Genomic DNA, 57,671 nt, shown 5'->3' with positions numbered 1-57,671 from the left:
GAACCAGTTTTCTTGTATCCATAATTAAGCTCCAAATCGATAAATGGGAGTAGTGATAACTTGGGTGAATTATGTGTGTCGTATCACACTTTATCAAACGGTATTTGGTCAGAACGGTGTTAAAAAACGCGAATATTGAGTGTAGTAAATACTTGTCACTAAAACCAAATTTATAAGAATATGGTTTCGAGAAAGTTGCGATGGATGAAGAGGCAGTAGACTCTGCAACTTAATGTGATTTGAGTATACAATACCGCAACAAATAAAAAACACCCGTAGGAAGAAGGCCATGTCGCAACCCGTTTTATCCCAAATTAATGTTTTTCCGGTTAAGTCAGTTGGCGGATTATCGCTGTCATCCGTATGGGTTGAGAAGCAAGGATTGAGCTTCGATCGTCGCTTTATGATTGCGAAAGCTGATGGCTCGATGATCACTGCGCGAAAGTATCCGCAAATGGTAACCATTAAGTCAGCCTTATTGTCCGATGGAGTGGTGTTTAGTAGTTTGGGTATGGAGCCACTTAAAATCCGTTACCAAGATTTCAAAATGCAGGAGACACCTGCAACGGTTTGGAAAGATACGTTTACTGCCTATACCACGACAGATGATGCAGATGACTGGTTTAGTCGTGTGTTGGGGCAGCGCGTTGAGTTGTTGTTTAGTGGTGAGCAATCGAATCGTGTCCGCGAAAAGCTAGGTCAAAACGTTAGCTTTGCCGATGGTTATCCGGTGTTAGTGATTAGCCAGGCTTCCCTTGATGAACTGAACCGAAGAAGCTCTGAGCAACACTCTATGGATCAGTTCCGTACTAACTTAGTGGTCTCTGATACCAAGCCGTTTGAAGAAGATTCATGGAAGCGCATACGAATCGGTGAGGTAGAGTTTGAGTCTCTCAAACCTTGCGAGCGCTGTATCCTGACTACGGTGAATACCCAAAGAGGCACATTCCGTGAGAGCAAAGAGCCGCTCAAAACCTTGCAACAGTTCCGTGCAAACGATGTCGGTGGTGTGTTCTTTGGCCAGAATCTTGTCGCGCGAAATGAAGGCATTATTCGTCAAGGCGATAAAGTTGAAGTATTGGAGTACAAAGAGCCGGAGTTTTACGCAGATAACTCGCCAGTGCGCATGAAGCTTACATGTGTTGAGCGTGAAGAAATTGCCCAAGACTTTGTGACCTTATGGTTAGAGCCAAACAAAGGTTCGTTGCCTAATTACTTGCCAGGACAACACCTGCCAATAGAGGTGAATATTGATGGTAAGAAAGTGGGTCGACGCTATACCTTATCATCCAGTCCTTCTCGCCCGGGTCGTTATGCTATTTCTGTAAAGCGTATCGCGGGTGGAAGAGTCTCTAACTCACTCTTAGACAACTTACAAGTCGGTGATGTTTTAGAGGCAGAGCAACCTGACGGTCAGTTCCACCTTAAAACGCATGAAGCGCAGCCTCTGCTGTTACTCTCTGCGGGTAGCGGAGTAACACCAATGTTATCAATGGTGCGTTACTTAGCGGATCACAATCAGTTGGATAATGTGGTTTTCTACCATCAATGTCGCACCGAGAATGATATTCCTTGTCGCTCAGAGTTGGAGCAGTTAAAGCTTGAGCACCCAGGGCTAGAAGTAAAAGTCTGTTTAACGCAACCTGCTGTTGATTGGTTTGGTTTGAAAGGGCGTTTAAGTTTGTCACACATTAAGCAAATCAAAGATGTTGAACAGCGGCAGGTGTTTGTGTGTGGTCCTGATGGTTTTATGGAGAAAGCGAAAAATCTCCTGCTAAGAAAAGGGCTGCCAGAGGAAAACTACCATCAAGAAGCGTTTGGAGTTTCTTCTCTTACGTCAAAGCCAGAGAAAAGTCTCGCTATTGACTTTAATGGAGCTAAAGTCGTAGGCAACAACCAAAAAACGTTGTTAGATCAGCTCGAAGATGCTGGGAAGGTCATCAGCAATAGCTGTCGTGCTGGCTTATGCGGCGCGTGTAAGGTTCAGCTTACGTCGGGTCAAGTACATCATCCGGACGTGCCTGCGTTGACAGATGAGGAACGTGCAATGGGAACCGTATTGGCGTGTTGTGCTGTGCCAGAGACGGACGTAACAGTAACCAACTAGGCGAGAGCCCCTTTGTCCTTCGACAAAAACTGTTCCTAGACAAAAAAACGCTGCTATTTTTAGCAGCGTTTTGAGTTTTAAAGAGAGCTGAAAATATCGCTTAGTCGTAAATCGTCGGGATTGGCTGGCGTTTGTGCTGCGTTGCTTTGTAAATCGCTACCAGACGGTCACTCACTTGCTGTGGAACAGGTTTGCCCTCTAAGAAGTCGTCGATTTGCTCGTAAGTTAGGCTTAGGGCATCTTCATCTGCTTTTTGTGGAGCAAGCTCTTCTAAGTCTGCTGTTGGCACTTTCTTCACTAGTTGCTCAGGTGCACCCAATGTAGCAGCTACTTCACGAACTTGGCGCTTACTTAATCCGAACAATGGTGCCATGTCACAAGCGCCATCACCAAATTTAGTGTAGAAACCAGTGATGTTTTCTGCTGAGTGATCAGTACCAAGAACAAGGCCGCCTACGTAGCCCGCGATCTCGTATTGAGCAACCATGCGAGCACGCGCTTTTACATTGCCTTTTACGAAGTCGACTTTTGCTGCATCAGTTGGTAGAAGATCTGTGCCTTCTAATGCAACGTGAGAAGCCGAATGAAGCCCGTCAACACCTGCTTTGATGTTCACCGATACAGAATGGGTTGGCTGGATAAAAGACAGAGCGAGCTGAGCCTCATCTTCATCTTTTTGCTCCCCATAAGGCAGGCGAACTGCGATAAATTGGTAGCTATTGTTGCCCGCTTCTTCGTTTAGTTGGTCTACAGCCAACTGAGCTAAACGACCACATGTCGTTGAGTCAACGCCACCGCTGATGCCAAGAACAAGAGACTTACAGCCCGCTTCTTGCAATTTACGCTTAATAAAAGCGACACGGCGTTCAATTTCAAAATGCGGATCAATTGAAGGGAGTACGCGCATTTCGTCACGGATGGATTGTTCCATTTAGGGTTCCTTTTCCTGCAAATATTTCAGACTCTAAAGCACATTTGCTCAAATGGTGATAAACCATACAGTTGAGGCTCATTAAACGCGACTTTAGGGTCAAAAGCTGTAAAGATTAGTAGTATCATACCGAAATCATCAGATTAGAAAACTCTCTTCAACCAGGTAATCACCGGATATGAAAAAAATCGCCATTTTTGGTAGTGCATTTAACCCACCTAGTTTAGGGCATAAAAGTGTTATTGAGTCTTTGAGCCACTTTGATCTTGTGCTACTTGAGCCGAGCATTGCACACGCTTGGGGCAAGAACATGCTTGATTACCCAACTCGGTGCAAAATGGTTGACGCGTTCATCAAGGATATGGGGCTTTCTAATGTTCAGCGTTCTGATGCGGAGCAAGCTTTATACCAACCTGGACAAAGTGTGACGACCTATGCGTTGTTAGAAAAAACTCAAGAAATCTACCCAACTGCCGATATAACTTTTGTCATTGGTCCTGATAATTTCTTCAAATTTGCTAAATTTAGTAGAGCTGAAGAGATTACGGAACGTTGGACTGTTATGGCATGTCCTGAAAAAGTAAAAGTCAGAAGCACGGATATTCGCAAAGCATTGGCCGAGGGTGAAGAGGTCGGTGCCTATACAACACCTTCCGTACGTGATTTATTACTTAGTAAAGGCTTATACAGAGAAACATTGTCTGGGAACTGAGAGGTCAGATTTTCATGGTCAGAGTCGTTTTATTTAGTGCATGTGCGCTGCTTGTGGTGACACAAGCTCATTCCGCGTGTAACTATTTTTCTGATCGTTCCGTGGTGTTTGAAGATAACACTCTTCCTATCTGTGAAGAAATTTTAGATTCCATCGGCGTGTTAAGTACTGAAGCATTGATTTGGTATGCAGCGGAAGCGAAGCTTGAAGGACCAACAGAAAACTATTGGGAGGAGTGGGCGATTAAGCCGGAAGACACCCCACTTCTAACTCAAAACTTAGAAAAGAATTACTTTGGTCTTGGTTTTTGGATGCCGGAAGAGCTTCGAGACGAAGAGAGTAAAATGGATACAGAAGAGTGGCTTCGTAGTCACGGGTTGATGTTCAGCGTTGGTTTTGGGGATAAATCCGACGGACAGCCAAGAATGCGGTTTGATTATCGTTGGCACGAATATTATGACGCTGACTGGATGATGCAGATAGAAGTACCTTTCTAGACATCTCAAGCAAATGAAAAAAGGGCGTACATTATCAATGTACGCCCTTTTTGCTTTTACTTGAATCTCTACTTTCTGTATCCGTAACTCTACGTAATGCTGAAAACGTAGCTTGTTAAAGAGCAAGTTATAGCGCTTCTCCAAAGACTAAAAAGCAAAGCTGTTCATATTCTTCGGTGTTACCAGCAAAAAGAGAGTCAACAATTTGCTCTTCCTTCTTCCCCGACAGTTTCATTTTTCTTGCTTCACGTAGTGTTAGTACCAAGCAAAGCTCTTTAGAAATATTCATGTCACAGCCAGGAGTCCATTGATTGATGGTTCTCGTTAACGTTGAGTGCGCTAGTTTAGGAGACAGCGTCAATACTTCATGTCTTACTACTGTCAGTAGATCGGTTTGCAGATCCGAGCGTTCGGCAGTTGTTGCTAGCTTCTCGACGAGCGCTTTTAGTAGCGGTGAAGGCTTCACAAAGCCCGCCTGTTGTGAGAAGTCGTCATTTAAACGCACAGAAAAATCACAACGATATACACGAGAATTAGGTAAAAAGGTGAGGGAGCTCAAACATCCTTGAGGAATCCAAAAATATTGGCCTGGTTCAATGGCATACTCCTGCTTACCCAATTTAATGACGGCTAACCCTTCGATGACAGACAGTAGACTGTGCTTCAATGCTTTTTTACGCGCAGCTACATCAAGAAAGGGGTATTTAGCGTCGTGAAATTCAATTGCGTAGTTCATTATGAGTACCAGTGTTTTTTGGCGCTAAGGGTAACGTTAAACCCATACGATTCCAACCTGCAGAGAGAATTTTTTAGCATGATAAATGGTGGCTTAACTGGTATGACCATGTTAAAAGTATGGGTTGAAATGCTGCTTGTCAGCAAAACTATGCGTAAAATGTGCCAGCTTTTTTTGATATGTAATGAACAATGACAGCCAATACCGATCCTTATATTGAAATTCGTCCTTACAACGACGAAGAAATTCCAGCAGCGCTGGATCGTCTAATCCAAGATGATGAATTTATCACTGCTATCCTAGAACATCGCTTTGCTAATAAAGCAGCGTGGTTCAAAACGCTAATGAGCCCGATCCTGCGCATCTACCTGAAAGCCAAGTGGAGCAAGCTTGATTCTGTCGAAGCAATTCAGATTGAAGTGAAGAAGTATCTGAAAGATACATTGAATAAGACAACGGATGGCGTCACTTTTTCTGGTTTGGATAAGCTGGATAAAAACACGTCATACCTATTCGTTTCTAACCACCGTGATATTGCGATGGACCCTGCGCTCGTAAATTATGGCTTGTACCAAAGTGGGCACCGTACAGTTCGTATAGCGATTGGCGATAACCTGCTGAAGAAGCCATGTGCGACAGAATTGATGCGACTCAATAAGAGCTTCATCGTTAAGCGCTCTGCTAAAGCACCTAGAGAAATGATGAAAGCATTGGGACAACTGTCAAGCTATATCAAACATTCGCTTGATACTGGCAATTCAATTTGGATTGCCCAAAAGGAAGGTCGTGCTAAAGATGGAAACGACTTTACTGATCCTGCGATTTTAAAAATGTTCCATGTTGAAGGTCGTAAACAAAAGATCAGCTTTGGTGAGTACACGCGTTCTCTGAAAATCGTTCCTGTCTCGATTGCCTATGAAAATGATCCATGTGACATTGCCAAAGCAAAAGAGCTGTACGAAAAAGCAGAAAATGGCCGCTATGAAAAAGGCGAATTTGAAGATATCGAAAGCATCATTCAAGGTATCGTTGGCTATAAAGGCCGTGTACATGTTGCGTTTGGTGATGTGATTGAGCAAGAGTTTGAAACGCCGGAATCTCTTGCTGGTGAAATCGACCGCCAAATTCACAACAACTACAAGTTGTACCCAATCAACTTGTTAGCTGCTGGGCATGAAGATTCGAGCATCATTACGGAAGCGGTTAAGCGTCATCTCGCGGATAAGTTGGATCAGCTACCTGAAGGCGCAAGACCTTATTTGGTGGCGAGCTATGCTAATCCTGTGAATAACCAAGAGTAATCTTCGTCACTGAACTCGTTGATTCAGAATGCCTTAAAGCCTCGGTCTGCCGGGGCTTTTGTTTATCTGCTCTTTAAGGTGCGACGGCACCACCAAGGGTTAAATTGCTGGGCCATTTTGTGATCCTGTTACCACCTAAATAGATATTCCCTTTCACCGTCATTGTGTCTGGAAATACTTTCAGCGCTGATCCTCCAATATAGAGATTACCATCAACCACTAATCCTTCAGGAAGATCAGAAATGGGAGTGCGAATAACACTTAGATCACCTTTTACTCGAAGTTTAGCTGGAAGCGCTTTTAGCGGTGTATCTGTCAGATTTAGGTAACCGCCTAGTTTGATGCCTTTAGGCCAGTTTTCGATCTTACTACCTAGTAGGTTTGCATAGCCTTTTATCTTTGTTCCTGAGCGAATAACTTTGAGTGCGCTGTTAGTTGCTTCCAGACTGCCTTCAACATCAAGCCCTTTAGGCAAGGTTTTGATAGGGGTTTGTGAGATGTTTAAGTTGCCCTTTACCACTAGGCCAGAGGGTAGTTGGGTGTAAGGCTTGTTTCTAAGATCAAGATTGCCGTAATTATCGATGTGACCAAACTTAGAATAGTAATCTAGCTCATATGCCAAAGGAGACGAGCAGAGTAGGATTGAAGTAAGGCATAGGGAAACAAAACGCATAGTCAAAGAGTTAGTTAAATACCGAGATCAACAGGTGCTTATCTTATACTTAAATAAACCTATTATGCATTTTTTGCTCACAGTTTTTGATTCATAACTTAAATATTCAAATTAGAGATACACGTTAAAAGTGTGCGCTTCTTTACTGAGCTAAGTAACTTCAAGCTTACTAAAATGAGATAAATTAAATGATTGAATGTGAAGCAGACCCAAGTGTAGAGGTGAGAAAAATATCAGTAGATATTTGAATAATATGAGATTCTTCCAAGAACTTCACAAGGGTCCTTGTTAGTATTATTGAGGTTTGAGGAGATTTTCATGAAGTTAAAAAGTGTATCTATTTTTACCGCTGGTGTTTTTGCAGTACTGCTGTCGGGTTCCGTTTTTGCTAAATCATACAGTACACCAGAAAACAAAGCGCTAATAGTTGCTGACGGTAAGGTAGGTCAGCGTATCTGTTACTACGATGATAAAGCCTACACCACAGGGGCCGTGATTAATGTTGAAGGCGTATTACTGATGTGTACCGCTGAGAACGATTTTGAAACCAATGGCTCGTTAAAGTGGGTCGTGTTCAAAAAAGATAAATAAACGCGCCGAAGTTGTCTGTTTCATTTAGAGCGGTTTAAGATTAAGAGATTGGAAAAATAAAAAGCGAGCATCATGCTCGCTTTTTTCATTAACGCGCGAGTGAGCGAGTTTTTAATTCAAAGATAAGTTTTTCAGCACTTACTTCAAATTTGAATCGAGCCGTCGCTTGGTTCGATTCTTCGGTTATTTCTGAAACATTGTATTCAACATCAGCACATACTGATTTAGCGAGCTCGATGTATTTTTGTAGTTCAGACTCTAGCTCTGTTTTTGTCTGTGCGAAAACCGTTACGTCGGCAACTTCGTCACCTTCTTTGATGATAAAGCCAATCTCGCCAGCACAGCCGCAGGCCTCACATACTTGGTTTTTTTCTAATTCGACACTCATAACGAATCCTCTTGTAAATACTAAGGGTATTCTATCAGGTATTTGATCTGTATCTACAAAAATGACGACTTTTGCGTAAAAAAGGAACAGAATAGGCACTTGTTAAGTAAGGGTTAAAGATTGGATTACTAAATCATCAAGAACGTTAATGTGATATATATCAACATTTAAAATCAATTAACGAACATAGTGACGAGATTTTGCTCAGTCCAGTTGAACTAATGGTTAATTTATAAGACTATTTCTTGATTGATTATTTTTAATAATTATCATTCTTGGTCTTTGAATAGTTTCGATGAATAATTGGCGCAAGGTTTTGATGAGACTAACTTTTCGCCTTATTTTGAGTAGCATGTATTGACAAAAACATAACTGAAAATTACACATTACGCAGTGTAAAGACGTTATGGTTTGGAACTCGACATGATATTAAATAGTCGCAATACATATACCCAAAGCGCTTTCAAGTGCAGCGCTTAGCAACCTGATTTCTAGGTTTTCGCTAATCGAACCGCATCGGCGAGCCGGGTATAATGCTAAGAATGATTTCATTCTGGCCTCATTTAATAGTGAGTTAGATGGATTTACAAAGAGAAGAGCTTAAAATATGCCAAAGCGTAGTAAAGAAGATACCGAAATCACTATCCAAAAGATCATGGATGCCGTTATTGATCAGCTACTCAGATTAGGTTACGACAAAATGTCGTACACGACGCTAAGCCAGCAGACAGGTATATCGCGTACCGGTATTAGCCATCACTTCCCTAAGAAAACGGACTTCACCGCCGCACTGGATGGCCGTATCTTTAAAATGTTTATTGAACACTTAGAGTTTGATAAAGGATTAAATGCATTTTCACAAAGTTGGATTAAAGCGCTGGAAGATGCTGAATTCCTCGCGATTTTACGACTGCTATTCCATCACATTGTCACCGCTGAAAATGCGCAAGAATTTGCTGCTAATGGTATTGACCGCTTATACAAAATGGTTGAAAGCCAGTTTGGTGCGGGTGGTGACAAAGAGCTTGAGTGGTTGATTGGTCGATCATTGATCCAAATGAGCAAGTAATAGCCTTTAAAGCACCAAATTCTGCCACTATCAAAGCAAAGGCCCGCAACTCTCATATTGCGGGCCTTTGTCGTATCGAAGTGTTTTAGAGACGGCTTAGAGGAGATACGCTTTATGCTGCGGCATGCACTTGAGGGAAGTCTAGCGTCGGATGTTTTGTCACAATAGATCGATAGCCATAAACTTGCTCAATGCGCTCTGACGTTAGTGCATTCCATGGCGTGTCATCACAAACTAGTTTCCCGTTATGCAAGAGTACAAGGCGGTCTGCGTACTGAGAGGCTAGATTCAAGTCATGTAACACCACAACCACCGCTGCGTTTTGTGCTTTTGCCGTTTCACGAGCAATTTTTAACGTGTTGTGTTGATGGGCGAGATCCAACGCTGAGGTAGGTTCATCAAGCATTAAGATTCGTTTTTCGCCAGATTGATGTAGTTGTGTCATCACTCGTGCTAGATGCAGTCGTTGCTTTTCTCCACCAGATAAAGACGGGTACAGGCTTTCTGCTAAATGCAATACGTCGGCTTGTTCCATGTAATGTAAAGCCAGTTTAGTGGTTTCTTTATTGGACAGTGATAGCGGTATTGCCCCCAGCTCTACGACTTCTCTGGCTAGAAATGGGAAGGTTAAGGTGCTGTGCTGCGGGAGCATTGCAATATGTTTGGCGCTTTTTTCAGGCTCCCAATCATGCTTTTGTTTACCGAAGTAGGTGATGTGATGATTCGAAGAGATCTCACCGCATAGAAGCTTGAGCAAAGTACTTTTACCTGCGCCATTGGGGCCGAGTAGGGCGGTCACTTCACCAGCTCGGATATCAATGTTGATGTCATCGAGCACCACACGGTTGCCATACGTCATCGAAATGTTTTTCCCCGATAAAACGATCTGGTTCATTACAAAATCTTCCCTTTTTGCTGGAACAATAAGTAGATGAAAAAGGGCGCGCCAATCAATGCGGTCACGATTCCAACTGGTAATTCAGCTGGTGCCACTGCAACACGAGCAAACATATCTGCGGCAGTAAGAAGCAGTGCTCCCATTAAGGCAGATATTGGTAATAGCGTTCGATGGTCAGGCCCAGCGAGCATGCGCCCTAAGTGAGGAATCACGAGCCCAATAAAGCCAATTGCACCACTGATGCTCACCGTAATACCAACACCCAGTGCAGAAAGTAAAATAAGCTGACGTTTGAGTTTTTGAACCGGAACTCCTAAGTGTCTTGCTTCTGATTCCCCTAACAACAGAGCATTCAGCGCCATCGACTTCTTCTGAAACCAGAGCAATAGGATGACGAGTGTTACAGCAGATAGAGCAATCCCTGACCAATTTGCACCAGCTAATGAGCCCATCGACCAAAGCGTCAAGTCTCGCAGCATCTGATCATCTGCGATAAAGTTCATGTAGCCAATCGCAGCACCCGAGAGCGCGCTGATGGCAACGCCGGCTAACAACATAATTGTAACTGAGGTACCAAACTTACTTGTGCCGAGTTTATAAACGAGAATAGTCGTTAGTGCACCGCCAAGGAAAGCAAAAAGAGGCAGAGCCGCTAAGTTCATTAGTTGCGGATAGTTTTGGCTAAATTCAGCAAATACAACAATAGCGAATGCACCACCAAGAGCAGCGCCAGCAGACACACCAATGATACCAGGCTCGGCTAATGGGTTACGGAACAAGCCCTGCATAACCACACCACAAATTGCCAAAATGGCGCCGATGAACATACACAAAATGGTGCGAGGCAATCGGATTTCGTTAATGACCAACTGAATGTGAGGAGCGAGATCAGAACTGCCTCCCGTTAGGCTACGCAAACTGTCAGCAAAGCTAATGTTCATTGGGCCAACGGTAATAGAGGCGATAGCAATAAATGCTAAAAATCCACTAAGCACTGATAACGTCGTTGAAAGGGGGATGCGTCTTAACAACATGTCATGTCTCTATGGGTAAAGCAGTGCATTCAAGCGTTTAGCTTCTGCAAGGCTTTTAAGGCCCAAACCACCTACCAGAGCATGGCCATCAATCGTTATGATGTCTTTGTTCTTTCCAGCGGGTGTTGCAGCAAGAAGCGGCATTGCTTTTAAAATTGCATCGGCACCACCCAACGTTTCATAGCTGCGACCACTAACAAGAATCACGTCAGGCTGCATCTCTACCATCGCTTCTGTGGATAGAGGCTTGTAAGACGAGAGTTGTGTAGCGGCTGGGTTTTGTCCGCCGGCGAGTTGAATAATTGCATCGGGTGTTGTTTGTGAGCCCGCAACATTTGCAGGTCGCCCTTTATGGATCAGCAGAAAGAGCACTTTCTTTTTCTTCGCTTGAACAGGTTGGTTTGCATTGAGTGCTTGTACTTGCGCCTGGACATCTTGCTTTAAGCTTTCAGCTTGAGCTTTGCGATCCATAAGGTTCGCAATTTGATCAATACGTTGATAAAGGCCCTCGACATTTGCATCAGTATTAACGATTTCTACATCTACGCCAGCCGATTTCAATTGGCTCAATGTTGTTTTCGGCCCCATCTCATCAGAACCAATGACTTTTGTCGGACGTAAGGCGAGCAACCCCTCCGCTGAAAGACGACGATGGTAGCCCACTTTAGGCAGTTCCATTCCTTTTGGTAATTGACTGGTGACGTCGATAGCAACCAAGCTATCTTTAGCGTCGAGTTCAAGCAAGAGTTCAGTGACGGCGCTGCCTGCGCTAACAACGCGCTCTGAGGATGGCGTTTCATTGGCAAAAAGTTGACTACTCGCAAGTAGGGAAATAGCTGCCGTGACAACAGCATGAATAGTGATGCGTGTGTTCTTCATTTTGAAAGGATCTCTATCTTACTTATTTTTATGATGGCTCTTCAGTGAGTAACTGAGTTGCTTGAATTCCGTTTTCTTGTAAAAAGCCGAGAAGTTGTACTAGCGACTGAATATTCGCGGTTTTTTCTGCTCCAATTACAATCGGTTTATCGCTTGACTTACTCTCTTCTAACAGCGCGAGGGTAAAGTTGTCCCAATCGATATATGTCTTGCCGTTAATAGCCCAGTAAGGCTCGTCTTTAAGAATATTTACCGTGATGGATTGCTTATCGACATCTGCAACAGCCTGAGATTCTGTGCTCGGTAAATTGACGTCTAATGAATCGAGTTTGACCGCTGCGGTTAACATCAGGAAAACCATGACGATAAAAATAATGTCTAACAGCGGTGTTAAATCGGGGGTTAAACCGTTACGACTATTTTCTTGTGGTGTTTTAATCATTGAGTTGCAGCCTCAATCTTCTCAGAAGAGCGCAGTGTTACTTTTGAGTGGTCTGGCGAGACATGCTGTAACGAGATACCTTCAAGCCATAAGTTGACGTAGTTTAAAGTGTGCTCAAGCTTGGCGATTACACGATCCGCCCACAAACCAATGATCTGCGCTCCTGAAATGGCAGGAAGTGCGATAATGAGACCCGCGGCAGTGGTGCGCATAGCAAGACCTAGGCCGTCAGCTAAATCATTCGGAGTGATATTCCCCGTTGAAACCGCGATGCCTTTAAACATGTCAATTAAGCCAAGTACCGTACCAAGCAAGCCAATTAAAGGGCTGATGACGCCAATCAGCGTCAGCAAACGAAGGCCGGAATGCAACTGATGGCGTTTTTCTTGCAGCCAAATACCTGCGGCATCTTCTCTTAAAGATTTCGAAAACGAATGATGAGCAAGCAACATCGCAACACCACGGTACAGAAGCGGCCGCTTATTCGACAACTCTTCAGCAAGTGCTTCAAGTTCGCTCCCATTTGTTGGGTCTAATCCTGTGAGCTTTTGGCGAATGGCTCGCTTTCCTACACCAAGGCTAATTAACACATGGAATAATCGCTCGGCGATGATCATCACGGTTAGAGCTGAGCAAATGATCAAAGGCCATGTCATCAGCCCAAATTGAGTTTGTAATTCTTGTAGTTGTTCCATTATCCATCCAACTTAAAACGAACAGGTACTTGTACTCGGTGAGCGACTTTTAGCCCACCTGAAATATGTGGTGTAAATTGCCACTGTTTGATCGCACGAAGTGCTGAGGCATCTAGCGACTCTGTGCCGGAAGACTCAATCAAAACCTGTTTAATCTGGTTACCATTCTCATCTAGCCATATCTCATACAAGGCTACACCTTCAATACCGCGTCTTTGTGCAGACCTTGGGTAACGGGGTTGTGTTGGTTGACTCACAAACGTTGGTTTGTCGACCAAGACAGGCTGAGACGTTGCCCCTTTGGATTGGCTCGCAGGTGCGGATTGTTGAGCTACCGTCTCTTTCTTCACCGGTTCCGTTTTTTTCTTTGGTTTCGCTTCGGGCTGAACCTTTTGCTTTGTTACGGTTTTGGTGGGCTCGACCGTTTTAGGTTTAGATTGTTTAACCGGTTCTGGTTTTTTCTCTACTACCTTCTTCTTAACAGCGTCTTTCTTGACGACCTGTTTTTTTACAATCTTCTTTTCTGGTTCAGGTTGGTCTTGAGGCTGCTCTTTTGGTGGCGCTACATTTTCTGGTGTAGATTTTTCGACAGCGGGAGGAGCAGACACAAGATTTAGACTTACCGAACTTGCTGGGTTTCCAGCCGGCATCGCGAACACCTTTGTCTCTTGAGAAACAAAAAGAAGTGCGGCATGGATGGCAAGGGAAGCACCTCCTGCAATGACATATCTTTGTACGTTCACGGAATATCTCGGGAAACTATGAAAACTTGGGCAGATTATTACTTACAATGGAAATAAGATCAATTATCAATTGCATTATCATTACGCTCAAATTATGATTCTTGCAGAATTTTTAAGATCAGCTTCCATCCCTTACATGATGGGAGTTAAGCGAGTATATATGAGCGTCGATATCGATAAGCTTGATGAATCAGTGTTGGGCAGTGATAGTCCTGATCCATTGCGATTTGCTTTTGTTAAGAAGCATTCTGCACATGCCGGGGGAGCGAGCGTACCTGTGCCCTCGTCTCAACAACAGGCGATTTTTTCGAGTATTACGGCTAACTTAATTAAAGCGACCAATAAACGCTGTCTTTATATTCATGTTCCGTTTTGTCGCGTTCGTTGCACTTTTTGTAACTTCTTTCAAAATGCTGCAAGTCGCACACTGGTTGATGAGTACTTTGAAGCATTAATGCAGGAGCTTAGAGAGAAAGCGACATTACCTTGGACACAAAATGGTATTTTTCACGCCGTATATATCGGGGGCGGAACGCCAACGGATTTATCTCCAGTACAGGTTCGTGTGTTAGGCCAGGCTATCCGAGACCACTTTCCTTTGGCTGCAGACTGCGAAATCACCTTAGAAGGTCGCATCAATCGTTTTTCTGATGAGTTGTATCAAAGCGCTTTAGAGGGTGGGTTTAATCGTTTCTCTTTTGGTGTGCAAAGTTTTAATACACAAGTGCGCCGCAGCGCAAAACGTTTAGATGATAGGGAAGATGTCCTCAAACGAGTGAGCGAGATCGCCAAAGAAGACAAAATTCCGGTCATTATCGATTTACTCTATGGCTTACCTTATCAAACCAAAGAAGTGTTAGAGCAAGATTTAAATGATTTCCTCTCGACTGGCGCACACGGACTGGATTTGTATCAGTTAGTGGTTGGTGGGTCAGCTCCCATGCTCAACCTCGTAGAAAAGGGAAAAATCCCGCCACCTGCGACCACACCAGAAAAAGCGGGAATGTATGAGCTCGGTGTGAACTTTATGGCCAAACACCATATGAAGCAACTTAGCGTGAACCATTGGGCAATCGATAACCGCGAGCGTAGTTTATACAATAGTTTAGCCAAGACTTATGCAGAGGTATTGCCAATTGGCTGTGGTGCTGGAGGTAATATCGGTGGCTACGGGATGATGCAACACCGCACACTAGAGACCTATATTAAAGCGGTCAAAGAAGGTCAAAGCACCATCGCGATGATGATGAAACAAAGCGCTCTAGAACCACTTTTTTCTGCACTCAAATCTGCGTTTGACCGTGGCATTGTTCAAGCAAATCAACTTCCATCATTTATGGGAGAGGACGCGTTCGTGTTTTTATTGCCTCTATTTAAAGTGTGGCAAGCGAAAGGCTTAGTACAGCTACATGAACGTAGCGCAGTCCTTACTCTTGCAGGCAGCTTCTGGGCAGTGTCATTGGCTCAAAGTTGTATTCAGGTACTCACATCAGAGATGAACGAAACCGTACCGAAAGCATCCAATAATTAATGAAAACAAATTGAACAAAAACGGAAGACACAATGGAATCAATCAAGCAACAAGTTGAAGTATTACTAGAGCAAGAACCACAATTATTGCCAGCTGCGATGGCAGAGCGTCTTGGCATTTCCGAGTTTGAGGTTGTTGCGGCTCTACCTCAGGAAATGGTGGCTATTGCACCAGGAGAGCAAGCGCAAAGCATCCTAGAAAGTTTGGTTGGTTTTGGCCCGGTGACGACCATCGTCCACTCTTTTGGTTCTATCTTTGAAGTTAAAGCGCCGTTTCGAAAAGGAAAAGTGGCGCGTGGCTATTACAATTTAATGGGTAGAGAAGGTGAACTGCACGGCCACCTTAAATTAGATAACGTTAAAAATGTCGCATTAGTCAGTAAACCGTTTATGGGTAGAGAGAGTCACTATTTTGGTTTTTTCTCAGAGTGCGGAAGCAATATTTTCAAGGTTTATTTAGGCCGTAACGAAAAGCGCGAGTTGATTGAAGAGCAAGTCACCGCATTTCGCGCCCTACAAGCCGAATTAAAAAAGTAATCACAAACATAATCGAGGCTTAACTCGAATACTAATTAGTAAAGTCAGGTATCAATATGGATCAACAAGTTAAACAAGAGCGTTTGCAAGGTCGTTTAGGGCCAGAGATCAAAGAGTTTCGTCAGGAGCGCCGTACACTTCAGCTTGCAACTGTCGATGCAGAAGGTCGCCCGAATGTAAGCTACGCGCCTTATGTTCAAAACCAGGAAGGTTATTTCGTTCTCATTTCTAAAATCGCTCGTCATGCCCGTAACCTTTTAGAAAATCCAAATGTTTCATTGATGATGATTGAAGATGAAGAGTCTTCAAAGCAGCTGTTTGCTCGTAAGCGCTTAACTTTTGATGCAGTAGCAAATGTAGTTGAGCGAGACACAGAGATGTGGCAACAAGTTGTTGGACAAATGAAAGAGCGTTTTGGTGAGATTATTGATGGTCTAAGCCAGCTAGAGGATTTCGTGTTGTTCAACTTAAAGCCAGAATCGGGGCTATTTGTTAAAGGTTTTGGTCAGGCGTATCAAGTGTCTGGTGATGATTTAGTCGATTTTGTTCACCTTCAAGAAGGTCATAAGAAAGTCGAAAGTGCCTGATTGTAAACCGATCATATGAATGTCGATCATTTGGCATAATGAACGTTTAAAGGGAGTTAGGTTATACTGACTCCCTTTTTTATATTGGAACAAAAGCATGAAACCTGTAAGCAAGGAATTGAGCGAGATTTGCTATCCGTTTATTTACGAGGACAGTCCGGTTTGTGACTTTGAAATTACAGCAGATGAACTTTGTAGTCGTATTGGCCTTGTTCTCGCTATGGAATTGGACAAGTTTAGCCGCGATATACTGACAAGAATGCAGCCTAATGTTTATCATCTAAATGGTTCGGTTCGCGGAAAATTAGCGATTACAGAGACGGAAGTTGAAGAGTTAAAGGCCGATTATGCTTTGCTCAAGCAACGTATTGATGGCGGCTTCAAAGGCTTTGTTCTACCCGGAGGGCACCCGGCAGCCAGTCAATTGCATTTGTGCCGTTGCCAAGCTAAAAAAACGGTACGAGCATTAGTTGCCGTTGAACATACAGGTAAGAAGCAGCCCGCACCTATTTTGTTTCGTTACGCGAACTTATTAGCGAATGTACTTTACAGCCTAGCTTCTTATATTAATCATGCTCACCAAGTCAAAGAGACGGAATTCGTTTCTCGTAGTTACGCGATGCCAAAGAAGTGAGCTGAGAAATTAGCGGATGTGAGCATCAGGGATAGGACAAGTACTGCATTATATTCTCAAATCAACTCGTCCAATAAGAGTTAAGAAGTCATAGCTTTGGCTTCTAGCTCTTTTGCTCCTCGAAGCATCGCTTCGATTAGTTCTCCTGCATTGAATTTCTCAAGTGCCTCATGCGCGCCAACTTGGTGAGCTCTGTCTACACAGATTTCGCTCGATAACGATGTGTGTAAAATGCGGTATGAATGGTTCAGAGAGGAATTATTCTGAACTTCAAATGCTAACTCATAACCGTCTAATCCGGGCATTTCAATATCGCTGACCAGAATATCAATTGGGCGATGAGCCGCAGCGTCACTTTTCATCAGTTCCAATGCATCTAAACCATTTTTACAGATTTGATACCCAATATTGATGCTATCGAGTGCGTCACACAGCTGTTTACGAGCGATGGAAGAGTCATCCACCAATAGAATACTGAGTGCTTTTAGGCGTTCTCGCTCAATATCTGTCAGCATTGGTATCTTTGAATTCTCGTACTGCGGATATATTTTGGAAAGTAGCAGCTCCACATCCAGCATTTGAACAGTTTTGTCCTCGTAGCGAGTAATTCCAGTCACGAAAATATTTTTTCCAGCGCTCGGAGGTGGCGTTTCAATAGCTTTCCAATCGCACTCAATGATCTTCTCTATACTACGAACCATAAAAGCTACCACGGTTCGCAAGCAATCTGTCACGATCAAGTAGCAGCTTTTATATTCTTCTTCACTTATAGGACGAAAGCCAACAGCCGCTGACATATCTATCACTGGTACTGTTAAGTTACGTATCGTAACGGTTCCAATGACGTGATGATGCGAGTAAGGGATCTTTGTCGTTGGCATGTACGGGACGATTTCACGGACTTTTAGCGTACCGATAGCGAAACTCTGTTGCAGGGTGAGCTTAAACATCAACATGCCCTGAGATTGATTCGCTTTGCTAATGACTTTTGCCATGAAAATAACCTTATAAACACCACCGAATTGTGTCTAATCTAATCTTATCAGACGAAGGCTTCAACCATCGGAGAGACAAATGTGAGCTTTTTAGACAATCTTTTAGAGACATAGTGATTAACTGAGCAAAACTTGTTTGTATTTTAAACTCATTATGTAGACGATTTTATATTCCTCGTGTATTGGGGCCTTTACCGCTGAGCTATTATTAAGAAATGTTTGGTCTGTTAAAAAGGATTGGGTACACTTGCGCGACCAGAATAGTGAGAGATAGATCAATGGCAAATACAGCAGCCGCATTACATATTCTTGTGAAGCACAAAGAGCAAGCGGAAGACATAATCAAGCAACTGAAAAAAGGCGCAAAGTTTCAGACATTAGCGAAGAAGTATTCAACTTGCCCGTCAGGCAAACGCGGTGGTGACCTTGGTGAATTCCGCCGTGGTCAAATGGTACCTCAGTTCGACAAAGTGTGCTTTTCTGGCGAAGTGTTAACGCCGCATTTAGTTAAAACCAAGTTCGGTTGGCATGTTGTAAAGGTGCTTTACAGAACATAAGGCTTGGTATCGACCTAAACATTGTCAGATGAAACCCACAAGCATTAAATATCATCTGTACGGTCTCTTTTCACCAATCACTACCGTTATGACATGGCAGATACATTCTGATCTGCCATGCTCCACCAAACGCCAATCTTTCCAAACTAGAAACTCATTTATATGCAGTTAACTTGGCTTTTCTCATAAGTCGTTATTCTATTTCAAGCTTTGATATGAGGATACGTTTGCCGGTTGTATCAATTATCAATGCTATTCCTTGCTGGCGAACTTTGGTTCATGTTCGGGCGCCATTCGCATATGATAGCGACCTTATAAAAATTAATCCTGTTCATAATTTAAGATGTCCCTGACTCATAAAGACTATTTTAAAATCGCATTTCCTTTCATCGTTTCTACGGTAACCCAACCATTATTGGGGGCGGTGGACACCGCGGTGATCGGTAAACTCGGTGTGGCTGAGATGATTGGTGGTGTAGCGATAGGCACCGTCATCATGAATACCTTGTATTGGCTGTTTGGCTTCTTCCGCGTCAGTACTACCGGGCAAAGTGCAATAGCATTAGGTAAAAATAGCCCAGAGGATCAAGCGAGCAGCTTATTCCGTCCTTTCGTGCTTTCGCTCTGCCTTGGCTTGATTTTCATTGCGTTGCAGTCCGTGATTTGGATGGGGGCAGAGCTGATTATCTCCCCTGATGCAGTTGTGGCAGAAAACGCTAAGATTTACTTCGATATCATGATCTTTGGTGCGCCATTTGTACTGCTGAACTACACCGTGATTGGTTGGTTGATGGGGCAGGCGAAAGCCAAAGAAACCTTGTTCACGCAAGTGTTTGGTAACGTGCTGAACATCGTGCTGGATATCGTCTTTGTGTTGTACTTCGATATGGGCATTGCTGGCGTTGCGGTAGCGACACTTATCGCGCAAATTTCGACGTTTGTTATTGGTGCGGTGCTGGTGTTGAAAACCTGTCGCTTCCCGCTGTTTGATTACATTCAGACCGCAAAAATGACGCGTAAAGATCTCAAAGTCATCGCGTCTTCCAATATGGATCTGCTGCTTCGTACTGTGTGTCTATTGGTGTTCTTCAACATGATGGCGCGTGTAGGCTCTCAGCTTGGTTCTGATGTGCTTGCTGCGAACGCAATCTTGATGCAAGTGACCTTTATCGTCAGCTACATGTTCGACGGTGTGGCGAATGCGTCGAGCGTCTTTGCAGGTAAAGCAGTAGGGCAGAAGAATAAGACATTGCTTGATAATGTGATTAAGCTAAACACGCAATGGACCGCGGCGTTCGTTGTTGTCTTGACCTTGCTGCTAGTGCAGTTCAAACACCAAGTGGTGTCGTTATTTACCACTTTGCCAAATCTTGTTGAGCTGTATTTGGACATGAGCCCTTGGTTATTGGCATTCCCGTTGGTTGCTGGTTTTGGTCTTACGTTTTACGGCATCTTTACCGGTACAGGGACGACGCGACCAGTGCGTAACTCTACCTTTCTAACCATGGTGTTGTTCTTAGTGACTCAATTTATTGCGGTGCAATATTGGGGCAACCACGGTTTATGGCTGGCATTCACGTTGTTCTACGTTGGGCGCTTTGTCTTCTTGTTTCCATACCTCGGTCAAGTTAAACAAAAGTGTCTTTAATACACACTGTCACAAATGACCTAACTTAGATGTTCTTATCACAAGGGGGGGGCTATCTGCCCTTGTTGATAAATCTGAAAAAGGTGATGAAATAACCTTTCCGACTGGTTTCCTTGCTTTAACCCGCATGATATTATTTGTGATGTTATATTATTACATTTAGTTTGATGCCGTGATTTCTCGACCAATACTCTCCGTTAATAATCTCAGCCTTACAGACTCAGAACGCACACTCTTCAAAGACATTTCTTTTGAGCTGTTTCAAGGTGAAGTTCTTGCCATTATGGGACCTTCCGGCATTGGTAAATCCATGTTGTCGAAAGCCGTCGCAGGTTTTTTGCCGTCTGATATTTGGGTAGACGGAAGTATCCAGCTTAACAGCAGTGAAGTCGCACAAACTGTCATGCTGCAACGTAGTCAATCGCAGCGTCCCGCGGTTATTTTCCAAGATGCACTTAAAGCGCTGAATCCATTGGCGTCTGTCGAGCAACAACTGTGTTTGGCATTGACGGGCAACAAAACACGCTTGTCTTCAGCAAACCGAGAAACGGTGACGACCTTGTTGTCTCAACTCGGATTTGCAGATCCAAAAGCAGCCTTAGCGCAGCATCCAAGCCAGTTATCTGGTGGTCAGCGCCAGCGTATTTGTATTGCGATTGCGTTGCTTGGTAGTGCCAATTTGATCATCGCTGATGAACCTACCAGTGCGCTCGATCCCATCACCGAAGCGGAGATCCTTGAGTTGTTCCGCAGCAGTGTTCAGCAACGCAGTATCAGTGGTTTGTTGATCACGCACGATCTGTCTGCGGCTTTGGCGTGTGACAAAGTCTTGGTGATTGCGGACAACACCATGGTGGCTTATGGCGCACCATGGCAAGCCATTCAGCAAAGTTCGCATCCTTTCTGCCAACAACTTGCGCAACTGCTGCCTTAACCTCATCTCTGGAGCCTATTTTGACTAAGCACAACTTGAGCGGGCACACGCAGCCTAAATCGGCGGAAGTTCGCTTTGAGCAAGCCAGTGTTCACTATTACTCCAAACCAAGTTGGTTAGGGGGCAAACCGTTTAAAGCGCTCGAACAATTGGATCTTGCTATCGACACAAAGAACATTGCGATTGTTGGTCCTTCTGGTGCGGGTAAATCGACCTTGATTGAGCTTCTGTTCGGTCTTCGTAAGCCCACATCTGGTGAAGTGTATGTGTGTGGTTATCCGTTATCGCGTAGCTCGGCTAAGCAGCGACAAGAGTTGTGTCAGCACATTCAGCTGATCCCACAAGAGCCGCAATCGAGCTTGAATCCTTATTACACCGTTCGCCAGATTTTACTGGAACCTTTGAGCAACATTGGTTTGACGCAAGAGCTCAACGAGAGGGTGGAAAAGGTGTTGGCGGATGTCGGTTTGGATCTCACATTGTTGGATCGTAACCCGCAGCAATTATCAGTTGGGCAAGCCCAACGTGTGGCTATCGCCAGAGCTTTGATTGTTGAGCCTTGCGTATTGGTTGCCGATGAGCCAACCAGCAGCTTAGACCCCGTCAGTCGTAAACAGATTCTCGACTTGTTGGCAGGCATTCAAAAGAGTCGTCAGATGCGCCTGATTTTGGTGACACATGACCTCGATGCGGCACAAACCCTATGCGATGAAATCCTAGTGTTAGACAAAGGACGCGTTGTCGAGCACGGCACAGCACAGAACGTGACAAATAACCCATCGCACTTGATCACGAGAGCCTTGATGAGCGCTCAACACAAAAGTAATGAATTCACAAAAACCATTGGAGAGGTTTCTTATGCACCTTAGTACTCCCAAGTTAGCTTTGTCGCTGGCTTTAAGCGCATTGCTGACGGGTTGTTTTGACTCTGGCGAAAGCAAGCCAGAAGCGGAAAAAGCAGCTGCACCGCAAGCAACGGAAATTCGCGTTGCCATGATGCAACCACCACGCACAGGTTTATCGCCACTTTCAGATGACGCGTTCAAACTGTCACGTTGGAGCACGGCAGAAACGCTGGTGAACCTTAACGATCAGTCGGTAGCAGAGCCTATGCTGGCAACAGAGTGGGAACAAGTTGACCCGATGACGTGGCAATTTACGGTACGTAAGGACGTGAAATTCCACGATGGTTCTGACCTTGATGCCAACGCGGTTGTGAACTCTCTGCAAAAAGCATTAGATGCTGCACCAAAGCCACGCATCTTGGACGGTATCGAATGGCAAGTTCGCGCATTGGACGACTTCACTGTTGAAATCAAAACGACCTTTAACGATCCACTGTTGCCAAGCCGTCTTTCTAGCCCACAGCTAGCGATCCTTTCTGGTGCTGCATATCAAGAAAACGGTCGTGTTGTGCCAATCAATGCGGGTACGGGTCCATTCGTTCTGACAGAAATCAACGGTACAACCAGCGCAAAACTGAAGCGTTTTGACGGTTACTGGGGTGAAAAAGCGAAAGTAGATAGCATTTTTGCGGAATACGTACCAAACGGTTTTGCTCGTGCTGCAGCGCTGCGTACCGGTGAGGCGGATGTAGTTGAAGCGGTTCCTGTTTCGCAAATCGCGATGATGGAATCTTCACAGCTGCACGAAGTCGCAATGCCGCGTACCAACACGCTTTATCTAAACAATAAATCAGACGTGTTTAGCCAGTTCGGGCTGCGTAAAGCAGCGGCTCAAGCGGTTAACCGTGAGCAAATCATCAAAACGGTTTACGAGAACCACGCCGATTCAGCGAAAGGTTTGTTAGGTCCTGCATTGGCATGGGCTCAACCAATTCGTGATGCGAACCCTCGTATGGAAACCATGGAAATGCGCCACGCGAACGGTGAGAAGATCACCATCGGTACATTTACCGACCGTGCTGAGTTGCCAGAAGTAGCGGTGCTATTAAAGCAACAACTTGAAGCGACTGGCTTTGTGGTTGAACTAGACGTTCGTGAATACGCACAAATCGAAAACGATGTACTAGCAGGTAAGTTCGATGCGTTCTTGTTGTCACGTGCAACGGTGCTGGATTCTGGTGACCCAGTGGCGTACATGCAAAGTGACTTTAGCTGTAAAGGTTCTTACAACCTAGGTCAGTTCTGCTCTGAAGAAGTGGACGCAGCATTGAAACACGCTGATCGTCAGCCGTTGGGTGAGAAACGCCAACAAGCGATCATCGAAGCAGAAAGCAAAATCCTTGAGCAATACGCTGTGATTCCACTGCTTCACGAGCGTGTAATCCAAGGTGAGAGTGATCGCGTGAAGAATGCACAACGTGACCCACGTGAGCGTCGCCTGATCGACCAGTTTACTGAGGTGAACTAACTCGATGTCGTCTGTTGCCAACATGCGTTCTCGTTGGAGCGCTTGTATGCCTGAATGGTTTACGCGTCTTTTGTCGCGCTTCCTGTCACTCGGGGTAGTGGTTGTGCTGGTGGGTTTGATGCCGGATATTGCAGGTATCGACCCAAGCCAATCAATCCTCCGTGCTCGTGCGGGTGCCCAACAATTGCTGACGGCAGAAGCTCTGCAAGCCATTCGAGAAGATCTTCAACTTGACCGCAGCGCTGCTGAGCGACTGTGGGATTGGTTGACGCTTGCCATGCAAGGTGACTTAGGTGTCTCTTGGGTGAGCGGCGCATCCGTGATGGAGAGCGTTCAACAAACTGCAAAAACGTCGCTACTATTGATGCTTACAGCGCTGGGCATGGCATTTGTAATGTGCATGGCGAGCGTGCTTTACACCGTGCGTCGTTGGCAACAGAATCGTTTAGACAAGCATCATGACACGCTCAGTTCGGTGTTGGTTTCATTGCCTGAATACGTGATTGCTTCGCTGCTGATCATGGTATTTTCCATCTGGTTGGGTTGGTTCCCGCCTTATGGTTGGCAAGGTGTACAAAACCTTTGGCTGCCCAGTTTGGCAATGGCATTGCCTGCTGCTGGCTTGTTCGGGCGCTTGCTCAATGACAGCCTCAAGCGTGTACTAGATGAGCCTTGGGTGATCACTTGGCTATCGGCGAACTTCAGTAAGTTTCAAATCTTACGCTTTGCCTTGTGGCGTGCCGTTAGTAACTTGATTCCTCAAATCGCAATGACGGTGATTGGTTTGACCGGCGGCGCGGTTGCTGTGGAGCAAGTGTTCTCCATTCCGGGTATCGGACGACTAATCTTAGGCGCAGCGAAGTCACAAGATCTGCCGATGCTGCAAGGTGGCTTGTTGGTGTTGCTGGTGTTCTCGATGTTGATCAGCAGTGCGAGCATCTTATTGCAACGCTGGTTACTCGGGCAAAGTGTCACAAGTGGCAAGCTGATCAGCAGTCACAGTACGTTCCGTTTTACCCAAAGCACCACCAAACGTATCGTCAGTGCCACAATTTTTACCTTGCTGATTGGTTGTGCGGGATGGGCGTTAATGCGCGATCCTTACACCATCCAATTTACCCGCCTTGAATCGCCAAGCTTAGCTGCCCCGTTTGGTGCCGATGCGGTTGGTCGAGATCTGCTTGCTCGTGTTGGCGGCGGTATGATGTCGACAATCAAAATGGGCATCATCGCAACCTTCCTTAGTTTGGTGATTGGTTTGCTGCTCGGCTTTGTGACTCGTTATAGCCAAGGCTTAATTGAGATCACCAAAGGTGTGCCATACATTGTGGCGGGTCTGCTGATTGCTGGTCTAACGGGGATGAACCCAAACAGCGCTTTGATTGCGATTGTTATGGTGTCATGGGCACCATTAGCGGCGCACTGCGCGAGCTTGTTGATGGAAGCCAAAGCGCAGCCTTATACGCATCTTGCGCCCATTTGGGGAACCAGTCAGTGGCGAGTACTCCGCTACTACTTGTTGCCTTATGTGCTGCCGCCATTGATTCGTCACGCGTTTCTGCGTTTGCCGTACATTACGCTCAGTCTGACTTCTCTGAGCTTTATCGGACTTGGCGTTAAACCGCCAGAACCTGAGTGGGGCTTATTGATTGCGGAAAACTTGCCTTACATCGAGCGCTCACCATTAGGTGTTTTGCTGCCAATTTCAGGCTTAGTTTTGATGGCAATTGCGGTGAATTTGATTTTTGATGACAAGTGACGAGCAGCGATAAAGTGAAGTGAGCGTCCATATCCAGATGTAATCAGTAATTTGGTAATTTAGAAAACAAAAGGATGTGTTTTCTGCCAGAAAGTACACAGCACGGTCTATGTATATTGGAAGCACCTATAAATTAACGAGTATAAAAGTTACGCGAACTCAGATGTTTAGGTAGTGTTACTCTTTATACACACGTAATCCTTTATCCGTTAATTCTTGAGTGACCACTTCGGATAGGTTTCGATCGGTAATAATTCCGTCCAATTGCTCGATGTCTAATGCATGAAAGCTCGCTATCTGACCGTATTTAGTTGAGTCTGAGATCAGATAATTGGTTTGTGCCGCCTTGATGATTGCTTTTTTAACGAGAACTTTATTTTCATTAGGTGTTGATAAGCCTTTCAAGCTCCAAGATGAAGTCGAAATAAAGGCGATATCAATATTTAGCCCATTCAAGAACTCTGCGACTTTTCCTCCAATGGTAGATTGGTTCTCGCGGTCAATTTTTCCCCCAGTGTGGTAAAGCTCACATTCACTGTGCGTCATAAGGAAAGCAGCAATAGAGAAGTCATTGGTGATCACTAAAAGATCATTACGATTTGCTATTTGATGGGCGATTTCTAGAGAGGTTGTTCCCGCATCCAAGTAAATCGTAGCGTCTTGACCAATTAACGTAGCCGCCAGCTTACCAATTTGAATCTTTTCATCCGCTTGTTGCTCGACCTTCGCATCATGGGAAAGTTCGGAATGTAGAGCTTGAGCAAGTTGCACTCCACCAGAAACAGAAACGACTTTACCTGAGGATTCAAGCTTCACGATATCACGACGAATGGTCATATGTGATACGCCAAGGTGGTCGGTTAAATCTGAAATGCTTAACACTTCTTGATGTGATAACAGGGATAATATGGTTCTTTGACGTTCTGCTGGGATCATAGTTTCACTTCTATATTCTTGTTTTTCAGTATCCTACCAATCTTTTCATTTGTTGTGAATATCTGTGAATTATGTTCTCAACGTTGTAAGAACAGCCTTCGCTTGTGTTAACTGCTCGGAATATCTCTGCCCATAAAGAGGTATATATCACGACATTGTTAATTTGTGTGAAAAAATGTGATTCAAAGCGAGGTCTTAGTATTAACCTTCACATATAATCACATCAACCAAACAAGAATTAACAAAGTTTAATAGACCAGAAGGCATTGTTTTTATGAGTGAAGTTCAATCTGTAGGTGTTATCGGTTTAGGCTCTATGGGAATGGGCGCCGCAAAGTCATGTGTGCGTGCAGGCCTAGATGTCTATGGTTTCGATTTAAATTCTCAAGCGCTTGAAGAACTAGGTTCATTCGGTGCAAAAGCTGTTTCTACGAATGCAGTTGAGTTTGCAGATAAGCTTGATTCGGTTCTAGTTCTTGTTGTGAACGCAGATCAAGTTAACACGGTCTTGTTCAAGACTGGTCTTGCTAAAGCGCTTAATCCGAATACGCCAGTAATGGTTTCAGCAACCATCTCAGCAGAAGACGCAAAACAAATTGAAGCGAAATTGGCAGAACACAACCTTGTGATGCTTGATGCACCGGTATCTGGTGGTGCTGCAAAAGCAGAATCAGGTGAGATGACTATTATGGCGTCGGGAGCGCAAAGCACATTTGATGCACTTGAACCAGTACTCAACGCAACGGCAGCTAAAGTCTACAACATCGGTGAAGCGATTGGCCTAGGCGCAACTGTGAAGATTATCCACCAATTGCTAGCAGGTGTTCATATCGCAGCTGGTGCTGAAGCAATGGCATTAGCGGCACGTGCAAACATTCCTCTTGACCTGATGTACGACGTGGTGACGAATGCAGCGGGTAACTCTTGGATGTTTGAGAACCGCATGAAGCATGTAGTTGATGGTGACTACTCCCCTAAATCTATGGTCGACATCTTTGTGAAAGATTTAAACCTCGTATCGGACACAGCAAAAGATCTCAAATTTCCACTTCCTCTATCAAGCACAGCACTAAACATGTTTTTGAGTGCAAGCAATGCTGGTTTTGGGCAGGAGGACGACAGTGCCGTTATCAAGATTTTTGATGGTATTGAGCTTCCAGGTGTAGAAAACAAACAGAAATAAGCGCACGTAAAACGGAGAAAAAATGATGTTATTAGGCGTTATCGCAGACGACTTTACTGGCGCAACAGACATCGCAGGTTTTCTTGTAGAAAACGGCATGCGCACAGTTCAGCTTAACGGTATTCCAAAAGAAGAGATTGATGTAAACGCAGATGCGGTCGTGATCAGTCTTAAATCTCGCTCTTGTCCTGTAGATGAGGCAATCGAGGATTCAGTAGCAGCGCTTAAGTGGCTGCAAGCAAATGGCTGTCAGCAGTTTTACTTCAAGTACTGCTCAACGTTTGACAGCACAGCAGAAGGTAACATTGGTCCTGTAACGGATGCACTGCTTGCAGAGCTAGGTGAAGCGTTCACCATTGTCTGCCCATCATTACCAGTGAATGGTCGCACAGTTTTCAACGGCCATCTATTTGTATTCCAAGACTTGCTAAGCGACTCAGGTATGCGTAATCACCCTGTGACACCAATGACTGATTCAAGCCTAGTTCGTATGATGGATGCTCAATCTCAAGGCAAATCTGGCCTGGTGAACTTCCAAATAATTGAACAAGGTCCAAAAGCGGTAATTGAGCGCTTTGAAGAGCTAAAAGTACAAGGCAACCGCTACGCAGTGGTTGATGCATTCAATGCAGAGCATCTTGTCACACTTGGCCAAGCGGCGAAGTCTCTAAAACTGGTAACTGGTGGTTCTGGTTTGGCTGCGGGTATTGCTAAGAACTGGATAGAGAGCCTTGAAGATCAAAGTGATGCGAAGCAAGAGGGGAACCCTAAAAAGGCACCAACCGTTGTGTTATCTGGATCTTGTTCTGTCATGACCAACCAACAGGTCGCTGTTTACAAAGAAAAAGCGCCACACTTTGCTATTGATGTGAAGGCGTGTCTGACGGAAGAAGACTACTCAAATCAAGTGTTTGATTGGGTCATGACCAACATCGAAAGCGAGTTCGCACCACTGGTTTACGCAACCGCAGATGCAGCGGCGTTAAAAGCGATTCAACAAGAGTTTGGCGCGCATGCTTCAAGTCACGCGGTTGAACAGTTCTTTAGCCAACTTGCAGTTAAACTTCAGCAGCACGGTGTGAAAAATTTCATCGTTGCGGGTGGGGAAACCTCAGGGGTTGTAACCCAAAGCCTAGCCGTAAAAGGTTTTCATATCGGTCCTCAAATCGCACCAGGTGTACCTTGGGTGAAGTCACTTGAAGGCGAGCTTTCTTTGGCTCTGAAATCGGGCAACTTCGGCGATGAACACTTCTTTGCCAAAGCACAGTCGTTTTTTGAATAGGTGACGTTGTGATGAATAAAGAATTGATGACAGAACAACAACTGCGAGAGCAAATGGTCACTATGGCTCGCTCTATGTTTGAACGTGGCTATGCGACTGGCGGCGCTGGCAACCTTTCTCTAAAACTGCCTAATGGACACTTTCTGGCAACGCCAACTGGTTCTTCGTTCGGCCGCTTGATTGCTGAAGAGCTTTCGGTTGTGGATATTGATGGCAACCATATCTCTGGTGAAAAGCCATCAAAAGAAGTGGCTTTTCATCTGGCGATTTATCGAAATAACTCAAAGTGTAATGCGATTGTGCATCTACATTCTACTTACTTGACGGCGCTTTCTTGTCTTGAAGGTTTAGATCGCGAGAATGCCATCAAAGCTTTCACACCTTACTTTGTAATGCGCATTGGCGAACTGCCAGTGATTCCGTACCTGCGCCCGGGCGACCCTCAGATTGCTGAAGAACTTGCGCAGCGGGCAAGTGACTACCGAGCTTTCCTCCTGGCGAACCATGGTCCAGTGATCACGGGTAAGGACTTTGAAGATGCAGTGGATAACGCAGAAGAGCTAGAAGAGACAGCGAAGCTAGCGTTCATTCTTAAAGACAGCAACATCCGCTACTTAACGGATACTGAGATTCAAGACCTAAAAGGGAGAGGTAAGTAATGGCTAAATTCGCGGCAAATCTGACAATGTTATTCACAGAAGTTCCTTTTCTAGATCGTTTCGAAAAAGCACACCAAGCGGGCTTCAAAGCGGTGGAATACCTTTTCCCATACGCATTCGAAGCGCAAAAACTAGCAAGCAAGATACAGCAGTTTGGTTTTGAGCAAGCGTTATTCAACATGCCTCCAGGTGATTGGGATGCAGGTGAACGAGGTTTTGCAGCTATTCCGGGGCGTGAGGATGAATTTAAAACGAGCGTCGAGACTGCTCTGATGTACGCCAAGGCACTGAACTGTAAAAAGGTTCACGCTATGTCTGGCATTGTTGATTCTCGCTTCACTCGTGATCAGCATATTGAAACCTTTATCTCAAACATTCGTTATGCAGCGGATAAGTTTGCCGAACAAGGTGTTGAGCTGATGATTGAGCCACTCAACAATCGCGATGTACCGAACTACTTTGTTGCACATCAGCGTGAAGCGGTGGAACTCATCAAACAAGTGGCTCGTCCAAACGTGAAATTGCAGCTCGATCTCTATCACGCACAAATTATGGACGGTGATCTGAGTACGTTGATTCGCGATGTGGCGCCATACACAGGCCATATTCAAATTGCTTCTGTGCCTGAAAGGCACGAACCATCGGAAGGCGAACTGAATTACCCACACCTATTCAATGTTTTGGATGACTCTGGTTACCAAGGCTGGATCGGTTGTGAATACAACCCAAGGCATAGCACGCAGCTGGGCCTTAGTTGGGTTAAACCATACCTATAACAATTTTAATTTCTATCCATAAATAACTTGAAACCAATTACAAAAACAAAGGGTCGTGACTATGAATATTATCATAACTGGAGGGGCGGGTTTTCTCGGAACCCTACTTGCCAAATCACTACTAAAAGAAAACAAAGCTGAAAGTATTACTATTGTCGACATTCAAAAGTCGCGCTTAGAGGGCATTGATGACCGAGTCGTTTCTTTAGTCATGGATATGACAAAGCGAGAAAATATAGACCAAGTTATTACTGCCGAAACGACACACATTTTTCATTTAGCGGCAATTGTATCGAGCCATGCTGAGCAAGATTTTGATTTAGGCGTAGCTGTAAACCTGACGACCACACAGTTATTGCTTGAGCGTTGCCGTAAAGTAAACCCTAATATTCGTTTTATATTTGCTTCATCTTTAGCTGTATTTGGTGGTGATCTTCCGGAAACGATTACACCAATAACAGCACTTCATCCTCAGTCATCCTACGGGACGCAAAAAGCTATAGGTGAGTTATTGGTGAACGACTATGCCCGTAAAGGCTTTGTTAAAGCTGTATCCGTACGTTTACCGACTATTTGTATTCGCCCTGGGAAACCAAACCTTGCCGCTAGCTCTTTCGTAAGCGGAATTATTCGTGAGCCTTTGAATGCTCAAGAATCAAATTGTCCTGTAGACCCTACGCTAAAACTTTGGATATCGAGCCCGTCTAGAGTGGTGGACAATATTCAATATGCAGGGCTAATGCCTTATGAGCAGTTAAATAATCTGTCCTATAGAACGCTTAATTTACCTGGTATTCAAACTACACCAGCTGAGATGATTCAAACAATGGACACTCTAATGGGTAAACAACTTTCTAATTATATTACCTATGAGCATGATGCGGGTATTGATCGTATTGTGAGTAGTTGGCCACAAAAAATTGATTGTACTAAAGAACTGGAGCTTGGATTTAAAGCAGACAGTAATTTCAAGGATGTATTACAACAATTTATTTCTGTTAACAATATGGAGATTGTCTAATGTTACCAACCTCAGTAATTGGACTAATAGTAGCCGTATCAGTCCTTGTTTTTCTTGTGTTACGTACAAAAGTACATGTGTTAATTGCGATGTTAATTGCGGCATGTATCGCAGGTATTATTGGTGGGTTAAGTGTTGACGACACGATTGCGACCGTTAGCAAAGGATTTGGTGGAACATTAGGCGGTATAGGGATTGTCATCGGTCTCGGCGTTATGATGGGGGCTATTTTAGAGGCTTCTGGAGCAGGAGAAAGTATTGCCTATAATTTTATAAAGTGGTTAGGAAAAAAGAAAGAAGAGGCCGCTCTTGCTGTAACTGGCTATATTGTTAGCATCCCAATCTTTGTGGATAGCGCGCTTATCATTCTTTATCCAATAGCGAAGTCTTTGTCAAAAACGTCCAATCGCTCGATTTTAACGCTTACGGTTGCTCTGGCGGGCGGCTTGGTCGTAGCGCATCACGCTATTCCGCCGACTCCAGGGCCTTTGGGAGTTGCTGGTATCTTTGGTGTCGATCTTGCCAGCATGTTAGGTTTTGGTTTGATGATCGCAGCGCCTTGTGTCATGGGTATTGTTTGGTATGCAAGATGGTTAGAAAAACAGTTTCCTGAATTCATTCCAACCGAACATTTCTCGAAGTCTAGTGAGCAACTGATTAATGATCACAAAGAGTACATTGCAAGTAAAGAAGCGAAAGACCTACCATCTTTAAGTAAATCTATCGCTCCAATTATTATCCCTATTTTACTTATACTTGCGAAATCAGTGATGGGTTTATTAGAGGGGACTTTCGGTTTCGAAGGGCTGACTGCAACAACATTTGGTCAATTTATCGCTTTTATCGGCAGCCCTACTATTGCACTATCAATAGCGACGTTATTAGCGGTTTACACTTTGGGTAATAACCTTACCAAAGAAGAAGCGAATGAAAAGATGGAACAAGGAATCTCCACTTGTGGCATCATTTTGTTAGTAACAGGAGCTGGTGGCGCGTTAGGTGCCGTATTGCGTGAAACGGGTGCGGGCGCAGAGATTGCTAACCAAGTTGCAGGGCTTCCTATTTCTGCGGTTATGATTCCATTTATTATTGCGACGTTAGTTCGTATTATTCAGGGCTCTGGTACAGTCTCCATGATAACCGCTGCTTCTATATCTGCCCCAGTTTTAGTAAATATTCCTGACGTTAATCTTTTATTCGCAGCGACGGCAGCTACGATGGGATCTCTATTTGCTGGCTACTTTAATGACTCGCTATTCCATATTGTTAATCGACTAATGGGGGTGACCGAGGTTAAGAAACAACTCATTATTTGGACTATTCCAACAACAATTGCTTGGGCTATTGGTGGTTCATTAGTCATGATTCTTAACTTATTCTTCGGATCTCATGGTTCAATCTTTGATCCCGTGTTACCACTTGCTGTACTTTTGGGGTGTGTTGCATTTACAAAATCTTACAGCGCTAAGCACGTCGAATTACAAGAGGTATAAAGGTTTACTTGTACTCTTCCATAAAGTAAAAACCTATCACAACATGTATTTTTATCAGATGGTTTAGAGATTGTTAATAATATGAACGGCCCTATGTTTGGGCCGTTTTAGTTCTTATAAATAAACTATTTAACTTGAACCGATATAGGTTCCATTTTCAACTTAATTAATATGATATGGAATTGTTATTTCCCGCTTAGTAAGCGATTACATATAAAGGATATATTCGAGTTTAACCCTAGTGATTTTACTCTAGCGAAGTAGGGTTACTTTATATAAGAGTCCAGTACTTTTAATACGACTTCCATATCTTTTTCACGTTGAGTTTTGTCTTCCTCAAGTACAACGTGCTCAAGTAAGTGGCCTTTAATTACTTCTCGCATCAAACCATTTACTGCTCCCCGAATAGCGGCAATCTGCTGCAACACATCTTGGCATTCATGCTCTTCTTCCAGCATTTTTTTAAGTCCGTTCACCTGACCCTGTATTTTACTGACTCGAGTGTTGAGCTTCTTTTGATCTCTGGTTGTATGCGACATGTCTTATCTTCTTTACGTTACGGGCCGAGTTATTCTAACTGATAATGTAGCACTCAATTTATACTGGGGGGTAGTATTTAATACTAGGGGGGAGTATAGTTTGCGATAAATTAGAATCAACAACAGAGAACAACAATGGATTTTGTCGCGTTACTACAACAAGGTAATGGGTGGTTCTTTATTCCCAGTGCCATTTTGCTTGGCGCCTTGCATGGTTTAGAACCTGGGCACTCTAAAACGATGATGGCGGCGTTCATTGTCGCGGTGAAAGGAACGGTCAAACAAGCCGTGATGCTGGGTTTAGCTGCCACACTTTCTCACACTGCAATTGTATGGTTAATCGCTGTTGGCGGGATGTATATTAGCCAGAAATTCACCGCTGAAGCGGCTGAACCATGGATGCAACTTATCTCTGGGGTCATTATCGTGACAACCGGCGTATGGATGTTTTGGCGGACATGGAGCGATGAGCGAGCTTGGAACAAAGCTCAGGATCATGCTCGCGATTGGACGACGCAAGTTGTGGATACAGGACATGGGCATGTTTCGCTTTCGATTACAGAGGAAGGGGAGCATCACCGTTTCCAGTTGCGAACACTCAGCGGTAAACCTTTAACTGCTGAAGGTATCAAGGTTTCGGTATCGAGTGATGGTTATCAACCTGCTGATATTTATCACTTTATAGAGCGTGATGGATACTTGGAATCGGCGTCTTGCATTAAAGTCTCTAATGGACTTTCTGTCACTTTGATCATCGGGCACCATGATCATACCCATGACTTTGATGTACATTTCCGTCCTGGTTCTCATTTAGAAAGCGAAGATAAGGAATATCAAGATGCTCACGAGCGCGCTCACGCTTTAGACATTCAAAAGCGCTTTGAGAATCGAGACGTGACGAATGGGCAAATTCTGCTGTTTGGATTAACGGGCGGTTTGATTCCATGCCCTGCTGCGGTAACGGTTTTGCTTATCTGTTTGCAGCTTAAGGCAATGACTCTTGGTGCGACTTTAGTTGTGTCATTCAGTATTGGCTTAGCCTTGACTCTGGTTGCTGTTGGCGTTGTGGCAGCAGTGGGCGTGCAAAAAGCGACATCTAAATGGAGCGGTTTGAATGATGTTGCACGTCGAGCTCCTTACTTATCGGGCGTCTTGATCAGTGCAGTTGGTTTGTACATGGGTATGCATGGATACATATCGCTGACAAGTTAAACTCTGTGGTAAAGATTTTTTTCCTTTCTTTTTTATGGGCAATGGCTTAATGCCTGGGTTTGCATATTTTGCTGCCGATTCTTGATTGAGAATCACTCGATCTGACATCGCTGCCATATCTACAAACCAAGTCATTCTCGCTTCACCAAGCATCTCGGATTACAACCGCTGCGATTGTGGCTCTAATATCTGAACCTGAGATACTAAATGATAAAACGGGAGCACTGACCACAGCGCTCCCGACGGCAAAACGCTAATTAGCACTCTTTTCTTTAATGTTCGATACCAATTTGGTCGCATAGTTAAATTTAACTATGCAAACGTTTCCTTTTGCGTACTCGTCCCTTCGCCAAACCTCGTAGAAATGTGACGTTTTGAAGACTTTTTTTCCTTCTGTCTAAAGTAATCGGGAACCAAGCAGATACATAGTTATAAAGTTATGTCTTGCTCTGCCAAACAGACCCAAAATGCAGTTTGGTTGGTTTTGGAGAAGAAAGGCTTAGCGCTCGATTAATGAGCATCAATTGAATTGTATTGAGACAATTATAATGAAAAGAATCATCTTATTAGCAGTCTGCGCCATGTTTGGTATTGCTGTCGTGGCGAGTATGGCATCAACGTACCTAATTTCGAGTCAGAAAATCGATGACATCATCTTAAACAAATCCCAAGTTCAAGCTGAGTTTCTAGCGGGAAATGCGAGTTATATTTTGGAGAACTCAGCCAATCCAATGCAAGATTTACAATCGCTTGTTGAGGGGCTGAAACAACGTTCAGACGTGAGTTATGCCGTTGTAATTGACCGTAACGTAACGGCAGTAGCCCACAGTGATAAGCACAAGCTGAACAAAACCTATAACGATGAATATACTGTTGAAGGCGCGACGAGAGGTGTTCAACAGTACTCAAAGTGGTATGCCGATGTCCAGAAAGTATGGGTGTTTGACATCATGGCACCAATTTATGTGGATGGTCAGTTATACGGTACTTTTGATATCGGTATTCCTATTACCGAAGTGAGCCAAGCGACGAATGGAATTATTACTTACCAGTTGATCTCTATGGTGGCGATCTTCGTTATGTGTGTTTTGATTCTGTCACTTCTGCTAAATAAACTGATGAGACCGCTTTCTGCGCTTAAAGACGCTCTACAAGACATCTCAAAAGGAGACGGAGACTTAACCGTTCGTTTGCCAGCGAAAGGTAATGACGAAGTCGCGCAAATTTCTTCTGCTTTCAACGTTTTTGTTGGGAAAGTACATGAGATTATTACACAAGTTGTAAATACTGGTGTGGAGCTTAATAGTTCAGCTGTCGCTTTGCGTGGGCAATCTCAACAAGCGCTCACAAGAGGGCAAGAGCAGAACGAGCAAACCATGCTGGTTGTCACATCCATGAACGAAATGATTGCGACGGTCAATGAAATTGCCTCCAATGCTGCCGGAGCGGCAAATGCTGCGAGTGCAGCAAGTAATGAAGCGCAAGATGGCTACACGACGCTAGAAAGAACCAAAACGGCGATGACTAATCTTGAAAACGAGATGAACAGCACTTCCAACATTATCGTGAGTCTTGCTGAAAATACTCAGTCGATTGGTAGTATTCTAGAGGTGATTAGAGGTATTTCGGAGCAAACCAATCTATTGGCTCTCAATGCGGCTATCGAAGCGGCACGCGCTGGTGATGCCGGCCGAGGTTTTGCAGTAGTCGCTGATGAAGTTCGCAACCTAGCGACTAAAACGGCTCATTCTACCGATGAAATTGACAATATGATTCACCAGCTACAAACTGAAGCTCAAAGTGCGGTGAATTCAATGAGTAATAGTAAGACTCTTATTGAAGAAGGAACGGCAGAAACTGAGTTAGCTCGACAGGCTTTAGAAGCAATAGCTGCACAAGTGACGACTATTTCAGATATCAATACTCAAGTAGCAACCGCAACAGAACAGCAATCAACGGTAGCAAACGAAATTAATATGAACATGGATACCGTCAGCCACTCAGTGAAAAGTGCGCTAACGGCGAGTGAGCAACTAGAAGCATCAAGTCAACAACTCGCGGAGCTATCGCGAACACTCGATCGTCACGTGGGAGCGTTTAGAATCTAAACGCCAACTGACCCTCTTTAATAAAAAGCCAGTAAATGTTAATTGCTGGCTTTTTTATTTGAAAAAATCGAGTCTCAAATCGCTTAGCGGTGTCTGTCCTTTCTAGACGATAAAACAAAATATGATAAATTAGTTGAGTAAAGCTTAGCTAAGCGTTAAGTTTCGCATTTTGCTTTAAATGTTCAACAAACATAGATATTTTCTTAGCTACATGTTTTCTAGACGAGTAAAAGGCGTAAAGCACTAAATCCTCAGGTTCGTACTCTAGAGTGACGATTTCTAGCTCACCATTTTTGATCTCATTTTGGCATGACTCAATTGGCAATATTGCGTACCCAAGCCCTGATAACGCGCCATATCTGGCGAGATGACCGCTGTTTACTTTGAATGAAGATTGCACAGTTTGAGTAATATGGCCCCCAGCAGGGCTTCTGAATACCCATGGTGCACCATTTACTGCGGTAAGCGTCGTGATGCAGGGAACATGACTTAGATCCGTAATTTTGTAAGGGGTGGCGTATTTCTCAATTAGTTGAGGCGCGGCTAAAATGGCACTGGGCCAGCGTTTTATCTCTCTCGCCACCCAGTTACTGTCTGACAAAGTCCCTCTATGAAAACTCAAAATGACATCAAAGCTGTCAATAACATCATCTTTAGGGTTTAGCGTTGTATCGCAAGACAAAGAGATTGACGGGTATTGCGTGCAAAAGGTGACAACCGCTTTGGCGAGTACAGGTGTGTCTGGCATAAGAATTCGCAGTTCCCCTGTTACCGTGTGTGAGTGGCGCGTTACCGTTTCTAGTGCGGCGTTGAGTTGCTCCAATAACGGACGAGTGCTGCTATAGAGCTCTTCTCCAGCCTCGGTAGGCGTCATTCGCCTTGTTGTTCTATTGAACAACCTAATGTTTAACTTTTCTTCAAGCAGGGCAATGTGTCGGCTGATATTTGATGTTGGTATATTCAAACACTCAGCGGCTCGCTTAAAGCTGTTGTTCTCATAAACACAGTGAAAACTTTTTAACCAGATTTGGTCAACGTTATCAAACATTTCATTATCCCACTTTATTGGATTATCAAGCCAGCATATCGCACTTTATCCCTGTACTAAGTTACATACAATTTTATTTACAAGTTTAAGCGAACAAACAACGAGATATCGCGCTAGAACGTAATCAATAGTGGTGAATTTATGAGCTGGTTAGAACGGTTATTTGAGAATAAAAATATAATAGGTTCGCGCAAAGCGTCTATCCCTGAGGGCGTTTGGACAAAGTGTCCTGAGTGTGAACAAATACTTTATCGTGCCGCGTTAAAAGAAAATTTGGAAGTATGCCCTAAATGCTCATATCACATGAGAATGGCTGCGCGTCAAAGGTTGATCTCTTTTCTGGACCATGGAACACAACAAGAGTTGGCAAGTGAGTTGGAGCCACAAGATATTTTGGGTTTTAAAGACTTAAAGCGATATAAAGAGCGAATTGCTTTAGCACAGAAAACGACTGGAGAAAAAGATGCGTTGGTGGTGATGGAGGGCAAGTTATTGGGGCTGCCTGTTGTTGCGTGTGCATTCGAATTCTCTTTCATGGCAGGCTCGATGGGCGCAGTGGTTGGCGAGAAGTTTGTCCGAGCAGTTGAAAGCGCAATTAATACAAAATCTGGGTTAGTATGTTTTTCCGCTTGCGGAGGGGCGCGCATGCAAGAGTCTTTGGTGGCTCTCATGCAAATGTCAAAAACCAGCGCCGCGTTAAACCACTTATCTGAGCACAGATTACCCTATATCTCAGTATTGACGGACCAAACTTATGGTGGCGTCTCGGCGAGTTTAGCCATGTTAGGAGACATCAATATTGGTGAACCTAAAGCAAGTATTGGCTTTGCGGGAAGACGGGTCATTGAGCAAACGGTACGTGAAAAGCTACCAGACGAGTTTCAGCGAAGTGAATTTTTACTAGCGCATGGTGCGCTAGATATGATTGTCGATAGACGTGAAATGCGCGATCGCGTTGGCCGCTTACTGGCTAAGTTAACCAACGCGAGGGTGGTCTCAGAATAGGTTGTATTAAAGTTAGACTTAGTACTTGCGTTTATTGAGCCGTAATCATTACAAACCGTTCATTTTGCCCCCATCTTGGTTCCGCATTCATTAGGCTGAGATCCAACGCCGTTTGGTATGGGTCAACAGCAAAATGGTCGCTTACTAACCCCCAGAGCATCCAGTTGATTGCGGTTTCATTCTCGGTAAGCTCTTCGAGTGGCGCTTGGAGGAAAAAGTACTCATCTTCGCCATCGTAACCGAGCCGATCATAGATAATGTTGCGTAGCTCTCGATCCAAATCATGTTGGAGGTTGATTGAGTCGTACAGTTGCTCTTCTGTTGGGCCATTCTCATGGTGATAAACATTGCGTTTTGACTCTTTGTGTAAAGTACCTGCGCCAGTTTCAATGCTTACTTTCTTTTGCGAGTGTTGCTCAAGAACTTGAATGATTTCATCCTCTAGTTGATCGAGTTTACTCAGCAAAACTTGATTGTTTATGTCACCAGCGGGGGAGGCCATCGTTTGGAAGGCTTTCACTCTCTCGTAGACTGCTTTCCCGTGAGGAAGGGCTGCAAAACACTGTTCTTGGAGCGCTTCATTGGCTTGCCAAATGCCCGAGTAGAGCTCGTAATCATGTGTATATGGTGGAAGCTCTTCAGTATCTTCCCCTAATAATTCTCGCCAGCGCTTTTGCCACTGTTCTTCTTTTGCGTGTTTTACACGCGCGTATTGCTTAACCCAGCGGTTACGAAGTTTTACCCCAAAAATGGCAAGTCCCCATGGAGCGAGCAAATAAAAATAATAGTGAGAAGAGTTATCCCAAAAGTAACCGTAAACGTAAACACCAAAAGCAAGCACCCAAGTTCCAATAGTACAAGCAATAACCCCGGACATTATTGATGATTGGCGCTTTGTTTCTCTTAATGTATTACCTTCAGCACATAACCAAAAAATGCCGCCAAAAACAAAGGCAAACGTTGTCATGAAGTAGGCAATCCCCGCTCCCAAAAATCCCCAAAGTGACATGTATTATCCCTAGCCAAATATCTGCTTTATTCACTCATCAATGACTGGAGGAGTAAATGTGTTTGATTTGGCGGAGAATTTACCATTAATGCCAACCTTTTGATATGCACTCTATGACTTATTGGGAATGAGTCACAAATAAAAATAGATGGTATCAAGCATCAAAATTTAATTTAGAACCTTTGATTGTCGTGAACTCTATCTGGAAGAGTTAAGGGGGGCGTTTAAGGGCAATTTTCCTCATAAAGTCGTTATTTAGAAAAAGGTAAATTAATGTTTTTATTGATAATTGTGAGTTTTTTTGGAGTGGGATTGCTCCCATTTAATTAGAGTAAAAGACCTATTTTTGGGAGCGGTTTCATAAATTTTATGACACTGATTTCACTGTTTGAGCTGTAAAGAATATAAACCCCCACTCAATGTATGTTAATAATCAATGAGTGTTGTTATGTCTCATATCCGTTTTTTCCCGCGCCATCGTTTGGCGCTTGCTTGTATGCTAGCGAGTGTGTCTGGCTTCTCTTTTGCACAAAATCAGTGTGCTGTTGCTGATTTACAACAATCGCGAGATCTGGCTACTGCCGTTTCTGGTGCTGAGTATGATTGCTACCACGCTTGGTTTTCAGCACCTTCAGAAACGCTGAATGATATCTATAGTGAAGCGAGCCTAAGCCGTATCCAAGTCGCGCTGGATCAAGAAATCGCTCGCTATCGTGGTGAAGCAGATCAAGCTCGTATTCTAGAGAACCTAGGCGAATTTATTCGAGCGGCCTACTACGTTCGCTACAACGCTGGTACTGGTACACCTGAGTTTTCGCAAGCGTTGAGTCAGCGTTTTGCTCAGTCGACGAACCTATTCCTAAACAACCCTCATGCTTTGGATCAAGGTCGTGAACAAGTTGGTGCAATGAAGAGCCTGACTTTGATGGTTGATAACGTTAAGCAGTTGCCGCTGACCATGGATAGCATGATGGCCGCGTTGATGCACTTTAATCGTGAAACCGCGCAGGACACGCAATGGGTCGATGGTTTAAACAACTTGTTCCGCTCTATGGCAGGCCATGCGGCGAACGATGCGTTCTACCGATACATGGCAAACAATACACACCATATTGATACGTTGGTGAAATTCGCATCTGATAATGCTTGGGCATTAGATACGGATGCAAGCTTTATCGTTTTCAATGCATTACGTGAAACTGGTCGTTTGCTCGCGAGCCCAGATCAGGAGACCAAACGCAAAGCATTGGCAGTAATGCAACAGGTGATGCAGCGTTATCCACTGGGTAGTGAGCATGACAAACTATGGCTTGCTGCCGTTGAAATGATGAGCTACTACGCACCAGAAGGCCTAAATGGTCTGAATATTGAGCAAGCCAAGCAAGATTTAGCTGCACGTGTAATGCCAAATCGTTTTGAATGTCAGGGACCTGCCATTATTCGCTCTGAGGATCTGACCGATGCTCAAGCAGCGAAAGCGTGTGAAGTGCTAGCGGCAAAAGAAGCCGACTTCCATCGAGTTGCGAATACGGGTAATCAACCTGTCGCTGATGATTTGAATGATCGTGTTGAAGTGGCGGTATTCGCGAGTAACGCTAGTTACGTTGATTACTCTTCATTCCTATTTGGTAATACAACGGACAACGGTGGTCAGTACCTAGAAGGTGACCCTTCAAAAGCGGACAATACTGCGCGTTTCGTCGCTTATCGCTACGCGAATGGTGAAGATCTCTCTATCTTGAACCTAGAACATGAATACACGCACTATTTAGATGCACGATTTAACCAATACGGTTCGTTCAGCGATAACTTGGCTCATGGTCATATTGTTTGGTGGCTAGAAGGTTTTGCTGAATACATGCATTACAAGCAAGGTTACCAAGCTGCGATTGAGCTGATTGCAGATGGTAAACTGAGCCTTTCCACTGTGTTTGATACCACGTACTCTCACGATACCAATCGTATCTATCGTTGGGGTTATCTAGCTGTTCGATTCATGTTAGAAAATCATCCACAAGACGTCGAAAGCTTGTTGGCATTGTCGCGCTCTGGCCAGTTCGAACAATGGGCACAGCAGGTGACGTCTTTAGGTCAACAATACGATGCTGAGTTTGAACGTTGGTTGGACACATTAAAAGTGGAACCTGAGCAACCTGATACAGACCCAGAAGAGCCAACAGAACCAACAAGCCCTGAAGCACAAGTGACTGAATTGACGGCGAACCAAAGCCTTCAGCTTAGTGGCGAAGCATACAGCGAAAAACTGTTCTACGTTGATGTTCCAGCCAACACCGTTAACTTCAATGTATCTATTGAGGGTGCGGGTGATGCGGATCTTTACATGAGCTACAACAAAGTCGCGCATTACTATGATTTCGAAATGAGTCAATATGCTGATGGCAGCAATGAAGAGATTGTGTTTGAACCAGAGCAAGATGGTTACGTTAAAGCGGGTCGTTACTACATCAGCTTAACTGGACGTGATAGCTATGACTCAGTGAATCTTGTGGCTGCGTTAGAAGTGGAAGCGCAAACACCGCCAACCCAAGTGCAAGATGATTTAGCACCTGTGGTATTAGAGTCTGGTGAAGCCAAAATGCTTACCGTTCACAAGCAGCGTTATGCAGCAGTTTATGTGCCTGAAGGTGTTGAAGAGGTTCGTGTATGGCTAACGGCTCACTCTCAAACTGGTAATGTCGATCTATACGCGAGTAGGGAGCATTGGCCTACAGTAGAGCAGCACGAGTATGCGTCCAACTATGCAGGCAGCAATGAATACCTTGCGATTCCTGTTACTGAAGCAGGGTACGTGCACTTCGCTCTTCAGGCTCCAGAGCAAGGCGATGACGTTGAAATGCTAGTGCACTTCAACTAAACAGGTTCGATTAACTAAAGTCGAGATAAAACGTCGCTGATACAGCGACGTTTTTGTTTATATCGGACACGATTATAAACAAACAGCGGCGAATGCTAGTTAATCGGCTGATCTATCGAGTTATCAGTTGCCCTTTTTCTAAACGGCTTTAGGTTTGTATTGCAATTTACCGCGCACATAAACTTTTTTAGCGACGCGTTCTGTGACCTAGCTTCTGATTTGTGCTTCCCAAATGGATACAATATATATGCACCCCGTGCAATAAAGTGAAAAGGGAAAGACATGAAAACGCTTATTTATGAAACGTTGATTAGCCTTGCTAACCAAGAACCAGAACAACATGCAAGAATCCGACAAAATCTCTATGAACAGTTGGATCTGCCGTTCGATAAGCAGCTGGCTTTGTATTCTTGTGCCCTTGGTCCTGCAAGTTCAGGCAAGTTGGAGAGCAGTCAAGGCATTAACAACGCGGTAGATTGCGCGGTTAAACTGCTTGAAACTCCTGAGCGCTAATTCACTCGTTGTTTTAATCACGGCCCGAACCCCAAGGGCCGTTTTTAATTGCGGTTAAATTGATTTCAACGTCGTTATTACTCTGCTCTTTCCGCTAGCACTTCTTTGAATGCAAACATGCCGTTTAATGCCGCGGGAAAACCTGCGTAGACGGACATCTGCAAAATGATCTCTTTAATCTCATCCTCGCTACAGCCTACATTCAGCGCTGCATTTAAGTGCACTTTTAGTTGCGGCGCGCAATTCCCCATTGCCGTTAGCGCGGCGACGGTTGCGATTTCTCTCGATTTTAGGTCTAAGCCTGGGCGAGCATAAATATCGCCAAACGGATACTCAATGGTGTACTGAGCTAAATCTGGACAAATATCTTGTAAGCTTTCGATGACATTATGACCAGCGTCGCCATCAATTCGAGAGAGTAGTTCTAATCCTTTGTTAAAGCGTGATTGTTCCATCGGTATGTTCCTAGTGAATAAATGTAAACACACCTTAATCGTTAGAGTTAACTCTAAGTCAACGAACTTTTCCGCTTTTATACAAGGCAATTTTTTCTTCTAGAGCCGATAAGTGCTTTTTCTGTTGCTCAATGTGGCGTTTGAGGTTTTCTTGGTGTTGTTCTAACAGGGCTTGACGTTGTGGTACAGATTGAGAGCCGACTTCCCTTAATTTGGCATACTCTAGAATCTCTTCAAGTGGCATTGCAGTTTCTTTTAAACGCTTAACAAAGCTTATCCAGTTTAGATCTTTCGAACTATACATTCGATGTCCACTCGCGTTTCTATGGACATGTTTAAGTAAACCGATTTTTTCATAGTATCGAAGTGTATGAGCAGATAGCCCGACGAGGTCAGAAAATTCTTTGATATTCATTATTATCCTCCAAGGTAGAGCATACCCCATAGAGATAAGCTAAGTTTCGCATTTTGAAGTCATTTCGGGACAGATACAAACAGAAATCTTTAGTCTTTTAACGCTAGGTATGGTGATTTACTGGATTTTTGAAACGCGCCAAACGTGATCCATCTGCCAGTTTCGTTTTATTAACAATTGATTACTCAACGGGTTGGCTTGGCTATTTTTATCCTTTGGGCCTATTTTAGGGCGTACATAGGTCTTATGTTTTATCTTTTTAAATTTAAGTTTTTGTTAATAAAAACAATTTCTTAGCTTTGTGTTGGGCTGTTTGGGTTGTATGTTGTGTGCCCGTTATTCACTCAGAACGATTTATCGCTGTGCAATGGATGAGTCGCTACGCCTTCGATTTCAGCCTTGAGTTAGTGCTAAAAGGGTGAGTGCCTCTGATGAATAGCTTTTATAATTTCGATTATTGAATTCACTCACAAAAAAATGCAAACAAGTAATCGTGAGTGGAAACGAGCAGGAGAACAACATGAGTGGCTCACAGGAAACACAATCATTCGGTGCAAACGTTATCTTACATGCGTTTGATTGGAAGTATGCTGACATTGCCCAACGAGCAAAAGAAATCCGCGAGCTTGGTTATGGCTCTGTGTTGGTTTCGCCACCAATGAAAAGCGCACACGATGAGCGCTGGTGGCAGCGTTATCAACCACAAGATTATCGTGTTATCGATAATGCCTTGGGTGATACCAAAGATTTTATTCATATGGTTCGTGAACTGGAGCAAGTTGGTGTGTGGGTTTATGCCGACGTAGTGTTTAACCATATGGCAAATGAGGCCCACCTTCGCAGAGACCTTCAGTACCCAAGACAAGAGGTCTTGGAGGAATACCAGAACGACAAACAGAAATATCAGTCGCTAGCGTTGTTTGGCGATCTATCTCAACCACTTTTTGATGAAGAGGACTTTGTTGAAGCATTCGGCATCAAAGACTGGAAAGATAAGTGGCAGGTTCAAAACGGACGTATCACAGGTGGGCCAACCGACCCTGGCTTGCCAACTCTTCGTGTTTGTGACCATGTCGTTGAACAGCAGCGAGCGTACCTAAAGGCGCTGAAAGCTATTGGTGTGAAAGGTTTTCGTATTGACGCTGCGAAACACATGACGTTAGAGCATCTTAAGCGTGTTTGGACAGACGACATCACGCGGGATGTGCATATATTTGGTGAAATTATTACCGATGGCGGTGCGACGGAAGAAGAGTATCAGCTGTTTCTTGAGCCGTATCTACAGGAAACTCGCCTAGGTGCGTACGATTTCCCTTTGTTCTCAACCATGTTTAAGGCGTTTGCTAAAAAGGGCAGCTTCAAGTCTCTGATTGATCCCTATTGTTTTGGTCAGGCTTTGTCCCCCGGTCGTGCGATTACATTTGCTATCACACATGATATTCCTAACAATGATGTCTTTCTTGATCTCATCATGGACGAGGAAAATGAATGGTTAGCTTATGCCTATATTCTAGGCCGAGATGGTGGTGTGCCGTTGATTTATACCGACTTAAACACCAGCGGTATTAAAGGTAAAAATGGTCAGCCAAGATGGCAAGGTGCATGGAGCGATCCGAGAATGGCAAAAATGATCCAGTTCCATAATATGACGCATGGCGAGCCGATGAGTGTTCTTGAAGGTAACGATGACATGCTCGTACTGAAGCGAGGTGACAAAGGTATTGTGGTGCTTAATAAATCACAGCGTCAACAGTCTTTGACATTAAAAATCGATGGTAATTGGGTTGATTTGATGACAGAACAAATCATTCCAACTGACGGTAAGTTAATCGTACCATCTAAGTCGTCGATGTTACTCGTCGCGAAGTAGAAGATGTACACACCGAGGTTAGCAACTTCGGTGTGTTGTTTTTCATCGTCATTCACGTTCTGCTGAAGTTCAATATAAACTCAAACTCTCTCGTTTTTGCTAGAAATTTATGAGCACTCGTTAACGCAACATTCTGCTTTTAAAAAACCAATTACGTCATCTAAGCACTGATATTCTGCAACACAAAAAAGGGTTCTACCCTCACGGCGCTGGGTGAGAAGACCGGCTGAAGCAAGGCTCGAGATATGATGAGAGAGAGTGGATGCTGGAATGCCAAGCTTTTCTTGTACGCCGCCTACCGCGATACCTTTGTATCCCGCTTTGACGACTTCTTTGTAAATACTTAAACGAGTCGGATGCCCTAACTCTTTTAGTGCTTTAGCAACGGCTTCAAGCTCCATACTGACCTCTAAAGAATGACCACAGTAATTTTGTTTCGATAATAGGGAAAGTCTCGGTAAATGCCAACTATTACGATCTCAGAACAATTTAAATCAGATGAGATTCATGCTGGCTAATGCCTTCATGACAACAATTGTCTGTTCTAATGAGACAGATCAATCTTCATTATTATTTCACGCCACGTTCAAAATCCCTCGTCTACACTCAATGTTGAGTTGTCAGTTGGCAGACCAAGGAGGCGGCCATGATTGCGGTTCATAGAGATTATTGTTTGTCTAACAGTTCGGAGTTACATGCCCACGTTAAAGTCAACCCTGTTGGTAAATTAGAAGTTGAGATTGTTGAACTTCAAGAGCGCCACACCACAGAGTTTGATGATTTGTCTTTTGAGAGTCGTGGGTGTGAAACTCGAATCTGTGGTAAAGAAGACACAACTCCGTGGCAGTTCAATCTTGCAGTTACTGATGCGTTAGAGCTTTCTCATTTAGTGGAAGAAGCAAACGAAGAGTATGAGATTTTAATGAATGATCTTATGTAATATCGAGAAGATCATTTTATCCTGCACGGCGTGTGGCTCTGTACTGAAAAAATAAAAACCTCCCAAGCGGGAGGTTTTTAATATGGAGTGCGTTATCGTTGGATAGGCTCTTCTCTTGGTGGTGTTAGCTCTTGGACGTTATCTTCATTAAAGTCATCTGCGTAACCTTTAGGTGGCGGTGTCCAACCACGTTCTGACCGCGATAGTTTGTCATGACGATCTTTTTGCATCTCTTCCGCCATTTTCTCCTCTAACTGAATAAACAGTTGTCGGAAATTGTTGTCATAGCGTTCACCTTCAGAATCATCTTCCCAAGCTTTGTAAAGTATTTCTGACTTACGTGCTTCAACACGCTTATATGTCGCCTTCTGTTGTTCAACAAAGAAGGGGTGAATGCCAAGGGCTTTCATTGTGTGACCGCCCATCTCCAATGCAGAATGGTAGGTCTCTGATTCAATAATATCAGCCCCCGCTTGACGCAAAAGATAGCCATGTCCACGGTCAAAGGCACGTGCAATCACTGTTACTTTTGGGTACGTGTGCTTAACGTACTTCACCAGTTCTACACTCGATTCTTGGTTATCAATCGCCACAACCAACGCAGCGGCGTGCTCAATGCCGGCTGTATGTAGCATATCTGGTCGAGTCGCGTCGCCAAAATAGGCGCGAGTGCCAATCTGGCGCATGTTATCGACTTGGTCAGATTGATGGTCAAGTACCACGGTAGTCACGCCGTTTGATACCAATAGGCGATTCACTATTTGTCCAAAGCGGCCGATGCCGGCGATGATCACCGTGCCTGTTTCCTCAATCGTATCGCTTTCGCGTTCATTTGACTGGCTTTCAAAGCGCGGCAGAATCACTCTATCAAACAGAATAAACAAACCTGGTGTCAGGAACATCGAAATCGCAACCACTAACGCAAGAGTTTGTGAGAGTTCAAATGGGATGACGTGGTTTTGCACTGAAAAGCTTAGAAGCACAAAGCCGAATTCACCTGCTTGAGCCAAGCTTAGGGTAAACAGCCAGCGGTTGCTGCCTTTCACCCTAAATATCAGTGCAAGAATAAACAGCACCAAGGCTTTCAAAACCATCACGCCAATGGTCAATGCCATGACCAACCAGAAATCACCAAAAAGGACCGAGAAGTTGATCCCTGCGCCAACGGTAATAAAGAACAGACCTAACAATAGACCTTTAAATGGTTCGATATTGGATTCTAACTCGTGGCGGAATTCACTGTTCGCCAATACAACGCCAGCCAAGAAGGTTCCTAAGGCAGGAGATAAGCCCACTAAACTCATTAGTGCAGCGATACCAATGACAAGCATGAGTGCAGTTGCGGTAAAGATTTCTCGCAAACCAGAGCTAGCCACATAATTGAGCAGAGGTCGACTTAAAAAGTGTCCACCAACGACGACGATTGCAATCGATGCTGTGATTACGATGCCGTATGCCCAGCCTGGCAACCCCGCAACGAGGCTTAATTCTTCATGGTGCGCTGCGGCTGTTTGAGCCGCGGACTGTGCCTGTTCAATTAATTCAGGTAAGGCCAATAGAGGAATGAACGCCAACATTGGTATCACTGCAATATCTTGAAAAAGCAACACGGAGAAAGCGTTTTGTCCACCTTCCGTCTTCGTTAATCCTTTTTCGCTAAAAGTTTGCAAAACAATCGCAGTAGAAGAGAGGGCGAAGATCAAACCTATGGCTAAGGCTATGGTCCAAGGCTGGTCAAAGTACAAGGCAATACCCATAATCGCCGCGACGGTACCACCGACTTGCAGACCTCCTAAACCCATTAAGCGATTGCGCATCGCCCACAACATTTTGGGTTCGAGCTCTAAACCGACGAGAAACAGCATCATCACCACGCCAAACTCGGCAAAGTGCTGTATTGTTGTTGTTTCTTCACCGACTAAACCGATAATTGGGCCAATGACCACACCTGCGATGAGATAGCCTAAAACGGACCCAAGTCCCAAACGCTTAGCAAGTGGGACTGCAATTACAGCAGCAATCAAATATACGAAGGCTTGTAAGAATATCCCTGTCATGAAGCCTCCTTAATGAGCTCTGGCAATGCGCTGTTAAGCTTGATTAATGACGCCGCAGCTTCAACATCCAACCTATCTTCGACTAAAGCTGTTAGCAGGCTCTTGTACCGCTCAACATGACGAGGGATTCGCCCTTCTTCATCTGCTGTACGTGCGCCAAACATCGCGAGAGGGGCAATGTAGTTCATGCCGGTCAGTGCGGACATTTGTTCAATAGGCGCAAGCAGTTGACGAATCGTAAAGTGGTTGTAGCCCTCTGCCTTATAAGCTTCTTCTTTGCCCCCTGCAGACAGCACACAAAGCATGGTCTTGCCTTGCAGTGCTGTGCCATCTGTACCGTAAGCAAAGCCATATTCCAAAACCAGATCTTGCCACTCTTTTAAAATCGCAGGCGTTGAATACCAATATAGTGGGAATTGGAAAATCACCACGTCATGCTCACGTAAGCGTTGCTGCTCACGGTCGATATTAATATCGAAACGAGGGTATTCGCCATAGAGATCAACACATGTCACGCCTTCAATTTTTTGAGCTTCTTTGAAAAGTGGAGTATTCACTTCTGAACGATGCTGGGAAGGATGAGCAAAGAGAATGAGTACTTTTTTATTTGCCATAGGGATCCTTGCTATCTAAATAACCATGCCCAGTAGGAGCGCGGGTTGGTTAGAAAATGTAACTCATAAATGATCGCCAAGCTAGTTTGGAAAACTGTTTAAGCTGTTTCAATATCAATAAAAAACCACCAAATAAATTGGTGGTTTTGGGAAGTGTTACGTTTTACTAATCATGAATAGGGACGACTAGAATATCCACCGGTGACTTGTTAATTAAGTGTCTGGAGTAAGAAATAATCTTGCTCCAGAAATCTTGGTGGTGACCACAAATCAGAAGATCCACTTCTTGCTCTTTAATGGTGACCTCTAATTTATCAGCCAAGTCGCCAGTACCTACGAAGAAATGTTTAAGTGGGTAATCCATGTAATCACTAAATGTTTTTAAACATTCCATTGAATGCTCATTCAACGGCCTTTGATCCGGGTTCTCTTTAATGTCTACAAGCTCGCGATAGATTTCTCCGTGCGTACCATCAATATGGATAAAGGAGATATCGGAGTCGAGATAGTTTGCCATTGATACCGCTCTGTCGATAAGCACGGTGCTTTCATCTGACAGTTCGAGTGCAACAAGGATATGTTTGTATTTCATAACCACGCCCTTATGTGGATTATCTTTACCCTAAGCATAGTATGGCTTGGGCAAAAATTGTGTTGATAAGATCTCGAAATTGTTCAAAGTTTTGTTAAAAAGTTAATACGATATAACAACTTGCTGTGAAACTTTCTCTTTGTACTCATTTGGTTAGAAAGCTTGCTTTTTGAACAAAAAAGCCGCTACACTCTGCGCATCATTTCTCTAGGAGATTACGCCAACATGAAGAACTAAACCTGTCATCCATATTTTTACTTATTTTTTGGATCTGCAGGGTTAGTAGGCGTAGCTCACTTTCCGATATTTCTTTGCAACAAGACGACCTTTTGATTTGACGTTTATCGTCGAGCTTTACATAGAGCTTAATGCGTTTGTGCACGCGTTTTGTTGCAATCTCAAATCATAGCTACGGCTGTTGTCCCTGTCATACAGGAGGCAAATTATGCCAGTTTTACAAGCTTTTAATGTTAGCCATCAGTTTGATAATGGCGAGACGCTATTCCAGTCTATTTCTTGTTCCATGACTAAACGACGTGTTGGTTTGGTTGGGCGCAATGGCATCGGTAAGTCGCTTTTGGCTTCCATTTTGGCGGGCGAAACTCAGCCTGCCAGCGGTGTTGTGACTTCTCCCTCTTCTTTCATGATGTATCGCCAGCAGCCGTCTGATTTGCTTTCAGGTCAGCAATCGATCGCCCAGTTTCTGGGAACAGACTCGGTCTTACATGCTTTGAAGCAGATTGAACAAGGTGATGTTTCTGAGCATTGGTTCGAACTGGTTGGCGAACAGTGGGATATTGAACAGAAACTCAAACAGCAGCTTGCTGCGATGGGCTTGCCGCAAGACCCTGATTTCTCTTGTGCTCGGCTCAGTGGGGGGCAGTTGGCGCGTTTGCAGTTATGGCAATTGTTTGAAAACGAAGCGGAGCTTTTGATTCTCGATGAGCCATCCAATCACCTCGATACCGAGGCGAAACAATGGTTGATAGAGTCTATGAGGCATTTCGGTGGCGCGATTTTACTCATCAGTCACGATCGCGATCTGCTTCGAGCAATGGAGGAAATTTGGGAACTCTCGGGCCTAGGCTTACAGGTTTTTGGTGGAAATTACGATGTGTATGCCGAGCAAAAACGCACTGAGTTACAAGCGGTCGAAAGGCAGTTAGCGCAGGTCGATAAACACAAAAAACGGTTAGCTGAGCAAGCCCAGAAAAATCGCGAAAAAGCAGACCAACGCGCCGCGCAAGGGAACAAACTGCGCAAAGACGGCAGTCAGCCCAAAATTTTGCTTGATGGCAAAAAGGATAGCGCGACCGCCAGCGCCTCAAATCGCAATAAGAATGAGCAACTCAGACAAGCGCATTTACAAGCCAAAGAGCGGGCGTTGCAATCGCGACATGAGCAGCTCAAAGCGCAAAAGTTTTATCTTGCAGATAATCCGAACCGTTCGAGAAAAGTGTTGTCGATACAAGAAGGTATATTGCCTTTTGGGGATTCTACTCCTATCACTTTGCAGATTTTTGCTAACGATAAAGTCCATCTCAAAGGGAAAAATGGCTGCGGAAAGTCAACCTTGTTAAAGACGTTGCTTGGCGAGTTATCATTGCAGAGTGGTGAGTTGCAAGTGAATACGCCTTTGTATTATCTCGACCAACATTTTGGTGCAGTGAATCCAAATCTTTCGTTACTTGAGAACGTAATGGAGAGCTGCCAAGAGATGACGGAAAGTGAAGCGAGGACCTTATTGGCCGGGATCGGTTTTCGTCGAGATGCAGTGTTTCGATTGGGGCGCCTACTGAGCGGTGGCGAGAAGATGAAGCTCGCGATGCTGATAGTCAGCCACCAAAATTCTCAGCCTTTGCTGCTGCTTGATGAACCAGATAACCATCTCGACCTCGAGTCAAAAATAATGCTTAGTCAGGCGTTAAATGTATACAAAGGTGGATTTGTTCTGATTAGTCACGACCAAGATTTCGCTTCTGAGTCTGGGGTTTTGCGCCAAATCGAGCTGACTTAGACGAAAGAGAGTAAACGCCATCGTGGCTCTTCAGTATTGTTCCCAAGTTCTACACTTCCACTTACTAGTTTGTAGAACTGGAAGGAAATGAGGGAGTTAGGATGGCTTTCACAACTCGTTTAATGAAATTAGATTCATTTTGTCGATATATAGTAGAGTTCTGATGTATTGCACAAAAAGACAACAGAAAAATAAAAAGGAATTTCATGAAAAAGAACACCCTAGCACTCACAACGGCTCTCGTACTCGGAAGTGTGTTGTCTGTGGCGTATGCAAATGAAGCGGCGCAATCGTCGGTTGAACAGGTAACCCCGAAAACCATCACGTATCCAACCACACAAAAAGTGGATGTTGTCGATGACTACTTTGGTACAAAAGTGAGTGATCCTTATCGCTGGTTGGAAGACGATCTCAGCCCAGAAACCGCAGAATGGGTTAAGGCACAAAATGCAGTGACGTTTGATTATCTGTCGAAAATCCCTTACCGCGAGCAGATTGAAGAGCGCATCACTAAGCTCATGGACTACGAAAAGCAAAGCCAACCGTTCAAAGAGGGTAAGTTCACTTATTTCTACAAAAATGACGGGCTACAAAACCAAGATGTGCTTTATCGGCAGTTAGGTGATGGCGAAGCAGAAATTTTCCTCGATCCAAATACTTTTAGTGAAGATGGCACCACATCGTTAGCGGGAGTGAGCTTTTCACGTGATGGTTCTTTGGTTGCATACAGCATTTCGGAAGGCGGTAGCGATTGGCGCAAAGTCATTGTGTTAGACACAGAAACCAAAAAGCCCGTCGGCGAAACGCTGGTGGATATTAAGTTCAGCGGCATCAGTTGGCTCGGCAATCAAGGTTTCTATTACTCAAGTTATGACAAGCCAAAAGGGAGTGAACTTTCCGCGAAGACAGACCAACACAAGCTCTACTTTCATAAACTTGGAACGAAACAAAGTGAAGACCAATTAATTTTCGGTGGTGTAAAGGACGAAAAGTATCGCTACGTTGGGGGTTACACGTCGGAAGATGAACGCTACTTGTTTATCTCAGCCAGCGTATCGACGTCGGGCAACAAACTGTTCTTCAAAGACCTGAGTAAGCCAAATAGCCCGCTGAAAACCATTTTAGATAACACCAGTTCTGATACTTGGGTGATAGACAACCAAGGCACGAAGCTGTACTTGGTTACGAACCTTAACGCGCCGAACAAACGCGTCGTGACGGTGGATGCGAGTCAGCCGCAGCCCAAAAACTGGAAAGATTTGATTCCTGAAACAAAGAATGTGTTACGCGTTTCTACCGCGGGTGGCAATTTGTTTGCGAGTTATATTGTTGATGCGATCTCGATGGTGAAGCAATACGACATGAACGGCAAACTCATCCGAGAAATCAAATTGCCTGATATTGGCAGCGCATACGGTTTCTCGGGTAAAAAAGATGAAACCGAAGTCTACTATTCTTTCACCAACTACAAGATGCCAAGCACTACGTATCGTCTGAACATCAAAGATGGTGATAGCGAGGTGTACTACAAATCTAAAGCGCCATTTGATCCAGCTTTGTATGAATCTCGCCAGGTGTTTTACACCTCAAAAGACGGAACAAAAGTGCCGATGATCATCACCTATAAAAAAGGGACACCGATGGACGGCAGTGCACCAACCATCCTATATGGTTATGGCGGTTTCAACATTAGCCTCACGCCATCTTTTAGCCCGACACGTGCGGCTTGGTTAGAGCTTGGTGGTGTTTACGCGGTAGCGAACATTCGTGGTGGTGGGGAATATGGCAAAGAATGGCACAACGCTGGCATTCAAATGCAAAAGCAAAATGTGTTTGATGACTTTATTGCTGCGGCTGAATTCCTAATTGATGAAAAGGTAACGTCATCAAACAAGTTAGCCATTAACGGTGGATCGAATGGTGGCTTGTTAGTAGGGGCCGTTATGACGCAACGTCCAGAGCTGTTTAAAGTGGCGCTGCCAGCAGTCGGCGTACTGGATATGCTGCGTTACCATACTTTTACCGCAGGTGCTGGTTGGGCGTATGACTACGGCACGGCAGAGCAAAGTAAAGAGATGTTCCAATATCTGAAAAGTTATTCGCCGGTGCACAATGTAAAAGCAGGGGTGGAATACCCAGCAACATTGATTACAACCGGTGATCATGATGACCGTGTTGTTCCTGCTCACTCATACAAATTTGCTGCTGAGTTGCAATCGAAGCAAGCGGGTTCAAATCCGACCTTAATTCGCATCGAAACCAATGCAGGACATGGTGCAGGCACACCAACGCGTAAAATAATTGAGACAAATGCAGATATTTATAGTTTTGCACTGTTCAATATGGGAATAGAGAAACTGCAATAGTGCGAATTGTTTGCGTTTTAGTTATCGAAACGCATCGGCGATTTATCGCTCGATAATAAAAGGGAATCACAGAGAGTGATTCCCTTTTTATTTATTATAGGCCTACTATTCTAATCTGATACTAGGCTAATCAAACTAAGGTTTTTAAATTATTATAATGTTCTAATTAATCTGAAGAGTGTTGTACGATCGAAATGAAACATTGATCGCGATCACCTAAATCCATTGCACTCTCTATTTATATGGTAAAATTAATTAATCATTTGTTCTAATGATAATTGAATTTTCATAAGTTTTAATATTTCCTTCTTCATTGGTATTACCAAATTTCAAGTTATATAAGATATAAGTAGCGGTGATTGAACTTTTACGATGCTTTATTTTATTTTAATTAAAACGTCGAATGTTTCGTCATTATTGAATTTGCTTTGATAATTTATGTTATCCAAAGCGAGTTGTGTTGCTTGCTATTTATGATGACCTCATGACGTGAATAATTTTATAATCATTAAAATGGATACAGTTTTATGAATTTAGTGAAACCGTCTGTTGCCATTATGGTTGCAGCCCTACAACTCGCGTCTTCTGCCTATGCGCAGACAAACAATAACGAAGAACTACAAGATATGTCTGACCCACTTGCGGTATACACCCAAGCTGGCTTTGGTATTACTGATAAAGGCGCGAACATCAAAATCGGTCAAACTTACCAATCTAGCCAGCCTGGTACCATGGCGATGAACATCATTGAAATGAAAGGCATTGGTGGTGAGCTATTTGGCATTCGCGACAATGACGATCCAATATATGCCAACGTTGATGACAGCATTGACTCTTTCCGACTACGTAATTTCCAAGTAGAAGTCGCAAAAGGTCTAGGCCGTCAATTGGATGTAAACTACGATGTTGATAACGATAAATTAGATGCATCTTACAGCTTTATTCAAGGCCTACCTAAGTTTGGTATGTTGCAGCTATTTCCTTTGGCTGGTGCGGGTGTCACTATTGCTAATGATTTTAGTGGTGATGGCAAAGGTTATGAAATTCCAGGTACTTTCACTGTTGTCGGTATGTACTCAAAAATTGAATTAACCGATAAAATCTGGATTAACTACAACCCAATGTATATGCATACATTATCAGGGTCTAGTCAATATAAAGATACTTATTACGCGGGTGAAGATAATATCTTAACTCATGAGTTTGCGTTGTCTTATCAAATTAATCCTCGCGCAAATATTCGTTACTTTGCAAACTGGAATGAGCACGTTAATTTCGGTGATGGTGATCACCGTATCGAATTTAACTACCAATTCTAACTCCCTCGTTTATTTCCAGAATAGAAAGTGCGTTTATCCATATATTTAAATATTTAGGCTAGGGCACTTTCTACATAAAGTAGGTTTATCATGAAAGCCAAATATAAATTTGCGTTGGTATCTATTGCTATATCTTCTGCATTACTATCAGGATGCAAAACTGGCGATATCGCAACGAAAACTGCCCAAGCACCCTCTGTTGAAACCGTTACCCTAACCGAAACAAAAATCACTCCTTATCATACTTTTATCGGTCGAACTGAAGCGGTAAATGACGTTGATATTATGCCTCGAGTCGGTGGCGAATTAACCGCGATTCATTTTAAAGATGGCGATATGGTCGAAAAAGGCCAATTGCTGTTTGAAATCGACGACCGTCCTTACAAAGCGGCACTGGCGTATGCAAAAGCGTCGTTGCAAAAAGCAAAAGCACAACTCGTTCAAACTACGCGTGATGCAGAACGTGTGAAGAAACTCATCAAAGATAAAAGCATCAGTGAGCAGCAATACGATGACGCCATTGCCGCGCACGCCGCAGCGATTGCTTCGGTAGAAGAGGCGAAAGCGACGCTGGTTTCAGCAAGGCTCGATCTTGAGTTTAGCTCTGTGCGTGCTCCTTTCTCTGGCCGCGTGGGTTTCAGCAACTTCCGAGTGGGTGACCGTATTTCGAAAATTCAACTCGTTCCTCTTGTTTCGATCACTCAAATCGACCCAATTCGCTTTGGCTTTGATGTGGATGAGAAGCTCTACCGCCGAGTAAGAAGTGCCATTGATGTGGCTCATCGTAACGATGACAAACTGGATGTTGATTTAACACTGACGCTTTCAGACGGCTCATTGTATCCACTTGATGGCAAGATCTACGCCGTTGGCAACAAGATCGATTTAGAAACAGGCTCAATTCGAGCAGAAGCACAATTCGATAATCCAACTTACGCGCTTATGCCGGGTGAATATGGCAACTTGACCATCAAGCTGCGCAACAAAACCATTGATGGTTTGCTTATCCCATCGGCGGCTGTTCAGCAAGACCAAGCGGGTGACTACGTCATGGTGGTTGGTGATGATCACGTGGTGTCACGTCGTAACGTTGAACTCGGTCAGACCTACGGTGTGAAACGTGCTGTGCTGACTGGTTTGGCGGCTAACGAAAAAGTCATCGTCAATGGTCTACAAAAAGTGCGTCCGGGTGCAACGGTGAAAGACGTTGAGCTACAGAGTGAACAAGGCTGAGTGAGTACTGATGTTAAGTAAATTTTTCATTCACCGGCCGAAGTTTGCTTTGGTGATCTCACTGGCGATGACATTGATGGGTATGATCGCCCTGAAAGTCTTGCCAATTTCTGAGTATCCTCAAATCTCTCCAACGGTAATTACGGTGAGCACCATGTATCCGGGTGCAAACGCGGACGTGGTTAAAAAGACCGTAGCACAACCGATAGAAGCCAAAGTCAACGGCGTTGAAGACATGATTTACATGTCTTCTGTGATTGGTAACGATGGCTCATACACATTGCGTATTTACTTCCGAGTGGGCGCAGATGGCGATATGGCGCAGGTTCGTGTGAACAACTTGGTGGCACAGGCGACGTCGTCTCTACCACAAGAAGTAAACCAAATCGGTGTGACGGTTAAGAAGAAATCTTCCGACATGCTGGGCGTTATCACACTGCGTTCTCCGAAACAGTCTCACGACAGTATCTACCTTTCTAACTACGCGGATCTCAATATTGTCGAGCGTCTAAAACGTATCGAAGGTATGAGTGACATTACGCTGCTGGGTAAGAAAGACTACTCAATGCGTATTTGGTTGAACCCAAATAAACTGGCTACCTTGAAGCTTTCTGCTAGCGATGTTATTGGCGCAATTAAAACGCAAAACATCCAAGTGGCGGCGGGTAAGATCGGTGGTATGCCAGCTCCGGGTGATCAGCAATATCAATATGTTTTGCAAACCAAAGGCCGCCTTACTTCTGCGGAAGAGTTCGAGAACATCATCATCCGTGCGAGCAAGAAAGGTTCTCTGATTCGCTTGAAAGATGTGGCTCGTGTCGAAGTTGGCGCACAAGGTTACGAAGCTGATGGTCGTATGAATAACGAACCAGCCGCCGTTCTGG

The 57,671-nt window shown here is 44.2% G+C and carries 56 protein-coding genes (2 of these 56 running past the window's edge); 34 read left to right on the top strand and 22 right to left on the bottom strand.

The window, feature by feature from the left end; genetic code table 11:
* Positions 1 to 22, bottom strand: the 5' end (the start) of a protein-coding gene (locus NL626_RS07700; protein WP_005375297.1) for a YqaE/Pmp3 family membrane protein. Its footprint begins 143 nt before the window's first position; the window shows 22 of its 165 coding nt (coding positions 1-22); the start codon lies at positions 20 to 22; its stop codon lies off the left edge, out of view.
* Positions 23 to 289: 267 nt separating this feature from the next.
* On the opposite strand from NL626_RS07700, the gene NL626_RS07695 reads away from it, so the two are divergent.
* Complete coding sequence (locus NL626_RS07695; protein ID WP_253657186.1) at positions 290 to 2,107, top strand: hybrid-cluster NAD(P)-dependent oxidoreductase; 1,818 nt, start codon at positions 290 to 292, stop codon at positions 2,105 to 2,107.
* 100 nt (positions 2,108 to 2,207) lie between these two features.
* Here NL626_RS07695 and nadE read toward each other — a convergent pair whose 3' ends face one another.
* Positions 2,208 to 3,038: an ammonia-dependent NAD(+) synthetase gene (gene nadE, locus NL626_RS07690; protein WP_005375299.1), complete on the bottom strand. Its 831-nt coding sequence runs from the start codon at positions 3,036 to 3,038 to the stop codon at positions 2,208 to 2,210.
* A gap of 178 nt (positions 3,039 to 3,216) precedes the next feature.
* Between nadE and NL626_RS07685 the strand changes: the two genes are divergently transcribed.
* Positions 3,217 to 3,750 (top strand): nicotinate-nicotinamide nucleotide adenylyltransferase, encoded by a 534-nt coding sequence (locus tag NL626_RS07685; RefSeq protein WP_213870348.1) that lies wholly within the window; start codon positions 3,217 to 3,219, stop codon positions 3,748 to 3,750.
* Between the two features lie 14 nt (positions 3,751 to 3,764).
* Complete coding sequence (locus NL626_RS07680) at positions 3,765 to 4,247, top strand: hypothetical protein (RefSeq protein ID WP_017635276.1); 483 nt, start codon at positions 3,765 to 3,767, stop codon at positions 4,245 to 4,247.
* Positions 4,248 to 4,374: 127 nt separating this feature from the next.
* Here NL626_RS07680 and NL626_RS07675 read toward each other — a convergent pair whose 3' ends face one another.
* Positions 4,375 to 4,983, bottom strand: coding sequence for a hypothetical protein (locus NL626_RS07675; RefSeq protein ID WP_005375302.1), 609 nt, complete (start codon positions 4,981 to 4,983; stop codon positions 4,375 to 4,377).
* Between the two features lie 191 nt (positions 4,984 to 5,174).
* Between NL626_RS07675 and NL626_RS07670 the strand changes: the two genes are divergently transcribed.
* Complete coding sequence (locus NL626_RS07670; RefSeq protein WP_005385027.1) at positions 5,175 to 6,284, top strand: 1-acyl-sn-glycerol-3-phosphate acyltransferase; 1,110 nt, start codon at positions 5,175 to 5,177, stop codon at positions 6,282 to 6,284.
* 73 nt (positions 6,285 to 6,357) lie between these two features.
* Here NL626_RS07670 and NL626_RS07665 read toward each other — a convergent pair whose 3' ends face one another.
* The gene (locus NL626_RS07665; protein ID WP_005375305.1) at positions 6,358 to 6,957 is read right to left on the bottom strand and encodes a hypothetical protein; all 600 of its coding nucleotides are present in this window, start codon (positions 6,955 to 6,957) and stop codon (positions 6,358 to 6,360) included.
* A gap of 318 nt (positions 6,958 to 7,275) precedes the next feature.
* On the opposite strand from NL626_RS07665, the gene NL626_RS07660 reads away from it, so the two are divergent.
* Positions 7,276 to 7,548 (top strand): YnjH family protein, encoded by a 273-nt coding sequence (locus NL626_RS07660; RefSeq protein WP_005375306.1) that lies wholly within the window; start codon positions 7,276 to 7,278, stop codon positions 7,546 to 7,548.
* A gap of 88 nt (positions 7,549 to 7,636) precedes the next feature.
* Here NL626_RS07660 and NL626_RS07655 read toward each other — a convergent pair whose 3' ends face one another.
* On the bottom strand, positions 7,637 to 7,936 hold the full coding sequence (locus tag NL626_RS07655; protein WP_005375307.1) for a YfcZ/YiiS family protein: 300 nt from the start codon (positions 7,934 to 7,936) through the stop codon (positions 7,637 to 7,639).
* Positions 7,937 to 8,543: 607 nt separating this feature from the next.
* On the opposite strand from NL626_RS07655, the gene NL626_RS07650 reads away from it, so the two are divergent.
* Positions 8,544 to 9,005, top strand: a complete 462-nt coding sequence (locus NL626_RS07650) for a TetR/AcrR family transcriptional regulator (protein ID WP_005385033.1) — start codon at positions 8,544 to 8,546, stop codon at positions 9,003 to 9,005.
* A gap of 112 nt (positions 9,006 to 9,117) precedes the next feature.
* On the opposite strand, the gene NL626_RS07645 is transcribed toward NL626_RS07650, so the two are convergent.
* Genes NL626_RS07645 through NL626_RS07620 form a run of 6 tightly spaced genes read right to left on the bottom strand, consistent with a single transcriptional unit; the run spans position 9,118 to position 13,696 of the window.
* Positions 9,118 to 9,900, bottom strand: coding sequence for a heme ABC transporter ATP-binding protein (locus NL626_RS07645; RefSeq protein WP_213872609.1), 783 nt, complete (start codon positions 9,898 to 9,900; stop codon positions 9,118 to 9,120).
* Positions 9,900 to 10,937, bottom strand: coding sequence for an iron ABC transporter permease (locus NL626_RS07640; protein WP_005375318.1), 1,038 nt, complete (start codon positions 10,935 to 10,937; stop codon positions 9,900 to 9,902). Before NL626_RS07640 ends, NL626_RS07645 begins: the two co-directional genes overlap by 1 nt.
* A gap of 9 nt (positions 10,938 to 10,946) precedes the next feature.
* Positions 10,947 to 11,816: a hemin ABC transporter substrate-binding protein gene (locus NL626_RS07635; RefSeq protein ID WP_253657185.1), complete on the bottom strand. Its 870-nt coding sequence runs from the start codon at positions 11,814 to 11,816 to the stop codon at positions 10,947 to 10,949.
* 28 nt (positions 11,817 to 11,844) lie between these two features.
* The gene (locus NL626_RS07630; protein WP_005375322.1) at positions 11,845 to 12,258 is read right to left on the bottom strand and encodes a biopolymer transporter ExbD; all 414 of its coding nucleotides are present in this window, start codon (positions 12,256 to 12,258) and stop codon (positions 11,845 to 11,847) included.
* Positions 12,255 to 12,953: a MotA/TolQ/ExbB proton channel family protein gene (locus NL626_RS07625; protein WP_005385044.1), complete on the bottom strand. Its 699-nt coding sequence runs from the start codon at positions 12,951 to 12,953 to the stop codon at positions 12,255 to 12,257. The genes NL626_RS07630 and NL626_RS07625 overlap by 4 nt, the downstream gene beginning before the upstream one ends.
* On the bottom strand, positions 12,953 to 13,696 hold the full coding sequence (locus NL626_RS07620) for an energy transducer TonB (RefSeq protein ID WP_021707650.1): 744 nt from the start codon (positions 13,694 to 13,696) through the stop codon (positions 12,953 to 12,955). Before NL626_RS07620 ends, NL626_RS07625 begins: the two co-directional genes overlap by 1 nt.
* A gap of 160 nt (positions 13,697 to 13,856) precedes the next feature.
* Between NL626_RS07620 and hutW the strand changes: the two genes are divergently transcribed.
* The 4 genes from hutW (at position 13,857) to NL626_RS07600 (ending at position 16,984) form a co-directional block, all read left to right on the top strand.
* Positions 13,857 to 15,227, top strand: coding sequence for a heme anaerobic degradation radical SAM methyltransferase ChuW/HutW (gene hutW / locus NL626_RS07615; protein WP_253657184.1), 1,371 nt, complete (start codon positions 13,857 to 13,859; stop codon positions 15,225 to 15,227).
* Between the two features lie 32 nt (positions 15,228 to 15,259).
* A complete protein-coding gene (gene hutX, locus NL626_RS07610) occupies positions 15,260 to 15,763 on the top strand; it encodes a heme utilization cystosolic carrier protein HutX (protein ID WP_253657183.1) in 504 nt (167 codons plus the stop codon).
* 56 nt (positions 15,764 to 15,819) lie between these two features.
* Positions 15,820 to 16,350 (top strand): heme utilization protein HutZ, encoded by a 531-nt coding sequence (gene hutZ / locus NL626_RS07605; RefSeq protein ID WP_005375331.1) that lies wholly within the window; start codon positions 15,820 to 15,822, stop codon positions 16,348 to 16,350.
* A 97-nt stretch (positions 16,351 to 16,447) separates the two neighbouring features.
* On the top strand, positions 16,448 to 16,984 hold the full coding sequence (locus NL626_RS07600; RefSeq protein ID WP_132936321.1) for an ATP:cob(I)alamin adenosyltransferase: 537 nt from the start codon (positions 16,448 to 16,450) through the stop codon (positions 16,982 to 16,984).
* 80 nt (positions 16,985 to 17,064) lie between these two features.
* Here the strand turns inward: NL626_RS07600 and NL626_RS07595 are convergent, their stop codons facing one another.
* Positions 17,065 to 17,979, bottom strand: coding sequence for a chemotaxis protein (locus tag NL626_RS07595; protein WP_033906782.1), 915 nt, complete (start codon positions 17,977 to 17,979; stop codon positions 17,065 to 17,067).
* A 215-nt stretch (positions 17,980 to 18,194) separates the two neighbouring features.
* On the opposite strand from NL626_RS07595, the gene ppiC reads away from it, so the two are divergent.
* From ppiC to NL626_RS07565, 6 genes are all read left to right on the top strand, one after another.
* Positions 18,195 to 18,536 (top strand): peptidylprolyl isomerase PpiC, encoded by a 342-nt coding sequence (gene ppiC, locus NL626_RS07590; RefSeq protein ID WP_080276970.1) that lies wholly within the window; start codon positions 18,195 to 18,197, stop codon positions 18,534 to 18,536.
* A 343-nt stretch (positions 18,537 to 18,879) separates the two neighbouring features.
* A complete protein-coding gene (locus NL626_RS07585) occupies positions 18,880 to 20,184 on the top strand; it encodes an MATE family efflux transporter (RefSeq protein WP_203345619.1) in 1,305 nt (434 codons plus the stop codon).
* A 172-nt stretch (positions 20,185 to 20,356) separates the two neighbouring features.
* Positions 20,357 to 21,118 carry an ATP-binding cassette domain-containing protein gene (locus NL626_RS07580; protein WP_213897562.1) on the top strand — a complete coding sequence of 254 codons (762 nt, stop codon included), beginning with the start codon at positions 20,357 to 20,359 and terminating at the stop codon, positions 21,116 to 21,118.
* Positions 21,119 to 21,138: 20 nt separating this feature from the next.
* Positions 21,139 to 21,987 (top strand): ABC transporter ATP-binding protein, encoded by an 849-nt coding sequence (locus tag NL626_RS07575; protein WP_086047266.1) that lies wholly within the window; start codon positions 21,139 to 21,141, stop codon positions 21,985 to 21,987.
* The gene (locus NL626_RS07570) at positions 21,977 to 23,491 is read left to right on the top strand and encodes an ABC transporter substrate-binding protein (RefSeq protein WP_253657182.1); all 1,515 of its coding nucleotides are present in this window, start codon (positions 21,977 to 21,979) and stop codon (positions 23,489 to 23,491) included. The genes NL626_RS07575 and NL626_RS07570 overlap by 11 nt, the downstream gene beginning before the upstream one ends.
* A gap of 46 nt (positions 23,492 to 23,537) precedes the next feature.
* On the top strand, positions 23,538 to 25,250 hold the full coding sequence (locus NL626_RS07565; protein ID WP_253657181.1) for an ABC transporter permease subunit: 1,713 nt from the start codon (positions 23,538 to 23,540) through the stop codon (positions 25,248 to 25,250).
* A 177-nt stretch (positions 25,251 to 25,427) separates the two neighbouring features.
* Here the strand turns inward: NL626_RS07565 and NL626_RS07560 are convergent, their stop codons facing one another.
* Positions 25,428 to 26,186 carry a DeoR/GlpR family DNA-binding transcription regulator gene (locus tag NL626_RS07560; protein WP_005375354.1) on the bottom strand — a complete coding sequence of 253 codons (759 nt, stop codon included), beginning with the start codon at positions 26,184 to 26,186 and terminating at the stop codon, positions 25,428 to 25,430.
* A 274-nt stretch (positions 26,187 to 26,460) separates the two neighbouring features.
* On the opposite strand from NL626_RS07560, the gene ltnD reads away from it, so the two are divergent.
* The 6 genes from ltnD to NL626_RS07530 all read left to right on the top strand — a co-directional run bounded on the left by ltnD (position 26,461) and on the right by NL626_RS07530 (position 32,600).
* A complete protein-coding gene (gene ltnD, locus NL626_RS07555; protein ID WP_054574451.1) occupies positions 26,461 to 27,369 on the top strand; it encodes an L-threonate dehydrogenase in 909 nt (302 codons plus the stop codon).
* A gap of 25 nt (positions 27,370 to 27,394) precedes the next feature.
* Positions 27,395 to 28,651, top strand: coding sequence for a 3-oxo-tetronate kinase (gene otnK / locus NL626_RS07550; RefSeq protein WP_253657199.1), 1,257 nt, complete (start codon positions 27,395 to 27,397; stop codon positions 28,649 to 28,651).
* An 11-nt stretch (positions 28,652 to 28,662) separates the two neighbouring features.
* Positions 28,663 to 29,310: an aldolase gene (locus NL626_RS07545; RefSeq protein ID WP_253657180.1), complete on the top strand. Its 648-nt coding sequence runs from the start codon at positions 28,663 to 28,665 to the stop codon at positions 29,308 to 29,310.
* Entirely contained in the window at positions 29,310 to 30,086 is a 777-nt protein-coding gene (gene otnI, locus NL626_RS07540; RefSeq protein WP_017635261.1) for a 2-oxo-tetronate isomerase, read from the top strand. The genes NL626_RS07545 and otnI overlap by 1 nt, the downstream gene beginning before the upstream one ends.
* A 61-nt stretch (positions 30,087 to 30,147) precedes the next feature.
* Positions 30,148 to 31,107 carry a D-erythronate dehydrogenase gene (gene denD, locus NL626_RS07535; RefSeq protein WP_253657179.1) on the top strand — a complete coding sequence of 320 codons (960 nt, stop codon included), beginning with the start codon at positions 30,148 to 30,150 and terminating at the stop codon, positions 31,105 to 31,107.
* Complete coding sequence (locus tag NL626_RS07530) at positions 31,107 to 32,600, top strand: GntP family permease (protein WP_005375369.1); 1,494 nt, start codon at positions 31,107 to 31,109, stop codon at positions 32,598 to 32,600. The genes denD and NL626_RS07530 overlap by 1 nt, the downstream gene beginning before the upstream one ends.
* Positions 32,601 to 32,866: 266 nt before the next feature.
* On the opposite strand, the gene rcnR is transcribed toward NL626_RS07530, so the two are convergent.
* A complete protein-coding gene (gene rcnR, locus NL626_RS07525; RefSeq protein WP_005375370.1) occupies positions 32,867 to 33,139 on the bottom strand; it encodes a Ni(II)/Co(II)-binding transcriptional repressor RcnR in 273 nt (90 codons plus the stop codon).
* A gap of 135 nt (positions 33,140 to 33,274) precedes the next feature.
* On the opposite strand from rcnR, the gene NL626_RS07520 reads away from it, so the two are divergent.
* Both NL626_RS07520 and NL626_RS07515 read left to right on the top strand, forming a co-directional pair.
* A complete protein-coding gene (locus NL626_RS07520; protein ID WP_253657178.1) occupies positions 33,275 to 34,351 on the top strand; it encodes a nickel/cobalt efflux protein RcnA in 1,077 nt (358 codons plus the stop codon).
* A gap of 548 nt (positions 34,352 to 34,899) precedes the next feature.
* Positions 34,900 to 36,459 carry a methyl-accepting chemotaxis protein gene (locus tag NL626_RS07515; RefSeq protein ID WP_031778895.1) on the top strand — a complete coding sequence of 520 codons (1,560 nt, stop codon included), beginning with the start codon at positions 34,900 to 34,902 and terminating at the stop codon, positions 36,457 to 36,459.
* Between the two features lie 148 nt (positions 36,460 to 36,607).
* Here the strand turns inward: NL626_RS07515 and NL626_RS07510 are convergent, their stop codons facing one another.
* Complete coding sequence (locus NL626_RS07510) at positions 36,608 to 37,507, bottom strand: LysR family transcriptional regulator (RefSeq protein ID WP_064369126.1); 900 nt, start codon at positions 37,505 to 37,507, stop codon at positions 36,608 to 36,610.
* A gap of 141 nt (positions 37,508 to 37,648) precedes the next feature.
* On the opposite strand from NL626_RS07510, the gene accD reads away from it, so the two are divergent.
* The gene (accD, locus tag NL626_RS07505) at positions 37,649 to 38,512 is read left to right on the top strand and encodes an acetyl-CoA carboxylase, carboxyltransferase subunit beta (RefSeq protein ID WP_017821534.1); all 864 of its coding nucleotides are present in this window, start codon (positions 37,649 to 37,651) and stop codon (positions 38,510 to 38,512) included.
* Between the two features lie 31 nt (positions 38,513 to 38,543).
* Here the strand turns inward: accD and NL626_RS07500 are convergent, their stop codons facing one another.
* A complete protein-coding gene (locus NL626_RS07500) occupies positions 38,544 to 39,521 on the bottom strand; it encodes a hypothetical protein (RefSeq protein ID WP_053303803.1) in 978 nt (325 codons plus the stop codon).
* A gap of 448 nt (positions 39,522 to 39,969) precedes the next feature.
* Between NL626_RS07500 and NL626_RS07495 the strand changes: the two genes are divergently transcribed.
* A complete protein-coding gene (locus NL626_RS07495; RefSeq protein ID WP_158173186.1) occupies positions 39,970 to 42,396 on the top strand; it encodes a M9 family metallopeptidase in 2,427 nt (808 codons plus the stop codon).
* A 282-nt stretch (positions 42,397 to 42,678) separates the two neighbouring features.
* Entirely contained in the window at positions 42,679 to 42,909 is a 231-nt protein-coding gene (locus NL626_RS07490) for a PAS factor family protein (protein WP_005375384.1), read from the top strand.
* A 77-nt stretch (positions 42,910 to 42,986) separates the two neighbouring features.
* Here NL626_RS07490 and NL626_RS07485 read toward each other — a convergent pair whose 3' ends face one another.
* Positions 42,987 to 43,364, bottom strand: a complete 378-nt coding sequence (locus tag NL626_RS07485; RefSeq protein WP_158173185.1) for a carboxymuconolactone decarboxylase family protein — start codon at positions 43,362 to 43,364, stop codon at positions 42,987 to 42,989.
* A gap of 58 nt (positions 43,365 to 43,422) precedes the next feature.
* A complete protein-coding gene (locus tag NL626_RS07480; RefSeq protein WP_005375386.1) occupies positions 43,423 to 43,779 on the bottom strand; it encodes a MerR family transcriptional regulator in 357 nt (118 codons plus the stop codon).
* 520 nt (positions 43,780 to 44,299) lie between these two features.
* Between NL626_RS07480 and NL626_RS07475 the strand changes: the two genes are divergently transcribed.
* Positions 44,300 to 45,649: an alpha-amylase family protein gene (locus NL626_RS07475; RefSeq protein ID WP_033906794.1), complete on the top strand. Its 1,350-nt coding sequence runs from the start codon at positions 44,300 to 44,302 to the stop codon at positions 45,647 to 45,649.
* Positions 45,650 to 45,756: 107 nt separating this feature from the next.
* Here NL626_RS07475 and NL626_RS07470 read toward each other — a convergent pair whose 3' ends face one another.
* Positions 45,757 to 46,050 carry a helix-turn-helix transcriptional regulator gene (locus NL626_RS07470; protein ID WP_005375388.1) on the bottom strand — a complete coding sequence of 98 codons (294 nt, stop codon included), beginning with the start codon at positions 46,048 to 46,050 and terminating at the stop codon, positions 45,757 to 45,759.
* A 245-nt stretch (positions 46,051 to 46,295) separates the two neighbouring features.
* On the opposite strand from NL626_RS07470, the gene NL626_RS07465 reads away from it, so the two are divergent.
* Entirely contained in the window at positions 46,296 to 46,589 is a 294-nt protein-coding gene (locus NL626_RS07465) for a hypothetical protein (RefSeq protein WP_005375389.1), read from the top strand.
* Between the two features lie 92 nt (positions 46,590 to 46,681).
* On the opposite strand, the gene NL626_RS07460 is transcribed toward NL626_RS07465, so the two are convergent.
* The 3 genes from NL626_RS07460 to NL626_RS07450 form a co-directional block, all read right to left on the bottom strand.
* A complete protein-coding gene (locus NL626_RS07460) occupies positions 46,682 to 48,646 on the bottom strand; it encodes a monovalent cation:proton antiporter-2 (CPA2) family protein (RefSeq protein ID WP_005375390.1) in 1,965 nt (654 codons plus the stop codon).
* A complete protein-coding gene (locus NL626_RS07455) occupies positions 48,643 to 49,260 on the bottom strand; it encodes an NAD(P)H-dependent oxidoreductase (protein ID WP_005375391.1) in 618 nt (205 codons plus the stop codon). The genes NL626_RS07460 and NL626_RS07455 overlap by 4 nt, the downstream gene beginning before the upstream one ends.
* Positions 49,261 to 49,426: 166 nt before the next feature.
* On the bottom strand, positions 49,427 to 49,852 hold the full coding sequence (locus tag NL626_RS07450; protein ID WP_005375398.1) for a universal stress protein: 426 nt from the start codon (positions 49,850 to 49,852) through the stop codon (positions 49,427 to 49,429).
* 445 nt (positions 49,853 to 50,297) lie between these two features.
* Between NL626_RS07450 and NL626_RS07445 the strand changes: the two genes are divergently transcribed.
* The 5 genes from NL626_RS07445 to vmeQ form a co-directional block, all read left to right on the top strand.
* Positions 50,298 to 51,869: an ABC-F family ATP-binding cassette domain-containing protein gene (locus NL626_RS07445; protein WP_085569317.1), complete on the top strand. Its 1,572-nt coding sequence runs from the start codon at positions 50,298 to 50,300 to the stop codon at positions 51,867 to 51,869.
* Positions 51,870 to 52,075: 206 nt separating this feature from the next.
* Positions 52,076 to 54,235 carry a prolyl oligopeptidase family protein gene (locus NL626_RS07440; protein WP_017635248.1) on the top strand — a complete coding sequence of 720 codons (2,160 nt, stop codon included), beginning with the start codon at positions 52,076 to 52,078 and terminating at the stop codon, positions 54,233 to 54,235.
* 527 nt (positions 54,236 to 54,762) lie between these two features.
* Positions 54,763 to 55,554, top strand: a complete 792-nt coding sequence (locus NL626_RS07435; protein WP_064376765.1) for a hypothetical protein — start codon at positions 54,763 to 54,765, stop codon at positions 55,552 to 55,554.
* Between the two features lie 90 nt (positions 55,555 to 55,644).
* A complete protein-coding gene (gene vmeP, locus NL626_RS07430) occupies positions 55,645 to 56,787 on the top strand; it encodes an efflux RND transporter periplasmic adaptor subunit VmeP (RefSeq protein WP_005391278.1) in 1,143 nt (380 codons plus the stop codon).
* Between the two features lie 10 nt (positions 56,788 to 56,797).
* Positions 56,798 to 57,671 carry the 5' end (the start) of an efflux RND transporter permease subunit VmeQ gene (vmeQ, locus tag NL626_RS07425; protein ID WP_238967091.1) on the top strand. Its footprint extends 2,267 nt past the window's final position, so only the first 874 of its 3,141 coding nucleotides appear in the window; its start codon is at positions 56,798 to 56,800; its stop codon lies beyond the right edge, outside the window.

The organism is Vibrio sp. Y58_MX_L22, assembly GCF_024181865.1.
Classification (GTDB): domain Bacteria; phylum Pseudomonadota; class Gammaproteobacteria; order Enterobacterales; family Vibrionaceae; genus Vibrio; species Vibrio alginolyticus.
The sequence above is the reverse complement of the archived record's forward strand: the minus strand, read 5'-3'. Positions and strand labels throughout refer to the sequence as shown.

Coding starts and splice junctions, on each gene's coding strand:
- hutW (WP_253657184.1), top strand. CDS start 13,857: ATGAGCGTCGATATCGATAAGCTTGATGAATCAGTGTTGGGCAGTGAT.
- NL626_RS07465 (WP_005375389.1), top strand. CDS start 46,296: ATGATTGCGGTTCATAGAGATTATTGTTTGTCTAACAGTTCGGAGTTA.
- NL626_RS07630 (WP_005375322.1), bottom strand. CDS start 12,258: ATGATTAAAACACCACAAGAAAATAGTCGTAACGGTTTAACCCCCGAT.
- NL626_RS07545 (WP_253657180.1), top strand. CDS start 28,663: ATGAATAAAGAATTGATGACAGAACAACAACTGCGAGAGCAAATGGTC.
- vmeP (WP_005391278.1), top strand. CDS start 55,645: ATGAAAGCCAAATATAAATTTGCGTTGGTATCTATTGCTATATCTTCT.
- NL626_RS07510 (WP_064369126.1), bottom strand. CDS start 37,507: ATGTTTGATAACGTTGACCAAATCTGGTTAAAAAGTTTTCACTGTGTT.
- NL626_RS07695 (WP_253657186.1), top strand. CDS start 290: ATGTCGCAACCCGTTTTATCCCAAATTAATGTTTTTCCGGTTAAGTCA.
- NL626_RS07570 (WP_253657182.1), top strand. CDS start 21,977: ATGCACCTTAGTACTCCCAAGTTAGCTTTGTCGCTGGCTTTAAGCGCA.
- ppiC (WP_080276970.1), top strand. CDS start 18,195: ATGTTTGGTCTGTTAAAAAGGATTGGGTACACTTGCGCGACCAGAATA.
- hutZ (WP_005375331.1), top strand. CDS start 15,820: ATGGATCAACAAGTTAAACAAGAGCGTTTGCAAGGTCGTTTAGGGCCA.
- NL626_RS07530 (WP_005375369.1), top strand. CDS start 31,107: ATGTTACCAACCTCAGTAATTGGACTAATAGTAGCCGTATCAGTCCTT.
- NL626_RS07460 (WP_005375390.1), bottom strand. CDS start 48,646: ATGACAGGGATATTCTTACAAGCCTTCGTATATTTGATTGCTGCTGTA.
- NL626_RS07625 (WP_005385044.1), bottom strand. CDS start 12,953: ATGGAACAACTACAAGAATTACAAACTCAATTTGGGCTGATGACATGG.
- NL626_RS07560 (WP_005375354.1), bottom strand. CDS start 26,186: ATGATCCCAGCAGAACGTCAAAGAACCATATTATCCCTGTTATCACAT.
- NL626_RS07645 (WP_213872609.1), bottom strand. CDS start 9,900: ATGAACCAGATCGTTTTATCGGGGAAAAACATTTCGATGACGTATGGC.
- NL626_RS07565 (WP_253657181.1), top strand. CDS start 23,538: ATGCCTGAATGGTTTACGCGTCTTTTGTCGCGCTTCCTGTCACTCGGG.
- NL626_RS07650 (WP_005385033.1), top strand. CDS start 8,544: ATGCCAAAGCGTAGTAAAGAAGATACCGAAATCACTATCCAAAAGATC.
- NL626_RS07435 (WP_064376765.1), top strand. CDS start 54,763: ATGAATTTAGTGAAACCGTCTGTTGCCATTATGGTTGCAGCCCTACAA.
- NL626_RS07455 (WP_005375391.1), bottom strand. CDS start 49,260: ATGGCAAATAAAAAAGTACTCATTCTCTTTGCTCATCCTTCCCAGCAT.
- NL626_RS07445 (WP_085569317.1), top strand. CDS start 50,298: ATGCCAGTTTTACAAGCTTTTAATGTTAGCCATCAGTTTGATAATGGC.
- otnK (WP_253657199.1), top strand. CDS start 27,395: ATGTTATTAGGCGTTATCGCAGACGACTTTACTGGCGCAACAGACATC.
- NL626_RS07480 (WP_005375386.1), bottom strand. CDS start 43,779: ATGAATATCAAAGAATTTTCTGACCTCGTCGGGCTATCTGCTCATACA.
- NL626_RS07490 (WP_005375384.1), top strand. CDS start 42,679: ATGAAAACGCTTATTTATGAAACGTTGATTAGCCTTGCTAACCAAGAA.
- NL626_RS07660 (WP_005375306.1), top strand. CDS start 7,276: ATGAAGTTAAAAAGTGTATCTATTTTTACCGCTGGTGTTTTTGCAGTA.
- NL626_RS07670 (WP_005385027.1), top strand. CDS start 5,175: ATGACAGCCAATACCGATCCTTATATTGAAATTCGTCCTTACAACGAC.
- NL626_RS07600 (WP_132936321.1), top strand. CDS start 16,448: ATGAAACCTGTAAGCAAGGAATTGAGCGAGATTTGCTATCCGTTTATT.
- NL626_RS07655 (WP_005375307.1), bottom strand. CDS start 7,936: ATGAGTGTCGAATTAGAAAAAAACCAAGTATGTGAGGCCTGCGGCTGT.
- NL626_RS07470 (WP_005375388.1), bottom strand. CDS start 46,050: ATGGAGCTTGAAGCCGTTGCTAAAGCACTAAAAGAGTTAGGGCATCCG.
- ltnD (WP_054574451.1), top strand. CDS start 26,461: ATGAGTGAAGTTCAATCTGTAGGTGTTATCGGTTTAGGCTCTATGGGA.
- NL626_RS07675 (WP_005375302.1), bottom strand. CDS start 4,983: ATGAACTACGCAATTGAATTTCACGACGCTAAATACCCCTTTCTTGAT.
- NL626_RS07495 (WP_158173186.1), top strand. CDS start 39,970: ATGTCTCATATCCGTTTTTTCCCGCGCCATCGTTTGGCGCTTGCTTGT.
- NL626_RS07585 (WP_203345619.1), top strand. CDS start 18,880: ATGTCCCTGACTCATAAAGACTATTTTAAAATCGCATTTCCTTTCATC.
- NL626_RS07680 (WP_017635276.1), top strand. CDS start 3,765: ATGGTCAGAGTCGTTTTATTTAGTGCATGTGCGCTGCTTGTGGTGACA.
- rcnR (WP_005375370.1), bottom strand. CDS start 33,139: ATGTCGCATACAACCAGAGATCAAAAGAAGCTCAACACTCGAGTCAGT.
- NL626_RS07640 (WP_005375318.1), bottom strand. CDS start 10,937: ATGTTGTTAAGACGCATCCCCCTTTCAACGACGTTATCAGTGCTTAGT.
- NL626_RS07485 (WP_158173185.1), bottom strand. CDS start 43,364: ATGGAACAATCACGCTTTAACAAAGGATTAGAACTACTCTCTCGAATT.
- NL626_RS07595 (WP_033906782.1), bottom strand. CDS start 17,979: ATGGCAAAAGTCATTAGCAAAGCGAATCAATCTCAGGGCATGTTGATG.
- hutX (WP_253657183.1), top strand. CDS start 15,260: ATGGAATCAATCAAGCAACAAGTTGAAGTATTACTAGAGCAAGAACCA.
- NL626_RS07665 (WP_005375305.1), bottom strand. CDS start 6,957: ATGCGTTTTGTTTCCCTATGCCTTACTTCAATCCTACTCTGCTCGTCT.
- NL626_RS07440 (WP_017635248.1), top strand. CDS start 52,076: ATGAAAAAGAACACCCTAGCACTCACAACGGCTCTCGTACTCGGAAGT.
- nadE (WP_005375299.1), bottom strand. CDS start 3,038: ATGGAACAATCCATCCGTGACGAAATGCGCGTACTCCCTTCAATTGAT.
- NL626_RS07635 (WP_253657185.1), bottom strand. CDS start 11,816: ATGAAGAACACACGCATCACTATTCATGCTGTTGTCACGGCAGCTATT.
- otnI (WP_017635261.1), top strand. CDS start 29,310: ATGGCTAAATTCGCGGCAAATCTGACAATGTTATTCACAGAAGTTCCT.
- denD (WP_253657179.1), top strand. CDS start 30,148: ATGAATATTATCATAACTGGAGGGGCGGGTTTTCTCGGAACCCTACTT.
- NL626_RS07515 (WP_031778895.1), top strand. CDS start 34,900: ATGAAAAGAATCATCTTATTAGCAGTCTGCGCCATGTTTGGTATTGCT.
- NL626_RS07500 (WP_053303803.1), bottom strand. CDS start 39,521: ATGTCACTTTGGGGATTTTTGGGAGCGGGGATTGCCTACTTCATGACA.
- NL626_RS07520 (WP_253657178.1), top strand. CDS start 33,275: ATGGATTTTGTCGCGTTACTACAACAAGGTAATGGGTGGTTCTTTATT.
- NL626_RS07475 (WP_033906794.1), top strand. CDS start 44,300: ATGAGTGGCTCACAGGAAACACAATCATTCGGTGCAAACGTTATCTTA.
- accD (WP_017821534.1), top strand. CDS start 37,649: ATGAGCTGGTTAGAACGGTTATTTGAGAATAAAAATATAATAGGTTCG.
- NL626_RS07685 (WP_213870348.1), top strand. CDS start 3,217: ATGAAAAAAATCGCCATTTTTGGTAGTGCATTTAACCCACCTAGTTTA.
- NL626_RS07450 (WP_005375398.1), bottom strand. CDS start 49,852: ATGAAATACAAACATATCCTTGTTGCACTCGAACTGTCAGATGAAAGC.